The 57,671-nt window shown below is 37.7% G+C and carries 58 protein-coding genes (1 of these 58 running past the window's edge); 35 read left to right on the top strand and 23 right to left on the bottom strand.

The genetic code is table 11. The features are described from left to right. Positions 1 to 193: 193 nt before the first annotated feature. Both GWI68_RS17490 and GWI68_RS17495 read left to right on the top strand, forming a co-directional pair. Positions 194 to 802 (top strand): 2OG-Fe(II) oxygenase, encoded by a 609-nt coding sequence (locus GWI68_RS17490; RefSeq protein WP_166541097.1) that lies wholly within the window; start codon positions 194 to 196, stop codon positions 800 to 802. A gap of 253 nt (positions 803 to 1,055) precedes the next feature. Next, the gene (locus tag GWI68_RS17495; RefSeq protein WP_109407574.1) at positions 1,056 to 1,628 is read left to right on the top strand and encodes a molecular chaperone; all 573 of its coding nucleotides are present in this window, start codon (positions 1,056 to 1,058) and stop codon (positions 1,626 to 1,628) included. A 109-nt stretch (positions 1,629 to 1,737) separates the two neighbouring features. Here GWI68_RS17495 and GWI68_RS17500 read toward each other — a convergent pair whose 3' ends face one another. Both GWI68_RS17500 and mdtH read right to left on the bottom strand, forming a co-directional pair. Continuing rightward, a complete protein-coding gene (locus GWI68_RS17500) occupies positions 1,738 to 2,292 on the bottom strand; it encodes a lipoprotein (protein ID WP_166541098.1) in 555 nt (184 codons plus the stop codon). Between the two features lie 42 nt (positions 2,293 to 2,334). After that, a complete protein-coding gene (gene mdtH, locus GWI68_RS17505) occupies positions 2,335 to 3,537 on the bottom strand; it encodes a multidrug efflux MFS transporter MdtH (protein ID WP_109407572.1) in 1,203 nt (400 codons plus the stop codon). A gap of 197 nt (positions 3,538 to 3,734) precedes the next feature. Between mdtH and rimJ the strand changes: the two genes are divergently transcribed. Beyond that, positions 3,735 to 4,316 (top strand): ribosomal protein S5-alanine N-acetyltransferase, encoded by a 582-nt coding sequence (rimJ, locus tag GWI68_RS17510; protein WP_166541099.1) that lies wholly within the window; start codon positions 3,735 to 3,737, stop codon positions 4,314 to 4,316. Between the two features lie 107 nt (positions 4,317 to 4,423). Here the strand turns inward: rimJ and GWI68_RS17515 are convergent, their stop codons facing one another. Beyond that, complete coding sequence (locus GWI68_RS17515) at positions 4,424 to 5,059, bottom strand: GNAT family N-acetyltransferase (RefSeq protein ID WP_166541100.1); 636 nt, start codon at positions 5,057 to 5,059, stop codon at positions 4,424 to 4,426. A 101-nt stretch (positions 5,060 to 5,160) separates the two neighbouring features. On the opposite strand from GWI68_RS17515, the gene GWI68_RS17520 reads away from it, so the two are divergent. The 3 genes from GWI68_RS17520 to GWI68_RS17530 all read left to right on the top strand — a co-directional run bounded on the left by GWI68_RS17520 (position 5,161) and on the right by GWI68_RS17530 (position 8,740). After that, positions 5,161 to 5,757, top strand: coding sequence for a TetR/AcrR family transcriptional regulator (locus tag GWI68_RS17520; RefSeq protein ID WP_109407569.1), 597 nt, complete (start codon positions 5,161 to 5,163; stop codon positions 5,755 to 5,757). A gap of 147 nt (positions 5,758 to 5,904) precedes the next feature. Beyond that, positions 5,905 to 7,440, top strand: coding sequence for a murein biosynthesis integral membrane protein MurJ (gene murJ / locus GWI68_RS17525; RefSeq protein ID WP_166541101.1), 1,536 nt, complete (start codon positions 5,905 to 5,907; stop codon positions 7,438 to 7,440). Between the two features lie 1,027 nt (positions 7,441 to 8,467). After that, positions 8,468 to 8,740, top strand: coding sequence for a hypothetical protein (locus GWI68_RS17530; RefSeq protein ID WP_109407567.1), 273 nt, complete (start codon positions 8,468 to 8,470; stop codon positions 8,738 to 8,740). Positions 8,741 to 8,881: 141 nt separating this feature from the next. Here the strand turns inward: GWI68_RS17530 and argS are convergent, their stop codons facing one another. Then, a complete protein-coding gene (gene argS / locus GWI68_RS17535) occupies positions 8,882 to 10,612 on the bottom strand; it encodes an arginine--tRNA ligase (protein WP_166541102.1) in 1,731 nt (576 codons plus the stop codon). 172 nt (positions 10,613 to 10,784) lie between these two features. On the opposite strand from argS, the gene GWI68_RS17540 reads away from it, so the two are divergent. Further along, entirely contained in the window at positions 10,785 to 11,339 is a 555-nt protein-coding gene (locus tag GWI68_RS17540) for a VOC family protein (protein WP_166541103.1), read from the top strand. Positions 11,340 to 11,493: 154 nt separating this feature from the next. Next, complete coding sequence (cutC, locus tag GWI68_RS17545; RefSeq protein WP_166541104.1) at positions 11,494 to 12,246, top strand: copper homeostasis protein CutC; 753 nt, start codon at positions 11,494 to 11,496, stop codon at positions 12,244 to 12,246. 49 nt (positions 12,247 to 12,295) lie between these two features. Here the strand turns inward: cutC and GWI68_RS17550 are convergent, their stop codons facing one another. From GWI68_RS17550 to GWI68_RS17570, 5 genes are all read right to left on the bottom strand, one after another. Further along, the gene (locus GWI68_RS17550) at positions 12,296 to 13,870 is read right to left on the bottom strand and encodes an ATP-binding cassette domain-containing protein (protein ID WP_166541105.1); all 1,575 of its coding nucleotides are present in this window, start codon (positions 13,868 to 13,870) and stop codon (positions 12,296 to 12,298) included. A gap of 229 nt (positions 13,871 to 14,099) precedes the next feature. Continuing rightward, positions 14,100 to 14,924 (bottom strand): hypothetical protein, encoded by an 825-nt coding sequence (locus tag GWI68_RS17555; RefSeq protein WP_166541106.1) that lies wholly within the window; start codon positions 14,922 to 14,924, stop codon positions 14,100 to 14,102. Between the two features lie 152 nt (positions 14,925 to 15,076). Then, on the bottom strand, positions 15,077 to 16,051 hold the full coding sequence (cmoB, locus tag GWI68_RS17560) for a tRNA 5-methoxyuridine(34)/uridine 5-oxyacetic acid(34) synthase CmoB (RefSeq protein WP_166541107.1): 975 nt from the start codon (positions 16,049 to 16,051) through the stop codon (positions 15,077 to 15,079). Continuing rightward, positions 16,051 to 16,803, bottom strand: a complete 753-nt coding sequence (gene cmoA, locus GWI68_RS17565; protein WP_166541108.1) for a carboxy-S-adenosyl-L-methionine synthase CmoA — start codon at positions 16,801 to 16,803, stop codon at positions 16,051 to 16,053. The genes cmoB and cmoA overlap by 1 nt, the downstream gene beginning before the upstream one ends. Positions 16,804 to 16,990: 187 nt before the next feature. Then, complete coding sequence (locus tag GWI68_RS17570; RefSeq protein WP_023582071.1) at positions 16,991 to 17,389, bottom strand: MAPEG family protein; 399 nt, start codon at positions 17,387 to 17,389, stop codon at positions 16,991 to 16,993. A gap of 265 nt (positions 17,390 to 17,654) precedes the next feature. On the opposite strand from GWI68_RS17570, the gene aspS reads away from it, so the two are divergent. From aspS to ruvB, 6 genes are all read left to right on the top strand, one after another. Next, a complete protein-coding gene (aspS, locus tag GWI68_RS17575; RefSeq protein ID WP_166541109.1) occupies positions 17,655 to 19,439 on the top strand; it encodes an aspartate--tRNA ligase in 1,785 nt (594 codons plus the stop codon). Positions 19,440 to 19,442: 3 nt separating this feature from the next. After that, positions 19,443 to 19,877 carry a dihydroneopterin triphosphate diphosphatase gene (gene nudB, locus GWI68_RS17580; protein ID WP_166541110.1) on the top strand — a complete coding sequence of 145 codons (435 nt, stop codon included), beginning with the start codon at positions 19,443 to 19,445 and terminating at the stop codon, positions 19,875 to 19,877. Between the two features lie 27 nt (positions 19,878 to 19,904). Continuing rightward, positions 19,905 to 20,660, top strand: a complete 756-nt coding sequence (locus tag GWI68_RS17585; protein ID WP_166541111.1) for a YebC/PmpR family DNA-binding transcriptional regulator — start codon at positions 19,905 to 19,907, stop codon at positions 20,658 to 20,660. Between the two features lie 125 nt (positions 20,661 to 20,785). Further along, the gene (gene ruvC, locus GWI68_RS17590) at positions 20,786 to 21,307 is read left to right on the top strand and encodes a crossover junction endodeoxyribonuclease RuvC (protein WP_006536599.1); all 522 of its coding nucleotides are present in this window, start codon (positions 20,786 to 20,788) and stop codon (positions 21,305 to 21,307) included. A gap of 103 nt (positions 21,308 to 21,410) precedes the next feature. Then, the gene (gene ruvA, locus GWI68_RS17595; protein WP_109407558.1) at positions 21,411 to 22,031 is read left to right on the top strand and encodes a Holliday junction branch migration protein RuvA; all 621 of its coding nucleotides are present in this window, start codon (positions 21,411 to 21,413) and stop codon (positions 22,029 to 22,031) included. A 12-nt stretch (positions 22,032 to 22,043) separates the two neighbouring features. Next, positions 22,044 to 23,051, top strand: coding sequence for a Holliday junction branch migration DNA helicase RuvB (gene ruvB, locus GWI68_RS17600; RefSeq protein WP_072068210.1), 1,008 nt, complete (start codon positions 22,044 to 22,046; stop codon positions 23,049 to 23,051). A gap of 93 nt (positions 23,052 to 23,144) precedes the next feature. On the opposite strand, the gene znuB is transcribed toward ruvB, so the two are convergent. Further along, on the bottom strand, positions 23,145 to 23,930 hold the full coding sequence (gene znuB, locus GWI68_RS17605; RefSeq protein WP_166541112.1) for a zinc ABC transporter permease subunit ZnuB: 786 nt from the start codon (positions 23,928 to 23,930) through the stop codon (positions 23,145 to 23,147). Further along, complete coding sequence (gene znuC / locus GWI68_RS17610; protein ID WP_109408092.1) at positions 23,923 to 24,648, bottom strand: zinc ABC transporter ATP-binding protein ZnuC; 726 nt, start codon at positions 24,646 to 24,648, stop codon at positions 23,923 to 23,925. Before znuC ends, znuB begins: the two co-directional genes overlap by 8 nt. Positions 24,649 to 24,722: 74 nt before the next feature. Between znuC and znuA the strand changes: the two genes are divergently transcribed. The 3 genes from znuA (at position 24,723) to lpxM (ending at position 28,085) form a co-directional block, all read left to right on the top strand. Further along, on the top strand, positions 24,723 to 25,667 hold the full coding sequence (gene znuA, locus GWI68_RS17615; protein WP_166541113.1) for a zinc ABC transporter substrate-binding protein ZnuA: 945 nt from the start codon (positions 24,723 to 24,725) through the stop codon (positions 25,665 to 25,667). A gap of 12 nt (positions 25,668 to 25,679) precedes the next feature. Then, positions 25,680 to 27,005, top strand: a complete 1,326-nt coding sequence (gene mepM / locus GWI68_RS17620; RefSeq protein WP_109408094.1) for a murein DD-endopeptidase MepM — start codon at positions 25,680 to 25,682, stop codon at positions 27,003 to 27,005. Between the two features lie 105 nt (positions 27,006 to 27,110). Then, a complete protein-coding gene (lpxM, locus tag GWI68_RS17625) occupies positions 27,111 to 28,085 on the top strand; it encodes a lauroyl-Kdo(2)-lipid IV(A) myristoyltransferase (RefSeq protein WP_109408095.1) in 975 nt (324 codons plus the stop codon). Between the two features lie 78 nt (positions 28,086 to 28,163). On the opposite strand, the gene pyk is transcribed toward lpxM, so the two are convergent. Both pyk and GWI68_RS17635 read right to left on the bottom strand, forming a co-directional pair. Beyond that, positions 28,164 to 29,606, bottom strand: coding sequence for a pyruvate kinase (gene pyk, locus GWI68_RS17630; RefSeq protein ID WP_109408096.1), 1,443 nt, complete (start codon positions 29,604 to 29,606; stop codon positions 28,164 to 28,166). Positions 29,607 to 29,837: 231 nt separating this feature from the next. After that, complete coding sequence (locus GWI68_RS17635; RefSeq protein WP_109408097.1) at positions 29,838 to 30,680, bottom strand: MurR/RpiR family transcriptional regulator; 843 nt, start codon at positions 30,678 to 30,680, stop codon at positions 29,838 to 29,840. Between the two features lie 351 nt (positions 30,681 to 31,031). Between GWI68_RS17635 and zwf the strand changes: the two genes are divergently transcribed. The 4 genes from zwf to GWI68_RS17655 all read left to right on the top strand — a co-directional run bounded on the left by zwf (position 31,032) and on the right by GWI68_RS17655 (position 35,095). Next, on the top strand, positions 31,032 to 32,507 hold the full coding sequence (zwf, locus tag GWI68_RS17640) for a glucose-6-phosphate dehydrogenase (RefSeq protein ID WP_166541114.1): 1,476 nt from the start codon (positions 31,032 to 31,034) through the stop codon (positions 32,505 to 32,507). A gap of 577 nt (positions 32,508 to 33,084) precedes the next feature. After that, entirely contained in the window at positions 33,085 to 33,525 is a 441-nt protein-coding gene (gene mdtJ / locus GWI68_RS17645) for a multidrug/spermidine efflux SMR transporter subunit MdtJ (RefSeq protein ID WP_072064011.1), read from the top strand. Between the two features lie 2 nt (positions 33,526 to 33,527). Then, on the top strand, positions 33,528 to 33,860 hold the full coding sequence (gene mdtI / locus GWI68_RS17650) for a multidrug/spermidine efflux SMR transporter subunit MdtI (protein ID WP_006536614.1): 333 nt from the start codon (positions 33,528 to 33,530) through the stop codon (positions 33,858 to 33,860). Positions 33,861 to 34,120: 260 nt separating this feature from the next. Then, the gene (locus GWI68_RS17655) at positions 34,121 to 35,095 is read left to right on the top strand and encodes a lysozyme inhibitor LprI family protein (RefSeq protein ID WP_166541115.1); all 975 of its coding nucleotides are present in this window, start codon (positions 34,121 to 34,123) and stop codon (positions 35,093 to 35,095) included. Between the two features lie 68 nt (positions 35,096 to 35,163). Here GWI68_RS17655 and GWI68_RS17660 read toward each other — a convergent pair whose 3' ends face one another. Next, entirely contained in the window at positions 35,164 to 35,508 is a 345-nt protein-coding gene (locus GWI68_RS17660) for a RidA family protein (protein WP_072068200.1), read from the bottom strand. Positions 35,509 to 35,591: 83 nt separating this feature from the next. Between GWI68_RS17660 and GWI68_RS17665 the strand changes: the two genes are divergently transcribed. The 5 genes from GWI68_RS17665 to rnd all read left to right on the top strand — a co-directional run bounded on the left by GWI68_RS17665 (position 35,592) and on the right by rnd (position 42,219). Further along, positions 35,592 to 37,535 carry an ATP-dependent DNA helicase gene (locus GWI68_RS17665; protein ID WP_166541116.1) on the top strand — a complete coding sequence of 648 codons (1,944 nt, stop codon included), beginning with the start codon at positions 35,592 to 35,594 and terminating at the stop codon, positions 37,533 to 37,535. A 92-nt stretch (positions 37,536 to 37,627) separates the two neighbouring features. Continuing rightward, entirely contained in the window at positions 37,628 to 38,329 is a 702-nt protein-coding gene (gene tsaB / locus GWI68_RS17670; RefSeq protein WP_166541117.1) for a tRNA (adenosine(37)-N6)-threonylcarbamoyltransferase complex dimerization subunit type 1 TsaB, read from the top strand. 86 nt (positions 38,330 to 38,415) lie between these two features. Next, positions 38,416 to 39,012 (top strand): Slp family lipoprotein, encoded by a 597-nt coding sequence (locus GWI68_RS17675; RefSeq protein WP_109408102.1) that lies wholly within the window; start codon positions 38,416 to 38,418, stop codon positions 39,010 to 39,012. 301 nt (positions 39,013 to 39,313) lie between these two features. Beyond that, positions 39,314 to 41,002, top strand: coding sequence for a long-chain-fatty-acid--CoA ligase FadD (gene fadD / locus GWI68_RS17680; protein WP_109408103.1), 1,689 nt, complete (start codon positions 39,314 to 39,316; stop codon positions 41,000 to 41,002). A gap of 98 nt (positions 41,003 to 41,100) precedes the next feature. After that, positions 41,101 to 42,219 carry a ribonuclease D gene (gene rnd, locus GWI68_RS17685; RefSeq protein WP_166541118.1) on the top strand — a complete coding sequence of 373 codons (1,119 nt, stop codon included), beginning with the start codon at positions 41,101 to 41,103 and terminating at the stop codon, positions 42,217 to 42,219. Between the two features lie 369 nt (positions 42,220 to 42,588). On the opposite strand, the gene minE is transcribed toward rnd, so the two are convergent. The 3 genes from minE to minC are packed head-to-tail and all read right to left on the bottom strand — an operon-like array spanning position 42,589 to position 44,399. Then, positions 42,589 to 42,858: a cell division topological specificity factor MinE gene (gene minE / locus GWI68_RS17690; RefSeq protein ID WP_023582089.1), complete on the bottom strand. Its 270-nt coding sequence runs from the start codon at positions 42,856 to 42,858 to the stop codon at positions 42,589 to 42,591. After that, entirely contained in the window at positions 42,827 to 43,675 is an 849-nt protein-coding gene (gene minD / locus GWI68_RS17695) for a septum site-determining protein MinD (protein WP_166541119.1), read from the bottom strand. Before minD ends, minE begins: the two co-directional genes overlap by 32 nt. A gap of 22 nt (positions 43,676 to 43,697) precedes the next feature. Then, entirely contained in the window at positions 43,698 to 44,399 is a 702-nt protein-coding gene (gene minC / locus GWI68_RS17700; protein WP_166541120.1) for a septum site-determining protein MinC, read from the bottom strand. 133 nt (positions 44,400 to 44,532) lie between these two features. On the opposite strand from minC, the gene GWI68_RS17705 reads away from it, so the two are divergent. Genes GWI68_RS17705 through GWI68_RS17720 form a run of 4 tightly spaced genes read left to right on the top strand, consistent with a single transcriptional unit; the run spans position 44,533 to position 47,160 of the window. Continuing rightward, on the top strand, positions 44,533 to 44,820 hold the full coding sequence (locus GWI68_RS17705) for a YcgL domain-containing protein (RefSeq protein ID WP_109408311.1): 288 nt from the start codon (positions 44,533 to 44,535) through the stop codon (positions 44,818 to 44,820). Positions 44,821 to 44,844: 24 nt separating this feature from the next. Continuing rightward, entirely contained in the window at positions 44,845 to 45,972 is a 1,128-nt protein-coding gene (locus GWI68_RS17710; protein WP_166541121.1) for a lytic murein transglycosylase, read from the top strand. Positions 45,973 to 46,023: 51 nt separating this feature from the next. Continuing rightward, positions 46,024 to 46,680, top strand: a complete 657-nt coding sequence (locus GWI68_RS17715; protein ID WP_109408108.1) for a fumarylacetoacetate hydrolase family protein — start codon at positions 46,024 to 46,026, stop codon at positions 46,678 to 46,680. Between the two features lie 36 nt (positions 46,681 to 46,716). Then, positions 46,717 to 47,160, top strand: a complete 444-nt coding sequence (locus GWI68_RS17720; protein ID WP_109408109.1) for a YcgN family cysteine cluster protein — start codon at positions 46,717 to 46,719, stop codon at positions 47,158 to 47,160. Positions 47,161 to 47,221: 61 nt separating this feature from the next. Here GWI68_RS17720 and GWI68_RS17725 read toward each other — a convergent pair whose 3' ends face one another. Beyond that, entirely contained in the window at positions 47,222 to 48,109 is an 888-nt protein-coding gene (locus GWI68_RS17725; protein WP_166541122.1) for a PhzF family phenazine biosynthesis protein, read from the bottom strand. A 658-nt stretch (positions 48,110 to 48,767) separates the two neighbouring features. Between GWI68_RS17725 and GWI68_RS17730 the strand changes: the two genes are divergently transcribed. After that, positions 48,768 to 49,628: a DNA/RNA non-specific endonuclease gene (locus tag GWI68_RS17730; protein WP_227335334.1), complete on the top strand. Its 861-nt coding sequence runs from the start codon at positions 48,768 to 48,770 to the stop codon at positions 49,626 to 49,628. Between the two features lie 78 nt (positions 49,629 to 49,706). Here the strand turns inward: GWI68_RS17730 and fetB are convergent, their stop codons facing one another. The 4 genes from fetB to GWI68_RS20595 all read right to left on the bottom strand — a co-directional run bounded on the left by fetB (position 49,707) and on the right by GWI68_RS20595 (position 52,461). Further along, positions 49,707 to 50,480 carry an iron export ABC transporter permease subunit FetB gene (gene fetB, locus GWI68_RS17735; protein WP_109408313.1) on the bottom strand — a complete coding sequence of 258 codons (774 nt, stop codon included), beginning with the start codon at positions 50,478 to 50,480 and terminating at the stop codon, positions 49,707 to 49,709. A 50-nt stretch (positions 50,481 to 50,530) separates the two neighbouring features. Continuing rightward, a complete protein-coding gene (fetA, locus tag GWI68_RS17740; protein ID WP_166541123.1) occupies positions 50,531 to 51,181 on the bottom strand; it encodes an iron ABC transporter ATP-binding protein FetA in 651 nt (216 codons plus the stop codon). Positions 51,182 to 51,265: 84 nt separating this feature from the next. Beyond that, the gene (locus GWI68_RS17745; RefSeq protein ID WP_166541124.1) at positions 51,266 to 51,415 is read right to left on the bottom strand and encodes a hypothetical protein; all 150 of its coding nucleotides are present in this window, start codon (positions 51,413 to 51,415) and stop codon (positions 51,266 to 51,268) included. Positions 51,416 to 51,546: 131 nt separating this feature from the next. Beyond that, a complete protein-coding gene (locus GWI68_RS20595; RefSeq protein ID WP_109408112.1) occupies positions 51,547 to 52,461 on the bottom strand; it encodes a helix-turn-helix domain-containing protein in 915 nt (304 codons plus the stop codon). Positions 52,462 to 52,551: 90 nt separating this feature from the next. On the opposite strand from GWI68_RS20595, the gene GWI68_RS17755 reads away from it, so the two are divergent. From GWI68_RS17755 to GWI68_RS17765, 3 genes are all read left to right on the top strand, one after another. After that, on the top strand, positions 52,552 to 53,172 hold the full coding sequence (locus GWI68_RS17755) for a TetR family transcriptional regulator (protein ID WP_109408113.1): 621 nt from the start codon (positions 52,552 to 52,554) through the stop codon (positions 53,170 to 53,172). 65 nt (positions 53,173 to 53,237) lie between these two features. After that, on the top strand, positions 53,238 to 53,726 hold the full coding sequence (locus GWI68_RS17760; protein ID WP_166541125.1) for an NUDIX domain-containing protein: 489 nt from the start codon (positions 53,238 to 53,240) through the stop codon (positions 53,724 to 53,726). A 518-nt stretch (positions 53,727 to 54,244) separates the two neighbouring features. Beyond that, a complete protein-coding gene (locus tag GWI68_RS17765; RefSeq protein WP_166541126.1) occupies positions 54,245 to 55,843 on the top strand; it encodes a methyl-accepting chemotaxis protein in 1,599 nt (532 codons plus the stop codon). 95 nt (positions 55,844 to 55,938) lie between these two features. Here the strand turns inward: GWI68_RS17765 and GWI68_RS17770 are convergent, their stop codons facing one another. Next, positions 55,939 to 56,937, bottom strand: coding sequence for a 2-hydroxyacid dehydrogenase (locus GWI68_RS17770; protein ID WP_166541127.1), 999 nt, complete (start codon positions 56,935 to 56,937; stop codon positions 55,939 to 55,941). Positions 56,938 to 57,086: 149 nt separating this feature from the next. Here GWI68_RS17770 and GWI68_RS17775 point away from each other — a divergent pair, with 149 nt between their 5' ends. Next, positions 57,087 to 57,671: the beginning of a YdbH family protein gene (locus GWI68_RS17775; protein WP_166541128.1), read on the top strand. It continues 2,052 nt past the right edge of the window; 585 of the gene's 2,637 nt are visible here — the first part of the coding sequence; the start codon lies at positions 57,087 to 57,089; its stop codon lies off the right edge, out of view.

A 57,671-nucleotide genomic window follows, 5' to 3' on the forward strand; every position in this document is an offset into this window, starting at 1 on the left:
ATATAAATTTATTCGTTTAAACAGAAACCGCTTTTACTCTTAATGCTAGAAGAATACACTGTGTGTCTTTGTGGTTTTTTTAGAATTAAACTCTAATTAATTGGTGTTATTGAAAAGATAAGTTTATTAAATTGTCATTTTAGTCAACTTGGTGATATAAAGTAGTTTCCCATGTTTATCAGACAATATACCTATGAATATAGCAGAACTTCTTGAGCAAATAGCAGAGAAAGGATGGTGTGTATGGGATGATTTCCTCACACCAGAAGCTGTTCAACAACTACGCACTTGTTTTGGTGACAATGCACAACAAGCTCGTATTGGTCGTCATGAAAATCGTCAAGCAGAAACAACAATACGTAGCGATAAAATAAGTTGGCTAGAGCCAAAAATGGGTGAACCAGTACAACATTATTTAATGCAAATGGAGTCTATTCAACGTGCTGTTAATCGAGAGTTTTATTTAGGACTATTTGAATACGAAGCACATTTTGCGTGTTATGAGAAAGGAGCATTTTATAAAAAACATCTGGATGCTTTTAAAGAAAATGTAACTCGGCGTTTAACCACAGTGTTATATCTTAATGAGGATTGGACAACCGAAGATGGTGGCGAATTAGTTATCTATGATTTAAAGGATAACGAACTTGCGACAATCACACCAAAAGGAGGGCGTTTAGTTGTTTTCCTTTCAGAACAATTCCCTCATGAAGTGCTCCCTACTAATAAAGAGCGAGTGAGTATTGCTGGGTGGTTTCGAGTCAATGGTGTAAGAGATAATTTTCTTGATATTGCAAGTTAACTAATGCAACAAAAATGCTGTTGTCATAAAAGAGTTTTAAAATCGTTATAATAAAACTGTTTTAAAAGATAAGTAGCATGGGATTAGGCGCGTTTCTTATATTAAGCAAAAGCTTAATTATTAAGAGCGCGCTTTTTCTGTTTTAAAAGCTCCCTTTGGTTAAATTAATACTTATAATCATAAAAAAGAAAAAAGTTGATTTTCTTGTCGTTAAACGCACAATAACGCGAAACCTTTTAGGATAAAAAATACAATGAATGAATTCTCAATAGTTTGCCGACTTTTAGGCACATTATTTCAACGTGACCCAAATGATCCTATTTTAGCGCCAATTATTAAAATGGTTGGTGAAGGAAAATTGAGCCAGTTATGGCCATTGGAGCAAGACGAGTTATTTAATACATTAAAAAATAGTGTCAAAGATTTGGCTATTGTTGAAGCTGATTACCAATCTCTTTTTGGTGGAGAGGCGCCTGCTGTATCTATTTATGCTCATGATTACGAAGAGATCAAAGAAGACGATGTTCGTCAATTCTTAATTGCAAGAGGTATGCCAGTTACTGAGAATGCAACAGACAGTTTTGGCGCTTTATTACTTGCTGCTTCATGGCTGGAAGATAATTCAGCAGAAGATGAAGTATTAGCTCAAATACAGTTATTTGATGAATACTTATTACCTTGGGCTGGGGCATTTCTTGGTAAAGTAGAAGCTCACGCAACAAGTGGTTTTTATCGTACATTAGCTGCAATTGCGCGTGGTGCGTTATCGGCATTACGTGAAGAGCTTTCTGATGATGAAAAGGGTGAAGATACTGAAGCAGAGTAATATCTTATTTTCTTTGCAAAAGTATTTTACTATTCATAAAAAAGGCAAACCATTAGGTTTGCCTTTCTCATTAATGTCGATAAATATTTTTAATCAACTCACGTAACTATTAGAGTTGGATCACGAATTTACCCGGTTTAACTTCAATGCCTTTTGCCAGTTTAAATGCCGCGGCTTCAGCGCTATTTTTCTCAGGATTGAGGATATAAACAGGATGATTATCAAAATACGTTGCAATGGTGGCATCTAAATAAGGTTTTAATGCGACAACGACAGCATCCATTTTTTCTGGCGATACTTTATAGTTATCAATAGTCATGGACTTTATGTATATCGCACCTTGATCGGCTTGATAAGAAGGTTGACCTGATAATGTAAGATCAACTTTGGCACTTGTTTTACCAAAAAATGAATTAATTTTTAGATCGGCAGTACCTGAAAGGTTAATTTTACCCGGCTCTGTACGACCAATTTGGATTGAAAGATTACTTAACTTGATATCAGCGGATACAACTTCATCTTCACCAATATGTTTTTGAAGATTTGTTTTCCGGCTAATATAGTCATTAATCAAATTTTCACTTACATCAAATTGCTTGAGCTGATCACAACCCACCACAAAGCTTGTTAGTAATAATATGGTTGTTAGAAAAATAGCTTTCATAAACACTCCTTGATCATTGATAACTAAAAGTTTACCTGATATCTAAGGAGTAAGCATGGCTGTTTCTATTTTTTTACGATTAAATTGGCGATGTAGTGCGTAAAGCGTTATTAATCCTACCGTACCTAATAAGAACCAAGGTAATTCAGGCATATCAAATTGGTTACCTAAATCGTACATCCATCCACCACCGGTATATCCGATTGCGCCACCAAAGGCCAAGCCTAAGCGACTAAATCCCATATAACTGCCACGAGCGCGAGGATCAGCCAGGGAGGCACTTAATGTTTCGCGCGCAGGCTCTGCAGTGATCGTGCCGAGATAAAATAAACCAATAATTAAGAAGATGCCTTGTAATGAATGGATCATTCCAACAGGAAACATGCTGATGCTCATTAAAAATAAGCCTGCCATTAAACGCTGTTCCAATTTGAAACGTTTTTCACTCCAGCGCGCAATAGGATAGAGCAAGGTTAAAGAGAGTAATGCTTCAATGGCATACATCCATTTTACTGCTGTGGGAGTACCAGCGATATCGTTAACGATAATAGGGAACATCAACATGACTTGAACAGACAATACAAAATAGCCTGTTAACGTTAAGACATAACTGACAAAACGTTTATCCAGTAATACACGATTTAGCCCTTCTTTAATCGGTGTTCTGGTAGTAGATATGCGGTAAGCAGGTAATAACCAAGCATTAAATAAAGCAGCAATAACAAAAACACCAGCACCAACCCAGCATACTAAATGAAAATCATATAATAATAACCAGCTACCAATCAGCGCCCCAATAACTGCTCCTGCACTATCTTGCATTAATAATAGAGAATAAAAACGACCACGTTCATAAGGACGGGTTAATTTAATAACTAGGGCTGTGCGAGGTGGATCAAATAACGTTCCCCCTAATGCAGATAAAATGCAAGATAACCAAAGTATCCACGGTTGGTCTGCCATTGCCATTAAAGCAAAACCTAAAGCACGTAATAACATTCCAGTTATTATCATTGGTTTTGCACCAAAGCGGTCTGCGATGGCGCCACCAAAAATACCTAGGCCTTGCTGGACTAATTGTCTAAGCCCTAATGCAAAACCGACAATAACACCAGCCCAACCCAATTGTTCGACGAAACGAATAGAAATCAGAGGAAAAACGACGAAAAAACCTAAGACAACTAACATATTGTCAATTAGGAGGAAGTATTTACCCAAGGTACGGGCTTGTGTTACCAGTGCCATTACTCACCATCAATAAGCAAATAATTTAAATAAAATAAGGGGGGAATGAAATAATTTATTTCTTCGACTATTCTGTCTCTAAATGTGCATAATTCCTAGTAAATTAAAGATGATATTTTTTTATTAAGGTTAGTGGCAGAATAAGAAGAGTTACTTCAGAATTAGGCTTATTTATATCAAAGGATAATGGGATCGCAATGTTTGGTTATCGTGGTGGAGTTCCTAAAATTCGTTTCGAAACGACAAGAATGATAATTCGTTTAGCTTATGAACGAGATGCGGAAAAATTGGCTGATTATTATACATTAAATCGTCGTTTTTTAATTCCATGGGAACCCTTAAGAGATAAAACACATTATTTGCCTTCCGGTTGGGAACATCGTTTGCAATATATGAACGAATTACATCGACAAGAAAGTGCATTTCATTTTTTGTTGTTAACACCAACTGAAGATGAAATTATTGGTGTGGCTAATTACAGTAATGTGATGCGTGGTGCCTTTAATGCCTGTTTTTTAGGTTATTCCGTAGGTGAGAAATGGCAAGGTAAAGGTTATATGTCTGAGGCATTAACTGAAACGTTGCGTTATATGCAACGCCAGCAAGGTATGCATCGTATTATGGCGAATTATATGCCTCATAATTTACGTAGTGGTAATTTATTGGCGAAGCATGGTTTTGAACGAGAAGGCTATGCAAAAAATTATCTACAAATAAACCAAGAATGGCGTGATCATGTATTAACCGCATTAACAACAAGAACTTACTGCAAAAGATAAATAGCTCATGTTGTTAAGGATAAAGCACTGTTTATAATTATAGTGATATCTTTTTTTCAGTGCTTTTAATCCATATATTGATGCTAATAGTGATATCGAATTTGCCTTTAGTTGATTTTTTTCAACATATAATACCAATGTTGAATATGAAAAATAGATTGTGTTAGGCGCGATGATTCTTTTCTCTCAATATAAAACCCATCTTTTTGATATAAATAAAGAGCACCTTTATGATGAGTATCCACATAAAGTGATAAATATACTTTTTTCAGAATATCTTTACTGTATTGCGATATCCATTGAAGTATTGCATAAGCGATACCATGACCTTGATAAGTGGGTAAAACAGCAATATGAGCTAAATAAACTTCATTTTCTTTTGGCGTATAATCAAATAATGAAAAGAAAATTTTTTGCTTAATATAATGAGTAATGCCATAGCGCCAATAATTAGAGAAAGGTGTTTTAGCAAAAGAATTTGATATAAGTTGAGCTTCTTTTGTGACTAAACAAAATGTTGCAATTATCTTTTCATTCTCGGTGACAACAAATTGTTGGTTATTCTTTTTACACGCTAGTGTATTCCAAATGGCTTCTAATTGCTGACTCTGTTTAGGGTGAGCACTATCAATATTAAAAGCATTCAATTTAAAACGAAAGGCTTGTGCAAACAATTGAATAATTTCAGGAATATCTGAAGGCTCTGCAACACGAAGCTGATAGTGTCCATTAAGTAATTGCATGATATCGTTACTCTGCAATAATAGGGTTAATTTTTAGACTGTTTGGTCTACTTTATTCTAGACTAATCAGTCTGATTTATTTTGTCTAGAGATTTTAGGTTATGAACAAGACAGCGACTGAAAAACAAAAAGCAAAAATGAAGCACATCATTGATGCTGCAATGCGTTGCTTTGCCGTAAAAGGCTTTCATTCCACATCAACAGCAGAAATTTGTCATGAAGCAGGGATGAGTCCCGGAAATGTATTTCATTATTTTCCCAATAAAAATGCGATTATTGAAGCGATTGCATTAGAAGATGCACAGCTTTTTGATGAGATTTTTTGTCGTTATGAAGCGCAAGAAGAGAGTATTCAGGCAGTTATTGGTTTAATGACAGAGATTATAGCGCTTTATAATCATCCAGAGTACGCGCGCATTAGTATTGAAATTTTTGCTGAAGCTTCACGTAATGCGAGTATTCACGAAATTTTCATTGAAAATGAAAGAAACAATAAGCAACGTTTGATTGCCATGTTAGAAAACGGTATTAAAAAAGGGCAAATTGATCCGCTATTAGAGCCAGAAAAAATGGCTACTTGGTTATTTGTGATTGCAGATGGTTCTATGGGGAGAAATATTATCGATCCTGAGTTTAGTGAAAATGATAGCCAAACGATGTTGGAATTAATGTTGAGAAAAATATTAGCTAGACCATAAATTATAGGTGTTTTTCTCTTATTGGAATTAGTTAAAAGTAAGTTGAAACTGCTTATTTTTAGCCAATTGATGATTGATTTTTCGATGTTAGAGACGGAGTATAGTCCCTTTCTTTTTATTCCATTCAACAAAAATTAGAATGACTTTATGAATTTACTTAAATCACTGGCCGCAGTGAGTTCTATGACTATGTTTTCACGGGTTTTAGGATTCATTCGTGATGCAATCATTGCGCGTATTTTTGGCGCCGGTATGGCAACAGATGCTTTTTTTGTTGCATTTAAATTACCGAATTTACTTCGTCGTATTTTTGCAGAAGGGGCATTTTCTCAAGCCTTTGTGCCAATATTAGCTGAATATAAAAGTCAGCAAGGTGATGAAGCAACACGTACTTTTATTGCTTATGTTTCAGGTATGCTAACACTGATCCTTGCCGTTGTTACGGTGATTGGTATTATCGCTGCACCATGGGTTATTTATGTCACAGCGCCAGGTTTTAGTAGCTCGCCAGATAAGTTTCAACTTACGACCGATTTATTACGAATAACCTTTCCTTATATTTTCCTTATTTCTTTGGCTTCATTAACGGGCTCTATTTTAAATACATGGAACCGTTTTTCCGTACCTGCTTTTGCACCGACATTACTCAATGTCAGTATGATATTTTTTGCTTTGGTAGTCGCACCTTATTGTAATCCACCAATTATGGCATTGGCATGGGCGGTTGTTGCTGGCGGAATATTACAACTTGGTTACCAATTACCACATTTGAAAAAAATCGGTATGCTTGTACTACCTAGAGTCTCATTTAAAAACAGTGCTGTTTGGCGTGTTTTAAAATTAATGGGGCCTGCTATTTTAGGTGTTTCGGTTAGCCAAATATCTTTAATTATCAATACAATTTTTGCTTCTTTCTTAGTGTCAGGGTCGGTTTCTTGGATGTATTATGCTGATCGTCTTATGGAGCTACCGACTGGGGTGTTAGGGGTTGCATTAGGCACTATTTTATTACCTTCATTATCGAAGAGTTTTGCTAGTGGTAATACTGAAGAATATAGAAAGCTAATGGATTGGGGATTAAGGCTGTGCTTTTTATTGGCACTACCTTGTACGATTGGTTTAGCTGTATTATCAGGGCCGTTAACAGCATCTTTATTCCAGTATGGTAATTTTAATGCTCATGATGCGTTAATGACACAACAAGCGTTAATCGCTTACTGTGTTGGGCTGATGGGACTTATTATCATAAAAATCTTAGCGCCTGGATTCTATTCTCGTCAGGATATTAAAACACCTGTAAAAATTGCTATCGCAACATTAATACTGACACAATTAATGAATCTCGCATTTGTTGGTAGTTTAAAGCACGTTGGTCTTGCGCTTTCTATTGGTATTGCAGCTTGTTTTAATGCCTCTATGTTATTTTGGCAAATTCGTAAAAAAGATATTTATCAACCTTTGGCGGGTTGGCCAGTCTTTTTGTTAAAACTAACAATTGCGTTGGTGGTAATGGGGGCTGTTTTAGTTGGAATGTTATGGATCATGCCAAGCTGGGATATCGGAAGTATGCTTATGCGTATTTTACGTCTATTACTCGTCGTTGTAGTTGGGGCTGGCAGTTATTTTGTTGCTTTGTATGTATTAGGTTTTAGGCCTCGTCATTTTTCATTACGCGCTTTATAGTTCATAAAATATGCTCCCCGCTTTTTGTATAAAAGCGGGGAGGTTTAAATTAACAATTTTTTTATCATTACTATTCCTCTCATTTAGATCCTTTCTCTATTTCTAGACTATTTATAATGCAACATTGATCACACTTTTGGCATTTAGTTAGATTAGCTCTATGCTGTTCAAAAAGAAAAATAGAATAAAAAAATACAGAAATTTTTTTTCTTCATTATTTTTTTATTAAATTTTTTTTCCAATTTCTGAATGATTTATACAGTTTTTCGGCATTGGAATGTGTTTTTTAAGTGAAATGCATAAATTAATTTAATCATTATTCATACCGAATATCTTTAGACAATTTGTTTACTTGTATAGCTATTCTACATAAAGTAAAAAAATAGACGCTATATTCTAAGCACTTACGGTTTGACGAATTATCTTTTTTTAGATAAACTCTCTGGTGTTGTTTAGGTTTAAAAAATGACACATCTGTTAAATATTTCTTACTTAATGATGAGATATTGCAAATATTTCAAAATATTGCAGTATATTTTAAAATATTTAATTTTTTTGATTTAAGACATATTATTATTTCTTTATTCAGGTAGATTAACCGTGACTGTAAAGTTATTTGCTTGTTATCGTTCAGTACTACTGAAAGTGATCATATCTATTTTGTCTGCGCTTCAAATAGGTAATACGATTGCTAGGGATAAGCAGTAAACAATAAGTCGTGTGAATAATGAAATTAATGCTAAATCTATTATTAATAGATAATTAGATTACTGGTAATTCGGTATGGTACACTAATTGTTGCTTTCATTTGTCCGCCATTGTTTTCTGTTTTTCCCTCTCTTTTCAAAACCTTCGCAATAGTTCTTATTTTTTTCCTTAATAGCTCAATAACTCAAATATTTCTCCATTTGTTCGCTATACTCAAGGCAGTTATAAACGATTAGATATTTCTAGTTTAAAGACTACTAAATAATCAATTAGACGGTTTTTAGTAAAAATAAAAATAAAAGAGTGTCAAGGAGCTACTATGAAAAAAGCAATTATCATTTCTGTATCATTAGCTACGTTATTTCTTGCTGGTTGTACTGCTGATGGAAAAATCAATACCTCAAAATTAACGCCAGTTAACTGTGTGGGTGTATTTGACAAAACAAATGAGCAACTGTCATTTACGGCTAAAGACGTCAACGATCGCCTTTATAGCCCAAGCAAGCCAATAGATAGTGTTGATGGTTGGATTGAGGTAAAAGATATCAGAGGGCTATTGTGTCAGGATGTTATAACTGCTAATGAAGATTAATGATTAAGTAGCATTGGAAGTGAGATTGAGTAATCGTTTGAAGTGTTTTTTAGCTATATCGAATTAAGAATTAATGTATAAAAAAACCGATGGTCAAATGCCATCGGTTTTTTGTTTCTGTAATTTGTGCGCTTAAGCTAATTACATTCTATCAACCGTTTCGATCCCTAAAGTATCTAAACCTTGTTTTAAGGTTCTTGCGGTCAAGCGCGCCAGTTTTAGACGGCTTTGGCGAGTGTTTTCATCTTCAGCAGATAAGATAGGGCAGTTTTCATAAAAACCAGAGAAGGTTTGTGCCAAATCGTAGAGATAAGCACACATCACATGAGGTGTTCCTTCACGAGCAACTTGCATGATGGTCTCATCAAATTGCACTAAACGTAATGCAAGTTGTTTTTCATGAGACTGTGCTAATGTGATCGGCTGAGTTAATGTGTTTTCATCAATTTCAGCACGTTTAAAAATTGAAGCAACACGAGTATAAGCATATTGCATATAAGGTGCGGTATTACCTTCAAAGCTTAACATCAGATCCCAATCAAAGATGTAATCCGTTGTACGGTTTTTAGATAAGTCAGCGTATTTCACAGCACCAATACCAACAACGCGAGCAACATTATTTAATTCATCTTTATCCATATCTGGATTTTTTTCAGCAATTAATGTGCGCGCTCTTTCTTGTGCTTCATCGAGTAAATCCGTTAAACGGATAGTACCACCAGAACGTGTTTTAAATGGACGACCGTCTTTACCTAACATCATGCCGAACATATGGTGTTCAAGTAACATTGAATCAGGGATATAACCTGCTTTACGGACAATTGTCCATGCTTGCATTAAATGCTGATGTTGGCGAGAGTCGATATAATAGAGAACACGATCAGCATGTAGATTATCGTGACGATATTTAGCACAAGCAATATCGGTTGTTGTATAAAGGTAGCCACCGTCTTTTTTCTGAACGATAACACCCATAGGTTCGCCTTCCTTGTTTTTATATTCATCAAGGAAAACAACGGTTGCACCTTCACTTTCTACAGCAAGGCCTTTTGCTTTTAAGTCAGCAACAATACCAGGTAACATTGGGTTATAGAGACTTTCACCCATAATGTCATCTTCAGTTAATGTGACGTTAAGGCGCTGATAAGTCACTTGGTTTTGTTGCATCGTGATATCAACAAGTTTGCGCCACATTGTACGGCAATACTCATCACCGCCTTGTAATTTTACAACGTAATTACGCGCACGCTCTGCAAAGACTTCATCTTCGTCATAGCATTTTTTTGCTTCACGATAGAACTCTTCGAGATCAGATAACGCCATATCTGCGGCATTTTCGTTTTGTTTTTTTTCTAAATACGCAATTAACATACCAAATTGCGTACCCCAATCACCAAGGTGATTAGCACGAATAACGTTATGACCTAAGAAAGATAATGTACGCGCACTTGCATCGCCAATAATCGTAGAGCGTAAGTGGCCGACATGCATTTGTTTTGCAACGTTGGGAGAAGAATAATCAATAACAATAGTTTGAGGTGTAACAGATGTTACATTCAGATGTTCATCGACTAATGCGTCTTCTGCTTGCTTTGCAACCCATTGTGGCGATAAGAAGATATTGATAAAACCAGGGCCCGCGATTTCAACTTTATCTGCAATACCTGTAATATCAAGCTGTTCCAGAATTTTCTCTGCGAGTTGTCGGGGTGGGATCCCCATTTTTTTTGCTGCTCCCATGACACCATTTGCCTGATAGTCACCAAATTGCACTTTGGCTGACTGACGGACAAGTGGTTCGCTATCAGCGGGTGCGCCAGCAGCACACATTGCCACACTGATTTTTTCTGAAAGAAAAGCCTGAATATTCACCGGGTTACCTTAAATTATTGAGAAAATAAAACCTGACGACAAAAGCCTGACAGGTTTATTATAAAGAATTAGGATTAACCTTGAATTTATAACATATTCCGGCTAGAACATGCTACCATCTGCGCCTTATCTTTAAGGTTTTTTCTCTGTTTTTTCATTAAGGTTACTCAAAATGGCGTTATTTTCTTCAATCACTCAATTAAATGATTTAACTCACGAGCTTCCACAGTTTGAAGAAAAAATGATACAGCTTGCCAATCAGTTAGGTTTGAATTTTTCACTTTATCTTATTGATCATATTTCGTTACGTTGTCACGACTTAATATTGGCTGAACAATGGAGAAAAGGTCTTAGTCAATGTGGAAAGTGTATTTCTGATAATATTATTAACGGACGTCCAATTTATCTTTTTCAATTAGACACACCATTAACGGTTTTAAATCAAGCGGTTTCCATTGTTGAATTACCATTTCCCACCCATAAAAAATATGAGTACCAAGGTTGGGAACATATTGAGCAAGTGATCTCTGTTGAACCTTCTGATTTAGTCAATAATGTTATGGCATTTTTACCATCTCCTTTACCAGAGAGTATTAGCTTAAAAATCAGTGAACCTAAAGGTGAAAAAGAACGCTTGCCCAATCCCACAGTGGCTATTTCTAATGGTAAAGTGACTGTGAAGTATCATCCTTATTCGTTACTTGAAATCGTAGAAAGTGAGTGTTGAACGACACTTTCAGAAAATAGTTTGCTTGTGTCAGCACAAAATTCTGATAGTGGAATTGAATGAATAACGATATTCGACAACTATTGTTAGTAATCGCTGAGAAATGATATTTATTTTCTGATTACTTTCTGTATTAAGGATAAAGAGGGATGATATGGCTACGTTGGAGATTTGTTGTTTTGGCGCAGAATGCGCGCTGGTGGCAGAACGAGCAGGTGCGGATAGAATTGAACTATGCACCAGTCCATCAGAAGGTGGCATTACGCCAAGCTTTGGAATGCTAAGACAAGTCAGAGATCTGGTTCGTATTCCCGTTCATCCTATTATTCGCCCTCGAGGGGGGGATTTTTGTTACACACAAGCCGATTTTTCAGCAATGAAAAATGATATTAGCCTTATTCGTGATATGGGCTTCCCTGGTGCAGTTGTTGGTTTATTAAATGAAGAAGGACATATTGATTTGCCTAAAATGGAAATTCTAATGGAACTTGCGGGTCCTTTAGCTATTACTTTCCATCGTGCTTTTGATATGTGTATTAATCCATTATTAGGGTTAGAACAACTGACTCAATTAGGTATTTCTCGTATTTTAACATCAGGCCAGCAAGCGAATGCAGAATTAGGTTTACCTTTATTACGAACATTAAATGAAAAAACACAAGGTCCCGTTATTATGGCGGGAGCTGGTGTAAGACTAAGTAATATCCAAAAATTCTTAGATGCAGGTTTAAAAGAAATACATAGCTCTGCAGGTAAAGTTGCACCCTCAACCATGATTTATCGTAAAGCCGGTGTCACAATGAGCTCAGACAGTGAAGTTGATGAGTTTACCCATTATTGTGTGGATGAAGACACGGTTGAAGCAATGAAAGATATTATGAGTATTCATGCACCATTAGCATCTTAATTAGCACAAATTAACGATTTTAGAACTGCGCCTTTATGGCGCAGTTTTTTTATATAACCTCGCCTAATAATAATGTATGTGTAATACCACAGCGTTCCACAAAAGCTTCATCATGCGAAACCAGTAATAATGTACCTTGATATTCAACGAGTAAATTTTCCAATAATTGTTTAGATCCAATATCAAGGTGATTATCTGGTTCATCAAGCAATAATACCGCAGGGGGAATTGGACTCTGGGTTAAAGCCAATAACGTTGCTTTTAATTGTTCGCCACCACTTAGTTTTTCTAGAGGGAGTAATGAGTTATCGCCTCTGATCCTTAACATACCCAGCCGTGTTCGCCATTGCTCGATAGAAATAGCGGGTTGATATTGGTGTAGTGCTTGTGCAACAGGTAATGTTTTATCAAGTAGTGCAAGATGTTGATCAAGATAACAAAAGTTTTTATTAAGACGAAACTCACCAGAGCGTGGGCTAAATTGTTGGATCAGACATTTCAATAATGTCGATTTTCCACACCCATTTTTACCTTTAATATGCCAATGCTCATTACCGTAGGCTGAGAATGAAATAGGGCGCTGATAACCATACGGAAGCTGAAGATTATCTACAAATACATTTAAACGATGCCCATCGCTTTGATAATTCAAGATCATTTTCTGCTGATGAATATGCACTTTTTCTTCATCGACACCTTGTTTTTGAGATTGCATATCTTCTATTACACGCTGATGCCGTTTTGCTACGGCTGATTGGCGTTGTTCTGCTCTATTTTTTTGCATATCCAATAAAAGTAAGCACTGGGAGCCACTTTGCCTAATTGATTCGCCTTGTCGTTTTCGTTGTGCGGCTTTTTGTAATGTCGCTTGTTGCTGGCGTTTCTCATTTTTAATTTGGCTGTTTAGTCGATCACTTGCGGCTTCCAACGAGGCTATTTCTGCACTTTTTTGTGTTTCATATAAAGCATAATTTCCACCATATTCAGATAAACCTTTCTCACTTAATTCAAGAATAGTGTCCGCATATGAGAGCAAGTTTCGATTATGACTAACAATAAGAGAGCCTGCTTTGTGCTGAGCTAACTGTTTTATTAGCCATTGTTGTCCTTGATAATCAAGATGGTTATCTGGCTCATCTAAGAGTAGAAAACTCTGCTCGCATAAAAAAGCGCGGCAAAGTGCTAAACGTGTTTGTTCTCCACCACTTAAATGCGTAATAGGAGTCTCTAATGCGACAGGGAGTTGTGCTGAATCTAATAAATTCTGCCACGTAACAGGAAGTTGCCATTTGCCATCAAGCAACTCAATATCTTCTAATGTAGCAATACCGGCATCAACACGTTGGAATGCTTGATAAATTTCATGAATATCTAACGCTTGGGCAAGTGTATTACCTTGTAATCGTGTTAATTGATCAACGTGAACAAAAGGCATATTCCAATTAACTTGCCCAGATGAAGGTGTTATTTTTTGTGCTAATAATCTTAGTAGTATAGATTTCCCTTTACCGTTATTGCCGATTAATGCATTGTGCTGACAAGCCAATGAGCGAGTTAATGGTGGAAAAAGACGTTTTTGATTAAACTCGATTGTAAGTTGTGAGAAGTGACAGGCTATTGTCATAGTAATACCTCCTAAGCGAAATAGGTGGCAGACAGCCGAGATCTTTTTCTAGATGCGACGAAATAAATTATTGTCTGCCAGTAACAGAAAATGAATACCCCAAAAGGTATTTGAATAATTTTCTGGCAGAATTTAATTCATCGTAGGGGAGTGCCTTCTTAAAAATAAAATAAAATAGGATAGGTAACCAGCTCATTATAGCGATAAACATCCCCTGATCAATAGGCAATTAACGTTGTGACCTTCGAGTTACTTTTTCTCTGTTATAAATAAATTTAATTTTTTTATAAAGAGGTGAAAACATTGTAATTGTCAAAAAAATAAAAGGAATGGTATATAGAAGTGTACCTAATGCCATACCAACATGAGGCGCATTAAAATATTCACTATGCGAGGTAATTAAATTTAGATAATTTATTTTATCTAGATATTCGGGTGTTAAACCACCGTAAGGAATAATAAATCGAATTATTGCAATTAAGAAAATACAAAATAGAAAATTTAGCGTCATATATGCAGAATTAAGAATGTTTTTATTCCAAGCTTCTCTACTTTTTGCTTGATAGCTACCAATAAGGCGATTAGCGACGATAACGGCGTAGAGCCAAAGCACAATATTTTCATCGCCCATGACAAAACTATTAATCATAAAGGCAAATACGCTATAAACGGGGATAAGAACAAAGATAAGCTTAGTGCGTGCTAATACAGCCATAAATAGGCCTGAATGGACCAGAATAAATTCAAAGATAAAAATAACGGTTAAATTATAAATGGTCTGAACACTAAATAATGCGGGATAGCACCAAACGGTAATAATAAAAGCGATATAGAAAAATTGGGTAAAATAATCAAACCAAGAGAATAACTCACTGATTTTACGCTGTAATGGTGTAAGTGTAACGGGTGATTCTTCTGCTAAAAAATTTTGCTTAGCAAAAAACAGCTCTCGCTTTTCACTCTCTTTTCGTTGCTTATTAAGAACCAGAGATTGCTGCTTTTGTTGTGCGATCCTTTTTTGTTTAGCTTGCTTATTTTCTTTATATTTTGCCATAGTGAGCTTTTATAGAGCCAATTTTATAGTTATAAATAGATCCAAGTTTGATGAAGTCATTTTTAAATACAATTTAATATAGAAAAAAGGATATCTCTATAAGATACCCTTTTTATAATGATTATTTGTAGCACACTTAAAATAAATCAAATTTAAGGCTTAGTTGCAATTAATATTGCACGCTTAGGTGCTGGATAACCTTCAACTGTTTTTGTTTTATCGTCAGCATCTAAGAATGCATCTAATGAATCCGTTATCATCCAATCTGTTTTACGTTGTTCATCCAGAGAGGTTGTGTTTTCATCGACAATGTGTACATCTTTAAAACCACATTTCTCTAACCAAACTTTTAGCATTTTTGCCGATGGAATAAAATACACGTTACGCATTTGTGCATAACGTTCACCAGGGATCAGACATTGAAATTCATCACCATCAACAACGAGGCTTTCTAATACTAATTCACCGCCTGAAACCAATTGATTTTTTAATTGCCATAAATGATCAAGCGGTGAACGACGATGATAAAGTACACCCATTGAGAATACGGTATCAAAGGCTTTTAATTCTGGCATTTGTTCAATACCAACAGGAATTAAATGTGCACGTTGATCATTCCCTAATAATTTTCTGACGGCTTCAAATTGGCACAAGAAAAGTTGAGTAGGGTCGATCCCGACAACAAACTCAGCACCTTCACCTAACATTCGCCACATGTGATAGCCACTGCCACAACCTACATCCAACACTAAACGGCCTTCAAGAGGGGAAAGGTGAGGTAAAACACGATCCCATTTCCAATCTGAACGCCACTCTGTATCAATATCGACCCCATAAAGAGAGAAAGGGCCTTTTCGCCATGGCATTAAGGATTTCAGAATATTATTTAAACCTAGTTGTTCGCCGGCACTTAATGTAGGTGTTTTATTGGCAATCACTCCATTTTTTAAGTCAAGCTCAGTAGGGGTTATTTCAGGCAAACCATCGAGCATTCTTTCCCATGAGGAAAAGTGACCGTGTAACGCGTTTGAGCGCCATTCTGATAATTGAGCAGGTAATGTATCTAACCAATGAAATAAGCGCTCATCTTGCGCAATAAGTTGATAGAACGAACCAAAATTAATCATTAGTTATTGCCTTTAATCGCTAAAAGAGAGCCAAAATTAAAACATTGGAACCAAACTTCTGCATGAGGGAAACCCGCATTATGTAAGCGAGTTTTATGGGTTTCAACAGAGTCTGTCAGCATGACATTTTCTAACATGCTACGTTTTTGGCTAATTTCTAATTCGCTGTAACCATTAGCGCGTTTGAAATCATGGTGCATATTAAACAATAATTCACCAATTTCTTTATCTTCAAAACTGAATTTTTCAGAAAGAACTAACACACCCCCAGGATTAAGGCCTTGGTAAATGCGGTTTAATAATATTTGGCGATCGTTTGGTGCTAAGAATTGTAAGGTGAAGTTAAGCACGACCATTGAGGCATTATTGATCTCAATATCGAGTATATCCCCCTCAATAATATCGACGGGAGTATCTGCTTTATAGGCATCAATATGGCGTTGACAACGCTCTACCATAGCCGATGAATTATCAACACCAATAATTTTGCAGCCTGTCACATCAATATTACGACGCATCGAAAGGGTTGCTGCACCTAAAGAACAGCCTAAATCATAGACTTGGCTATTGGGTGTAACAAAGCGGCCTGCAAGCATACCAATCATAGAGATGATATTTGAATAACCGGGTACTGAGCGTTTTATCATATCAGGAAACACTTCAGCGACTTTTTCATCAAAGCGCCAGTCACCAAGGTTTGCAATAGGTGTCGCAAATAAGCTGTCTTGTTGTGATGATTTTGAATTCGACATAACTAAAATAGGTTTAAGGAATAAAAGAAGCAAGCATTCTACCAGAAGCGACGGTGCTCACAAAGTTGCATTATTTAGAAAGAAATTGGAAAAAATAAATAAACCTTTTTGATACCTTGCCGTTATTAGACACAACAGCAAGGATGTCGGTTTTGATCATGGATGATCATGTTATTCCCACGAGGACTTAGTAATAAAAGGAAAAGATTTGAATCCAAGGAAGGAAATAAATATTAGCAATGATCATCAATACCATTGATAAGTAAGTGGCGGCCATGCCTGAACGACGCCAGCGAAGTTCACGGTGTTTTAATCCATAAGAGTGTAAGAAGCGACCTGCGATTAAAATTGAGCCACAGATGTGTACCATCCAAACAAAAGCACCATTCATTTCCATGACCAGCAATAAGATCATAGAAATAGGAATATATTCTACCGCATTGCCGTGAACACGGATGGCGGTTTGTAATTCATAAAAGCCACCATCACCATAAGCAACCCGATATTGTGTTCTGAGTTTTACGACATTGAGGGACAATTTAATCAATAATAGTGCGCCCAGTACGATATAAAGCGAGCTAACCATCTTTTCTCCATTGCCAAAGCCAAAAAACGGCGAATTTAATGATAAACCTCAAAGCGACTTCTGTCGCTATAAATAATTATTATTAATTAATTGTTTGGGGATTAGCAAATCCTTGAAAAGATGTATCATATAAACTAGGTCTATACTCTTATCTCCAGGAAGAATTTTCGTTATAATGTCTGCCTTTTTTTGACACTACTCGAAAAAGACTATTGCCAAAATTTCCGCAGCAGAAAGCACAACAAGCTGAGTAAAAGGATATTGTATGCGTACTAATTATTGTGGGCAGTTGAATAGTGCCCATGTGGGCCAAAAAGTGACTCTTTGTGGTTGGGTTAACCGTCGCCGTGACTTAGGTGGACTTATCTTTATTGATATGCGAGATCGCGAAGGTATTGTTCAAGTTTTCTTTGACCCAGAGCAGAAAGAGGCATTTTCTCAGGCATCAGAACTGCGTAATGAATTTTGTATTCAAGTCACAGGAACAGTACGCGCTCGTCCTGATAGCCAAATTAACAAAAATATGGCAACAGGTGAAATTGAGTTAGCGGCAGAATCTCTGTCTATTTTTAACCGTTCAGAGCCATTACCGTTAGATAGTAATCAAACAAATACTGAAGAGCGTCGTTTAACTTATCGTTATTTAGACCTGCGTCGCCCTGAAATGTCTGATCGCTTAAAAACCCGAGCTAAAATCACAAGCTTTGTTCGCCGTTTTATGGATGGTGAAGGTTTCCTTGATGTTGAAACTCCAATGCTGACAAAAGCGACACCAGAAGGGGCGCGTGACTATTTAGTACCAAGTCGTGTACACAAAGGTAAATTCTACGCATTACCACAATCACCACAGCTTTTTAAACAGCTGTTAATGATGTCTGGCTTTGACCGTTATTATCAAATCGTAAAATGCTTCCGTGATGAAGACTTACGTGCCGACCGTCAGCCTGAATTTACACAAATCGATGTTGAAACCTCTTTCATGAGTGCAGATCAAGTGCGCGAAGTGATGGAGCGTATGATCCACGCATTATGGTTGGATATTCTTAATGTTGATTTAGGTGCGTTCCCTGTCATGACCTTTGCTGAAGCAATGCGTCGTTATGGTTCAGACAAACCTGATTTACGTAACCCAATGGAACTCAAAGACATTGCTGATTTAGTCAAAGATGTTGAGTTCAGTGTATTTGCTCAAGCCGCTAATGATGAGAAATGCCGTGTTATCGCACTGCGTGTGCCAGGTGGCGCATCATTAACCCGTAAAAATATCGATGAGTATACACAATTTGTTGGTATTTACGGCGCTAAAGGCCTTGCGTGGATGAAAGTCAACGAAAGTGCTAAAGGCATTGAAGGTGTACAAAGCCCAATTGCTAAATTCCTGACTAATGATGTTGTTAACGCTATTTTAGAAACAACAGGTGCAACTGATGGTGATTTAATCTTCTTTGGTGCAGGCCGTAAAGGCACTATGAGTGATGCAATGGGTGCTCTGCGTTTGAAAGTGGGTCGTGATCTTGAACTGACAGACTTAAATGCATGGAAACCATTATGGGTTATTGACTTCCCAATGTTTGAAGAAGATGAAGAAACGGGGAGTTTAAGTGCAATGCACCATCCATTTACTTCACCAAAAGACTTATCACCTGTTGAGCTGACAGCACATCCAGTGGGTGCGGTAGCAAATGCGTATGATATGGTTATCAACGGTTATGAAGTAGGTGGTGGCTCTGTACGTATTCACCGTAATGAAATGCAACAAGCGGTATTTAGCATTTTAGGTATTTCGCCAGATGAGCAACAAGAGAAATTCGGTTTCTTATTAGATGCACTTAAATTTGGTACACCACCACATGCAGGTTTAGCTTTTGGTTTAGACCGTTTAGTGATGTTGTTAACAGGGACTGATAATATCCGTGATGTTATTGCATTCCCTAAAACAACAGCTGCAGCGTGTTTAATGACTAACGCACCGAGTTTTGCTAATGCTGATTCTTTAAAAGAACTAGCAATTGCAGTAACTCAAAAAGAAGTTAGCGAAGATAAAGAGTAAATAATGAAATATAAGCGCCCGATATCCGTTTTAGTTGTTATTTATGCAAAAGAGACCAAACGGGCGCTTATGCTAAAGCGTCGAGATGATCCTGATTTCTGGCAATCTGTGACTGGTAGTTTAGAAGCGGAAGAAATGCCTTTTCAAACGGCGTTGCGCGAAGTGCAAGAAGAAGTTGGAATTGATATCATAAAAGAAAATCTTGAGTTGGTGGATTGCCATCGCTCAATTCTTTTTGAGATTTTTGCACATTTTCGGCATCGTTATGCACCCGATGTGACACATTGTCAGGAACATTGGTTTACATTAGCACTGCCCGCAGAGCGAGAGCTTGTGCTAACTGAGCATTCGCAATACCAATGGCTAGACGCGCCACTGGCGGCAAAATTAACAAAATCCGCCAGTAATCAGCAAGCGATTGAAGAATTTGTTATTTAATGATTAGACCACGTTTGGAGATATTTCATGGCAGGTCATAGTAAATGGGCCAATACAAAACACCGTAAAGCAGCGCAAGATGCGAAACGCGGTAAAATTTTCACTAAAATCATCCGTGAATTGGTTACAGCAGCACGTTTAGGTGGTGGTGATCCTGCAACTAACCCGCGTTTACGTGCGGCAGTTGATAAAGCATTATCGAACAACATGACTCGTGACACCTTGAACCGTGCAATTGCACGCGGTGTGGGTAATGATGATAACGATAATATGGAAACTATCATTTATGAAGGCTATGGCCCAGCAGGTACTGCTGTGATGGTTGAATGCTTAAGTGATAATCGTAACCGTACTGTTTCCGATGTTCGCCATGCATTTACCAAAACAGGTGGTAACTTAGGAACAGATGGTTCAGTTTCTTATCTTTTCACCAAAAAAGGCGTCATTTCTTACGCACCAGGTGTTGATGAAGATGCGGTTATGGAAGCTGCGTTAGAAGCGGGTGCGGATGACGTTGAAACTTATGATGATGGCGCTATTGATGTTTACACCACACCAGAGTCGTTTGGTGAAGTGAAAGATGCGATGGATGCGGCAGGTTTTGTTGCGGAATCAGCAGAAGTTTCCATGATCCCATCAACAAAAGCAGAATTGGATATTGAAACAGCACCAAAATTAATGCGTCTTATTGATATGTTAGAAGACAGTGATGATGTGCAAGAAGTGTATCACAACGGTGATATCTCTGATGAAGTTGCAAAACAACTGGAAGATATCCTGTAATCGTTCTAACGTTTATCGAAAATAACAGTGTTGATTGCTGTTATTAAAAAGTGCGAAGAGAAGAGCAGAGCAGATTTTTTTGCTCTTTTCTCTCGCCATCGACCATATCGGCAACAGGAATTGATATGGCTATCATTCTAGGTATAGACCCCGGTTCGCGCGTTACAGGCTACGGTGTAATTCGACAACAAGGGCGACAACTTATCTATTTGGGAAGCGGTTGCATTCGCACACAAGTTCCCGACCTTCCTAATCGACTTAAACGTATTTATGCAGGTGTTAGCGAAATAATTACGCAATTTTCGCCAGATGTGTTTGCGGTTGAACAAGTGTTTATGGCTAAAAATGCGGATTCTGCATTAAAACTAGGGCAAGCACGAGGTGTGGCGATATTGGCTGCGGTAAATAACGATTTACCTGTTTTTGAATATGCGGCTCGCCAGGTTAAACAAACGGTTGTGGGTACGGGTGCTGCCGAAAAAAGCCAAGTGCAACATATGGTGCGTTCAATATTAAAGCTATCTGCCGCACCACAATCAGATGCCGCCGATGCCTTAGCAATTGCTATCACACATTGCCACTTTAACCAAAATTTATTACGTGTGGGTGATCCTCGATTAGTTTTAACGCGAGGTAGATTAAGATAAGTTGTTATCTTGGTAAATGTCTTTGGTTTTTCACAGGCTGGATATACGTCCAGCTTTTTTTATGTTATAAACTTGGCGTAAATATATTTGCGGAGGCGTTAGGGTGATAGGTCGTATCAGAGGAATTATTCTTGAAAAACAGCCGCCAGTGGTGCTGATCGAGGCAGGTAATGGTGTAGGTTATGAAATTAATATGCCAATGACCTGTTTTTATGAACTGCCCGATATTGGCCAAGAAGCCATTATCTATACGCAATTTATCGTACGTGAAGATGCTCAATTACTTTATGGTTTTAACCAAAAACAAGAACGCGCACTCTTTCGTGAATTAATTAAAGTCAATGGCGTCGGCCCGAAACTGGCACTCGCTATTTTATCGGGTATGTCGGCTCGCCAATTTGTGACAGCGATTGAAAATGAATCTATCTCTTCATTAGTAAAATTACCCGGCGTGGGTAAGAAAACAGCAGAACGTTTAGTGGTTGAAATGAAAGACCGCTTCAAGGGTCTTAATGGTGATTTATTCGAAAATAGCGATATTGAATTACCAGAAAGTGCTTCACCTAAAGCGCCAAAAGCGGCTGATATTGAAGCTGAAGCTTCTGCTGCATTAATCGCATTGGGCTATAAACCACAAGAAGCAGCAAAAATGATCAGTAAAGTAGCAAAACTGGGCTCAGATAGTGAAACGCTTATCAAAGAAGCATTGCGCGCGGCTATTTAGGAGTAACACATTGTGATTGAAGCAGATCGCCTGATTTCAGCAGAAATTCAACAACCTGAAGAAGAAATAATAGATAGGGCTATTCGCCCTAAATCTCTTGCCGAATATGTTGGGCAACCACAAGTTCGTGAACAGATGGAGATTTTTATTCAGGCGGCTAAATTACGTCATGATGCACTCGACCATTTGCTTATTTTTGGCCCTCCTGGATTAGGCAAAACTACATTGGCAAATATCATTGCTAATGAAATGGGGGTTAACTTGCGTACGACATCAGGCCCTGTACTTGAAAAAGCAGGAGATTTAGCCGCGATGCTAACTAACCTTGAGCCTCATGACGTACTGTTTATTGATGAAATTCATCGACTTTCCCCGGTTGTTGAAGAAATCCTTTATCCTGCGATGGAAGATTACCAGCTTGATATTATGATTGGTGAAGGGCCTGCCGCACGTTCAATTAAAATTGATCTACCGCCATTTACTTTAGTGGGAGCAACCACAAGAGCTGGCTCTTTAACATCACCTTTGCGTGACCGTTTTGGTATTGTTCAACGCCTTGAGTTTTATAATGTTGACGATCTCCAACACATTGTCTCTCGCAGCGCCAGCTTTATGGGATTAGAGATGACAGATGAAGGTGCGCGTCAAATAGCAATGCGCTCACGAGGTACACCACGTATTACTAACCGATTATTACGCCGAGTACGAGACTTTGCACAGGTTAAAGGTAATGGAGCCATCGATGAGGATACTGCCTCTAAAGCGCTTGATATGTTAAATGTGGATGCTGCGGGTTTTGACTATTTAGATCGCAAACTTCTTTTTGCCATTATTGATAAATTTATGGGTGGCCCAGTAGGATTAGATAACCTTGCGGCAGCTATTGGTGAAGAGCGTGAAACTATAGAAGATGTGTTAGAGCCTTATTTAATTCAACAAGGGTTTATTCAGCGCACACCAAGAGGCCGGGTTGCCACTAACCATGCCTATCGCCATTTTAATCGTATCGTAGAAGACTAAATTTACGTTCTGCCATTTATCATAAATAAAAAATAACCCTTGATGGAGTCATTTCATCAAGGGTTATTTTTGTATTAAATTTGGATTATTTGATTACTGTTTAGTGGGTGCAAATAAACTCAAGATAAATAGGCAACTCGCCGCTAAAACAACAGAAGGGCCTGCAGGAGTGTCATAGAAAGCAGAGAAGGTTAAACCGCCAGTAATTGCCAGCATACCAACAGCGATTGCGATCACAGCCATTTGTTCTGGTGAACGAGCAAAACGACGCGCCGTTGCGGCAGGGATAATGAGCAGTGAGGTGATAATTAATGCTCCAACAAACTTCATGGCTAAACCAATGGTTAGTGCGGTGATCATCATTAGCTTTAAGCGTTCTCTCTGAATATTTACGCCATCAACAAAGGCCATATCTTGATTAATAGTCATAGAAAGCAATGGACGCCATGAACGGATAATCACAAATAAAACAATCACAACGCCAATAAAGATACTGATAACGTCTTGATAGTTTACAGACAGTAAATCACCAAATAGGTATGCCATTAAATCAACGCGCACATTCGACATTAAACTGACGACCACAAGCCCTAAAGAAAGCGCACTGTGTGCCATGATCCCTAAAAGGGTATCAACAGAAAGTTGTGGTTTTAATTCTAACCATACTAATAAAATAGCTAAAAGAAGTGTGACGGCAATAACGGCATAAAAAGGCTCAATATTAAATAGCAAACCAAAAGCAACACCAAGTAGTGAGGCATGAGCTAAGGTATCACCAAAATAAGACATACGACGCCAAACGACAAAAGAGCCCAGAGGGCCTGCCGCCATTGCTAAGAGCATACCGGCAATCCAACCCGGTAACAGCAACTCAATCATGACGACACTCCTTACTATGCTGGTGATGATGACGATAAATACCTAGTTGTTCAGCACCACGACTACCAAACATAGCAATAAATTCTGGGTGAGATGAAACAACATCTGGTGTGCCTGAACAGCAAATATGACCATTTAAACAGAGCACTTCATCTGTTTTTGCCATGACTAAATGAAGATCATGAGAAACCATCAAAATGGCGCAACCTAATTCATTACGAAGTTGATTAATTAAATCATAAAGGGCCAGTTGCCCATTAACATCAACACCTTGAGTCGGTTCATCTAAGACTAAAAGTTGAGGTTGATTAAGCAAGGCTCTTGCTAATAACACGCGCTGAGATTCACCACCAGACAGTTTTTGCATGGGTTGATTGATTAATTTAGCTGCATTAACACGCTCAAGGGCAGGGAGAATATCTTTATCTTGTACACCGGGTTTTAGCGTCATAAAGCGCTTAACTGTCAATGGCATTGTAGGGTCAAGATAAAGCTTTTGAGGAACATAACCAATACGTAACGTATTATGGCGTTCTACTTTTCCTGAGGTTGGATTTAATAATCCAAGAACTAAACGGATAACCGTGGATTTACCCGCACCATTAGGGCCAAGTAAAGTAAGAATACGGCCTGCTTTTAAATCAAAAGAGATATCTTTTAAAATTTCTCTTTCACCAAAAGAAACAGAAACCGATTTTAAACAAATCAAGTCAGACATAAAATTAGCACTTGCAGAATCATTGAAACGTTATAATATAACATTTCCAATGATGATTCACGAGAATTCTTCCTATGTTACATAAAAACAACAAATTTGCGCATCGTTTTTTATTGAAATCATTTTTAGCGACAGCGATGATAAGTTCATTCAGCGCTTCTGTTCAGGCTGATGTGGTGACTTCTATACGACCTATCGGGTTTATTGCCGCCGCTATCGCTGACGGGGTGACCCCAACGGAAGTTTTATTACCGGATGGTGCATCTCCACATGATTACGCATTAAAACCCTCTGATTTGAAAAAAATTACTTCTGCAGACCTAATGGTATGGGTTGGGCCTGATATGGAAGTGTTTTTAGATAGGCCATTAAACAGACTTACAGACAATCATAAGTTGGCTTTAGCGGAAACTGACGAAATAAAGTCGCTTTTATTGAAAGATGATGATGACAATGTGCATAAACATGAGGAAAATCACGAACATCATTCTCATGGTGATTATAATATGCACATCTGGTTATCACCAGAGATTGCGTTGTCGTCTGCAAAACAGATCCATGAAAGGTTAATTGCACTTTATCCAGATAAAAAAGAACTTCTGGACGTAAACCTAGGTAAATTCAGCGAACAACTCAAGCAAACTGATAAGAATCTTGTTAATATTCTGTCGCCTGTTAGAAATAAGGGTTATTTTGTCTTTCATGATGCTTATGGCTACTTCGAAAAACATTATAATTTAAAGCCATTAGGTCATTTTACTATCAACCCTGAAATACAGCCAGGTGCGCAGAAATTACATCAAATACGAACACAGTTGGTTGAGCAAAAAGCAACCTGCATTTTTGCTGAGCCACAATTTAGGCCGACAGTAATAGAAACAGTGGCGAAAGGCACTGGGGTTAAAATGGGTGTATTAGACCCCCTAGGAAGTGGGATTGCTCTAACTCAAGAGAGCTATGTGAAATTCCTTACCCAACTAGCTAACCAATATGCGAGCTGCCTGAATGAAACACAATAAGGAATTAAGAGCGTGCAGCAGAAGAAATCCATTGCACAGGTATATTTAAGTTTACCACTCCCACATAAAATCATGCTTGGTTCGTTAACTGCAGCAACATTGGCCGTCGCGATTTGGCGGCCAGTGGTTCTTCAAAATGAACAAAGCCGAGAAGTCCCTGTCAGTATTCAAATGCCTCTCGCTAATCAAGGCGAAAATACCGATGACATCATCACTGATAGTAGCGATCAACTTACAGACGAAGGCTTAGTTGGTGCAGATGACGGCACAGATACAAGTACAACCGTCGCACAAGTTCCTCATACTTATATTGTGTCTAGTGGGGATTCATTGAGTTCAATACTGACTCAGTTTGGTATTGATTCTGCTGATATCGCAACTATCTCTAATCAAAATAAAGATCTCAGAAATCTTAAAATTGGGCAACCAATTAGCTGGGAACTTGATGATAATGGGTTACTGCAAGAATTAAGCTGGGGTGTTTCTCGTCGTGAAACTCGCGTTTATACCCGTACAGAAACGGGTTTTAAAGAAACAAAAGAGTTTCAAAAAGGGGAATGGAAAAATAGCGTAACGACAGGTGTTATTCGAGGCAGTTTTTCTGTTAGTGCAACAAATGCAGGTTTAACTAACGCTGAAGCTCGTGCTGTTACTAAAGCACTACAGTGGCAAGTAGACTTTAAAAAATTACAAAGTGGTGACCAATTTGCGGCACTGTTTTCTCGTGAAGTGCTCGATGGACGCACTGAGCAAAGTGAGCTAATTGGTGTTCGTTTACGTAGTGCAGGTAAAGATTATTATGCGTTCCTTGCTGAAGATGGCCGTTTTTACGATAGCCAAGCGGGTGGATTAGAACGTGGTTTTATGCGTTTCCCAACGGTCAAGCAATTTAGAGTGTCTTCTCAATTTAATCCTCGTCGTATTAACCCTGTTACAGGACGTTTAGCTGCTCATAAAGGTGTCGATTTTGCTATGCCAGTAGGTACACCAGTATTAGCAACAGGAGATGGCGAAGTGATTGTGGCAAAATATAGCGGTGCTGCAGGTAACTTTATCGCTATTCGCCATGGTAGCCAATACACCACGCGTTATATGCATTTACGTCAATTATTAGTAAAACCTGGCCAACGTGTTAAACGTGGCGATAGAATTGCGTTATCAGGTAATACAGGGCGTTCTACAGGGCCTCATTTACACTATGAACTGTGGATCAACCAACAAGCAGTTAATCCATTAACAGCAACATTACCTCGTGCTGATGGTTTAACAGGCAAAGACAAGCAAGAATACCTAGCGAAGGTCAAAGAGATTAAGCCTCAATTAGTGCTAGCCGATTGACAATAAACACGATCTTAAAGACATAAAAGCGGATGATTGATATCATCCGTTTTTGTTTTAACGTTTTTTACGCCTATTAGGGGTGTCAGTTCAGAGAGTTATCTGATGAATAAAGAAAAAGATACAGATAGCAAAGCGGGTTATGTGCCTACTTTTCACCGTGCATATTTACATCCTCGTCACTGGGGGACTTGGATAGGTGCTGGTGTTTTAAGTGCATTGGCTTATATGCCAGTAAAATGGCGTGATCCATTTCTTGCTTCTATTGGTCGTTTTGTTGGGCGTAAAGCGAAAAGCGCAAGACGTCGTGCAGATATCAACTTGAGATACTGTTTTCCAAAATGGGATAAAACACAACGTGAAACAGTTCTTGATAGTATGTTTGAAACGGCTCCCCAATCCTTTGTGATGCTAGCCGAGCTTTGTTTAAGAGGGCCTGAGCACATATTAAAACGAACAAGCTGGCAAGGCTTAGAGATCATCGAACGTTTTAAAGAGCAAGGCCGTAATGTCATTTTTATGGTGCCACATGGTTGGGCGGTTGATATCCCTGCCATGTTATTAGCCGCCAAAGGTCAGCAAATGGCGGCGATGTTTCACCACCAAAAAGATCCCGTGGCTGATTATTTATGGAATAAAGCACGCCACCATTTTGATGGGCGATTACATTCCCGCGAAGCAGGTATTAAGCCTTTTATTTCTTCTGTGCGGCAAGGTTACTGGGGCTATTATCTACCAGATCAAGATCATGGTGCAGAGCATAGCCAATTTGTGGATTTTTTCGGTACCTATAAGGCGACATTGCCTGCGATTGGGCGATTAATGAAAGTATGCCGAGCAGCTATTGTGCCGTTGTTCCCAGTGTATTGTCATAAAACACATCAGCTTCACATTATTATTCGTGAACCAATGGATGATATTGAAGATAAAGATGATGCGTACATTGCACGCAGAATGAATGAAGAGTTAGAAGCACTAGTGACACCGACACCCGAGCAATATACGTGGATATTAAAATTACTGAAGACACGTAAAGAGGGCGAAATAGAGCCTTACGCTCGTGAGAATATTTTGGACTAGTTCTTGAACGAAAAAGAAGTAAATAAAGCGGGCACTTAATTAAGTGCCCGTTTTACTGTTAAGCTTTATAGCTCGGTATTATTCAACCGTCAAAATACGGCATGTATTAGTGCTACCGATTGTACCCATAAGGTCACCTTGAGTGACTAACACTAAATCACCAGAAACTAAGAAACCTTTATCACGTAAACGAGCAATTGCTTCGTTAGCTGCAGCAATACCATCAGTATGCGTACTACAATAAACAGGTGTCACGCCACGATAAAGTGCCGTTTGGTTTAGTGTTTTCTCATGGCGAGACATTGAGAAAATAGGTAAACCAGTACTGATACGAGACATCATGCGCGCGGTACGACCTGATTCTGTCATCGCAATAATCGCATTAACGCCTTTCATATGGTTAGCAGCATACATGGTGGACATCGCAATGGCTTCTTCCACAGTATCAAACACCATATCTAATCGATGCTTAGAAACATTAGCCGCAGGCATTTTTTCAGCCCCTAAACAGACTTGTGCCATTGAAGCGACGGTTTCTGCTGGGTATTGTCCTGCTGCAGTTTCTGCAGAAAGCATAACAGCATCAGTACCATCTAACACGGCATTAGCAACGTCCATAACTTCTGCTCGTGTTGGCATTGGATTTGTTATCATTGACTCCATCATTTGAGTAGCAGTGATAACAACACGATTAAGCTGACGAGCACGACGAATTAATTTTTTCTGTACACCAACAAGTTCAGGATCGCCAATTTCAACGCCTAAATCACCACGAGCTACCATCACAACATCTGATGCCATAATGATTTCATCGATAATTTCATCATTAGCTACTGCTTCAGCGCGCTCTACTTTAGATACAATTTGGCATTCACAACCTGCATCACGAGCTAAACGCCGAGCGAGGTGAAGATCTTCACCTGTTCTTGGAAATGAAACAGCAAGGTAATCGACACCAATTTTAGCTGCCGTAATAATATCTTGTTTATCTTTTTCTGTTAATGCATCTGCGGAAAGACCGCCACCGAGCTTGTTAATTCCTTTATTATTAGATAAAGGACCACCCACAGTGACTTCAGTAAAGACTTTTAGTCCATCAACTTTGAGAACTTTTAACTGAACGCGACCATCATCGAGCAGTAGAATATCACCAGGAACTACATCGGCAGGTAGGCCTTTATAGTCAATGCCGACTTGATTTTGATTGCCTTCGCCTTTTTCAAGGGCGGCATCAAGCAAGAATTTATCACCGACATTCAGGAAAACTTTTCCGTCTTTAAATGTAGAAACACGGATTTTGGGGCCTTGTAAATCCCCAAGAATAGCAACATGGCGACCAAGTCTTGCTGCAATTTCACGCGTACGATTAGCACGAGCAAGATGATCTTCCGCAGAACCATGAGAGAAATTTAATCGAACAACATTTGCACCAGCAATAATAATTTTTTCTAAGTTATTATCACGATCTGTTGCTGGGCCTAAGGTGGTAACAATTTTTGTTCTTCTGAGCCGTCTGGACATGTATTACTCCGTTGACCTTGAACGAAAGGTGTTGGCTATTGGATAAAACAGAAATTAGACAATATTTTATCCAATATGTTAAGTGAAACGCATCAAGCTAATTGCAACATACACTACTGTTTTCATTATATGCGAGAGTTAGCTCGCAGATATGCTACCAGTTTTCAAAAAGTTATCTAGTCAGGGGCACAATAGGAAGTGTGACAATACTAACAGAATAATTAAAAACGGTTACTTATCAAACCGTGAATCACGTAAAGCTTCTTTGACGCGCTTCAAGTTATCTCTGAATTTTGGTCCTCGACGTAAAATAAATCCTGTCGCGAGAACATCAATAATAGTGAGTTGTGCAAGGCGGGAGATCATTGGCATGTAGATATCAGTATCTTCAGGTACATCAAGTAAAATAGGGAGGGTGGCTTCAGAGGCTAAAAGTGAGCCGGGTGTTGTAATAGCAATCACTGCGGCATCATTTTCACGCGCAATTTTAGCTATTTCCACGAGATTTTTAGTCCGCCCCGTATGAGAGATAACCACGACAACATCACCATCAGTGCTATTGATACAACTCATACGTTGCATAACAACGTCATCAAAGTAAGTGACAGGAATATTAAAACGAGAAAACTTATTCATGGCATCGTGAGCCACAGCGGCTGATGCGCCTAAGCCAAAAAAAGAGATTTTCTTAGCTTGCGTCAAAATATCAACAGCACGATTGATTGCGGCGATATCAATATTATTTTTAACGTTCTCAAGTCCCGCCATGGCGGATTCAAAAATTTTATTGGTATAAGAAGATACTGTATCAGAATCATCAATATTACGATTTACATAAGGTGTGCCATTGGCAATGCTTTGTGCTAATTGTAATTTAAAATCAGGAAATCCCTTGGTTGCCATGCGACGGCAAAAACGATTAACCGTGGGTTCACTGACATCAGCCGTTTTAGCCATTAAGGCAATACTAGAATGGATAACAGTTTGTGGCGCAGTTAAAACAGCTTCTGCAACTTTTTTTTCTGATTTGCTCAAGATGTCCAGATTAGACTGAACCCTTTCCAATATATTCATTAAATATACAGATCCTTGGCTTTGCCAATTTCAATAAAAGGAGAAATCTATAACGGTTTTATGAAAATATACTACGCAAAGAACAAGGCTTGCAGTGTAAACCATCGGTAAACAGGGCTTTTTTCGTTAAAGTATGACGTGTGTCTAACTTTCAAAGCTGAAAACCAGAAACAAAACTGTTGTAAAGTTACAAGAAAGGATAAAACACTAGACATAAAATGAAGCGTTACAATATGTATGGTAAGTTAGAGACTAAAATGTGCGAGCGTATTTACTGAATACATCCAAAAGAGTACATTAATACAAAATTCTGTAACAAAATTACAAAATCTCATCATGAGGAGACGTACTATGGCAGCGATATCGACTGCTCAGGCCTGTGATCTGGTTATCTTCGGTACGAAAGGGGATCTAGCACGCCGTAAGCTTATTCCATCATTATATCAATTGGAAAAAGCAGGATATATTCACCCTGACTCTCGCATTATTGGTGTAGGTCGTGCTGATTGGGATGCTGAGGCATATAAAAATGTTGCCCATGAAGCATTAAAAACCTTTTTAAAAGAAGAAATTAATCCTGAAATTTGGCAGCGTTTAAGTGATCGCTTAGATTTTTGTAATCTTGATGTCAATGAAACAGACCATTTCATTGAGCTATCAAAGCACCTCAAACAAGACAAATTACCGGCTATTTATTACTTTGCAATGCCACCAAGTACCTTTAGTGCGATGTGTAAAGGTTTAGGCCATGCAAAACTTAATAAAGAGCCAAACCGTGTTGTGATGGAAAAACCATTGGGCACAGACTTAGCATCTTCGGTTTCTATTAATGATAGTGTGGCTAAATACTTTAAAGAGAGCCAAATTTATCGTATCGACCACTATTTAGGTAAAGAAACAGTTTTAAATCTATTAGCACTGCGCTTTGCAAACTCACTGTTTGTTAATAATTGGGACAATAAAACGATTGATCATGTCCAAATTACGGTTGCAGAAGAAGTGGGTATTGAAGGGCGTTGGGGATATTTCGATCAAGCGGGTCAAATGCGTGATATGGTGCAAAACCACTTGTTGCAGATCTTAACGATGATTGCAATGTCACCACCCGCTGATTTAACCGCTGACAGTATTCGTCAAGAAAAAGTGAAAGTCTTACGTTCATTACGCCGTATTGATAACACTAATATTCGCGAAAAAACGGTTCGTGGGCAATATACAGGTGGTTTTGTACAAGGTAAAAAAGTACCAGGTTATCTTGATGAAGAGGGTGCAAATAAAGCTAGTCATACAGAAACGTTTGTTGCTATCCGTGCGGATATTGATAACTGGCGTTGGGCAGGGGTTCCCTTCTATTTAAGAACGGGTAAGCGCCTACCAAGTAAATGTTCAGAAGTTGTGGTTTATTTTAAAAAGCCTGCGCTGAATATTTTCAGTGAAACTTACCAAGAGTTACCTCAAAATAAGCTAACTATTCGTTTACAGCCAGATGAAGGTATCGATATCGAAGTGCTAAATAAAGCTCCGGGACTCGATCATAAACACCGTTTACAAACAACCAAACTGGACTTGAGCTTCTCTGAAACATTCAATCAAACACATTTAGCGGATGCTTACGAGCGCTTATTGTTAGAAGCCATGCGTGGGATCCAAGCGCTATTCGTGCGTCGTGATGAAGTGGAAGAAGCCTGGAAATGGGTAGATTCAATCATTAACGCATGGGAGTGTGATAATGAACTGCCTAAGCCATATCAAGCAGGTACTTGGGGACCAGTGGCATCTGTTGCAATGATCACCCGTGATGGTCGCTCTTGGAATGAAATTGAATAACTGATTTTGATTATCCATTCTAAAGAAAAAAACACCCAGCATAGTTGGGTGTTTTTGTATCAGACAAATATCTTTAAGCATAATTACAGCAATTGAGATGAATAAAACTACTGAAGGATCGTAAAAACACTGATTAACTATGCAATCTGATTTTGGTTAGAAACTAAAACTTAAATAAAACCAATCAATTAACAAAAATATTTTGCAAAAAGGCATTGCTTTAAATAATTCGGCATGATAGAAATATCATGTAACATTTAACCATCTTATATGAGGGTTCGGAGTATATCGTGCGGATGGTCTGTGCGATGAAAGAATAAATAATCATGACTAGCGCCAAAAGCGTCAAAGTTAAACGTTCTACCTATAAGTTATTCCTTTCTGCTATTTTATCCAGCGAACACTACTGGTGTGGCGCATTATAGAAATCTCTCATCTTAATTCCTGACGCAATCAGGAAATGACGTTGCCTTAACGTTCGGCTTTTATTGCCGCCAGAAAGACTATCTACATATTCTCTATCTTCCTGCGCAAGAAACGTTTCGGCGTATTTCAAATGTGTATGAGAGATGAAAAAATGATTTATTGGATATTTTTAGCATTAGCTATCGTTTGTGAAGTTATTGGTACTTTATCAATGAAGTACGCCAGTGTAAGTGGTGGTTATACTGGCATGATAGTGATGTGGTTAATGATTGCCACTTCCTATATCTTTTTAGCCATAGCCGTTAAGAAAGTGGCATTAGGTGTAGCGTATGCACTATGGGAAGGTATTGGAATTGTCATTATTACGACATTCAGCGTTCTGTGGTTTGGTGAATCGCTGTCACCATTAAAGTTAGGTGGTCTAGCGATGTTAATTGCAGGGATCACGCTTATCAAATCAGGTACTAAAAAATCGACTGTTGCTAAGAAAACAACTGACTCGGTAAAAAGTATCGCGGGTAAAGCCAAGCACGTTGCAAGTGCCGTAAAAGGAGCGAATAAGCCAATTCCTGCCAATATCAAGGAGGCTTAATTATGTTAGCTCAATTTGAATGGTGGCATGGTGCATTCCTAATACTTGCCGTAGTGCTTGAGATTGTTGCGAATATATTCTTAAAAATGTCTAACGGCTTTAGCCGAATGGGATTAGGAATATTATCACTGGTTTGTGTGTTAGGGGCCTTTAGTGCGCTGGCAATGGCAGTGAAAGGGATAGAACTTTCAGTTGCTTATGCACTTTGGGGAGCATTCGGCATTATTGCTACTATCGCTGCCGGTTGGATTTTATTTAATCAGAGACTCAATTATAAAGGATGGGGTGGAATTATATTATTACTGGTTGGTATGGTAATGATTAAATTTGCCTAAATCTACTTAATGCAATGAGTAATGAATAGGTAAGAGCAATAAAATTAATATCACAGTAAAATTAGAAAACAACCAAGGGCTGAGTTTTTCTGAACTCAGCCCTTTATTTTTATACCTAAAATATTATTGTTCTATTTTTTGAGTCAAAATTGTGTTTCTGATATCAGTTAAATAAAGTGAAATTAAATATATTTAATATAAAATATATTTAACTATTTTTACTTTAAAATGTGATTGCTTGAGATTATCGGAAAATGACAATGAAAATGAAATATATCGCTCTATGCTTTCCTTTATTATTAACAGCTTGTGGTGAAAAAACAGAACCTATTGGTTGTTCTTCAGAATTAACACAATCTGCTTTTAAAGATGCTTTAAAAAAAACAACACTAGAAGAAATTTCTCGACAAACAAGTAATTATTCTGATGTCACAAATCAATTAAAACGAGCAACATTAGAAGAGATTAGTTTTAATGTGTCTGAAATAATGACTAAAGCGAACGATCCTAATAGTACGATGAAGTCATGTTCTGCAATGGTGTCAATGACTATACCTGCAAATAATTATGAAATATTACATGATTATTATCGTACTGAATTCAATAGTAATCTTGATAAAACTCTTGAAACTTTATCATTAGAGCAAAACGCGAATACTTTCTCTGCGAGAATAGATTATAGTGCTCAGCCAACTGATGATAATAAAACAGTATTCGTAAATATTGCGCCAAGAAATAGTATTTCGAATGGTGCTGCTTTTGTTTCTACTCTATCTATAATAAAACCGATTAAAGAACAGCAAAGAATATTGCAACAACAGCAACAGCAAGAATTACAAAAGAAACAAGAAGAACTTCGCCAACAGCAAGAATTGAATCGTCAACAACAATTATTAGACCAACAAGCAGAGCAAGAATCACTACGCCAACAGGCGTTAGAGCAACAAGAAGTTCGTCGTCAAAGACAAGCTTTGCAAGAAGCGCAAGAAACACCAGAACTTTCACTTTCTCAAGCAAAACAAGATTTTCTTACAGCAGATGCTGAATTAAATAATAGATGGCAAAGTTTAAGTAGTGAACAAAGAAAAGCTTTATTATTAGGTCAGCGTCAGTGGATAAAAAATAAAGATCTTATTTGTGGAAAAGTTACATCTGAAGGTGGTGATGAAAAATTAGCCAAAATATACCGCTGTCATGCCGAGACAATAAAAAATAGGATACCTGAGTTAAAATAACATTATAAAAATAGGTTAAATCAAAGAAAATAAGCACCTATAAAAGTAGGTGCTTATTATAAATATATTTACATTGCCGCAATAATTTTAATTTCGACTTTATACTCAGGATGCATTAATTGTGCTTGCACTGTACAACGTACAGGTGCACTACCTTTAGCAACCCAAGCATCCCATGCTTTATTCATCCCTTCAAAATCGGCTTTATCAGCTAAAAAGATTGTCGCATCAAGAATTTGGGTTTTATCAGAACCTACTCGTTGTAATAAGACATCGATTGCCGCTAATGTATCTGCTGTCTGTTCAATAATATCGCCCGATAAATTTTCTGGTACAGCGGTGTAATAAATAGTGTCATTATGAATAACCGCTTCAGACCAGCGATCTTCAGGGTCGATACGTTTAATTGTCATTGAGTTCTCCTTTGTATTAACGGCATAGGTGGTACTTTTGATTATCCACTGGCATAATTTACGTCTTATTTTATAAAAAGAGTATGCCTGTGTCAGACGATTTTGCAGAAAACGGGATTTTAACCCGAACTATTCCTGGATTTCATCCCCGTGAAGCTCAACGACAAATGGCGAAATCAATAACAGATATTATTGATAAGCAGGGTGTACTTATTGCGGAAGCTGGTACGGGAACAGGGAAAACCTATGCATACCTTGTACCTGCTTTGCGTTCAGGTAAAAAAACCATTATTTCAACAGGCTCTAAAGCCTTACAAGATCAACTCTATAGTCGGGATTTACCGACAATCATTGAAGCAATTAATTATGATGGCAACACCGCCTTATTAAAAGGACGTTCAAATTATTTGTGTTTAGAGCGACTCGATCAACAAATGCTCAGTGGTGGTGATCTGGAAGCAGAAGTATTATCTGATGTGATGTATGTACGCCAATGGTCAACACAGACAGAAGATGGTGATGTTAGCCGTTGTCATAGTGTTGCAGAAGATAGCCGAGTTTGGCCTTTAGTTACGAGCACCAACGATAACTGTTTAGGGAGTGATTGTCCTCGCTACAAAGAGTGCTATGTTTTAAGCGCGCGTAAAAAAGCAATGGATGCGGATGTCGTGGTAGTTAATCACCATTTATTTATGGCGGATACTGTCGTTAAAGATACGGGTTTTGGTGAGCTAATTCCGGAGGCTGAAATTATGATCTTTGATGAAGCTCATCAAATACCAGATATTGCCAGCCACTATTTTGGTCAACAACTTACCAGTAGACAGCTTTTTGATCTCGCCAGAGATATGACTGTTGCTTATCGCACAGAAGTTCGTGATCAAATTCAGTTGCAAAAAAGTGCTGATAGATTAACGCAAATGGTGATGGATTTTCGCTTAGCGTTAGGTGAGACGGGTTATCGTGGAAATTTACGCGAGTTATTGCAAGGTGGCGAAACAAAACGTTTTCTAACGTTACTGGATGATGCCTTAGAACTGAGTTATGACGTAATGAAACTCTCGTTAGGGCGCAGCCAATTACTTGATAGTGCTTTTGAACGTGCCACCGTTTACCGCAATCGCTTAAAACGGCTGATTGATACCACAATCCCGGGCTATAGTTACTGGTTTGAAAGTTACGGTCGCCATTTCTTACTCGCTATTACGCCACTTTCTGTTGCAGATAAATTTCGTGAATTAATTAAATCACATAAAAGTAGTTGGGTATTTACCTCGGCAACACTCTCTGTAAATGAACAAATGTCCTATTACACAGATAGGCTAGGTTTAGAAAACGCAACAACATTGATTTTAAACAGCCCGTTTGATTATCAACATCAAACATTATTGTGTGTCCCACGTTATTTGCCTCCCTTAAATCAGCCTTATACGGCGAAACGTTTAGCCGCTATGCTAACGCCTGTCATTTTAAAGAATCAAGGCCGCTGTTTTTTCCTCTGTACTTCACATGCCATGATGCGAGGGCTTGCCGAAGAGTTTAAAGCCAGTTTGCCATTACCTGTATTGATGCAAGGTGAAATGAGTAAAACGCAATTGCTGCAAAAATTTGTTTCATCAGGAAATGCGCTTTTAGTGGCGACTCAAAGTTTTTGGGAAGGTGTGGATGTGCGTGGCGATACGCTGTCTTGCGTGATTATTGATAAATTACCATTTACAGCACCTGATGATCCTTTATTAAGAGCACGTATTGAAGATTGTGAATTACGAGGTGGTGATGCATTCCGAGATGTGCAAATTCCTGATGCTGTAATTAGTTTAAAACAAGGTGTTGGACGATTAATTCGTGATGTACACGATTATGGCGCAATTATAGTGTGTGATGATAGATTAGTTTCTCGTGCATATGGCGAGGTTTTTTTAAGCAGTTTGCCTCCATCGCCACGCACACGCTCGCTTGAGAAAACGATGGAATTTTTGAGCCAACGCGCACAGCATGATGAAATACAAGAAATATCGGGTTCATAATAGCGATCGCACAGAATGTGTGTTTATTCTGCTGAACACTATTATGATATTATTCTTTCTCTTTTAATTATCGAATTTGCCGGAGTTATGGCGTGTCACTGCGAATTTTAGCAATTGATACTGCAACAGAATCCTGTTCAGTTGCAGTTTGGAATGAAGGCGTTGTTGCTTCACGTTTTGAAATCTCACCTCGTGAACATACACAAAAGATTTTACCTATGGTCAAAAGCGCCTTAGAAGAAGCGAACTTAACATTGCAATCATTAGATGTCCTTGCCTTTGGGCGTGGTCCAGGTAGTTTTACTGGGGTTCGTATTGGCGTCGGTGTTGCACAAGGTATCGCATTGGGTGCTGAATTACCTATGATTGGCATATCATCACTTGCCACCATGGCAGAAGGTGTATTTAGAACAACAGGGATCAAGCAGGTTTTGGTTGCAATAGATGCACGTATGGGTGAAATTTATTGTGCTCAATATCAACGTAATGACGAAGGGATTTGGTTAGGCGAAGAAACAGAAGCAGTGATGAAACCTGAACACTTTGTTGAAGCCTTACAATCAACCACGGGTACTTGGGCAATGGCGGGTACGGGTTGGCAAGCCTATCCTGAATTAAAAAATGGATTACTTTTTACCGTTGTTGAAACTGATATTACATTGCCGGCAGCACAAGATATGCTACCGCTTGCCGTTGCTGCTTGGCATGAAGGAAAAGCTACAAGAGTGGAAGAGGCTGAACCTGTTTATTTACGTAACGAAGTTACGTGGAAAAAACTACCTGGTCGTGAATAGATTATGAGTATCTATTAGAAATTACAGAGTAAAGCTATAATAGTATTATAGAGTGACGTCAATAATGACTTGCAATGAGGTGGTTTATGAAAAGACAATTAAACTACCGTTTGGTAAGCAAAGCGCTATTTTTATCTGGTGCTTTGTTTCTAGCGGGATGTGTCTCAATACCTGAATCAATAAAAGGAACATCAGCAACGCCTGTCACTGATTTAAATGGTATTTTTGTAGCGCCTGAACTTTATGTAGGTCAAGAAGGTCGTTTTGGCGGACGTGTGATTGATGTTAAAAACCTTCAATCATCCACACAGCTAGAAATTGCCGTTATGCCCCTTTCTCAATATGATGCGGCACCTGAATTACAACAACCGTCTATTGGACGTCTCTATGCAAATGTCATGCATTTCTTAGATCCCACAGATTATAAAAACCAATATGTAACGGTAGTTGGAACGATTAAAGGTGTTGAAACAGGGAAAGTCGGAGAAGCAAGCTATCCATTTTTACGTATGGATGTAACAGGAATGAAACGTTGGACTTTGACACAGCAAGTGATTATGCCAGCGCCTGTTATGACATGGGGATATTATGGTGATGGCCCATATTGGGGTTATCATCATGGATATGGTGGTTATGGTGGATATCCATATGGAACTGGTCAGGTCGTGCCCATTTTAGAATAAAAACTGGGTTTGTGATCGCATGACGATATAATATTTCATCTCCATTTGGGTGAAACGGTGTATAATTGATATCTATAATATATTGGGTAACTATCTAATAGCGTTATTAAAGTTGAATAAAAATAAAAGAGAGGGCGGTTTTGACCGCCTTCTTTTTTGTTAATCTAAAAATAAAATATTTAGTGACACACTTCGCATCTTCACAACAGAAAATTGTTTGTGCTGGTAGGATGAGTTAATACTTTGTTAAAAATGAAACATAATATTAACCCAGGAAGTGCGATTAATCAGGAGTACTACTTTGGAAAAAGTCTGGCTTAAACGTTATCCGGCAGATGTCCCGGCTGAAATTGACCCGGACCGTTTCGCATCCCTTGCTGAGATGCTTGAAAACGCTGTCGCAAATTACGCAGATCAACCCGCCTTTATCAATATGGGCGAGGTCATGACTTATCGCAAACTTGAAGAGCGTAGCCGTGCTTTTGCAGCATACCTGCAAAATGGCTTAGGATTGAAAAAAGGTGATCGTGTTGCCTTAATGATGCCTAATTTATTGCAGTATCCTATCGCGCTTTTCGGTATTCTTCGTGCAGGTATGGTTGTCGTAAACGTAAATCCACTTTACACACCAAGAGAACTTGAACATCAATTAAATGATAGTGGTGCAAGTGCCATTGTCATAGTCTCTAACTTTGCACATACACTCGAAAAAATCGTATTTAATACCAGTATTAAACACGTTATTTTAACCCGAATGGGTGATCAGCTATCTCGACCTAAAGCAACATTAGTCGATTTTGTTGTTAAATATATCAAACGATTAGTGCCTAAATATAATTTGCCTGATGCCATTTCATTTCGTAGAGCAATGCATTTTGGCTATCGTATGCAATATATTAAACCTGAAATTACAGGAGGAGATTTAGCCTTCTTGCAATATACAGGGGGAACAACAGGTATTGCTAAAGGAGCCATGCTAACGCATCGCAATATGTTGGCAAATCTTGAACAAGCAAAAGCGGCTTATGTACCTGCATTACATATAGGTAAAGAGCTGGTGGTAACGGCATTACCGCTGTATCACGTCTTTGCTTTAACGGTTAACTGTCTGCTATTTATTGAGGTTGGTGGCAAAAACTTATTGATCACTAATCCACGTGACGTGAAAGGTACTATTAAAGAGTTAGGGCGTTACCCTGTCACGGCTATTACAGGTGTAAACACGTTATTTAACGCTTGGTTGCAAAATCCTGAATTTCGTCAACTTGATTTCTCCAAACTAAATCTTTCTGTTGGTGGTGGCATGCCAGTACAAAGCAGTGTCGCCAAAGAGTGGGAAGAGTTAACAGGCAAACATTTATTAGAAGGTTATGGCCTGACAGAATGTTCTCCTCTGGTCACTGGTAATCCTTATAATCTGAAAAAATACAGTGGTAGTATTGGATTACCTGTACCTTCAACTGACGTTAAGTTTATCGATGATGAAGGTAACGAAGTTGACCGCACTGTAGGCGGTGAAATGTGGGTTCGTGGACCTCAGGTCATGAAAGGATATTGGAACCGCCCTGATGCCACTGACGAGGTTTTACACGATGGTTGGGTTGCAACGGGTGATATCGCAACAATGGATGACGAAGGTTTTATTCGCATTATTGACCGCAAAAAAGATATGATCTTAGTCTCAGGATTCAACGTTTATCCCAATGAAGTTGAAGAAGTGGTTACGGCTCACCCTAAAGTATTAGAATCAGCGGCAATTGGTGTACCGAGTAAAAGTTCAGGTGAGACAGTTAAGATTTTTATTGTGAAAAAAGACCCTACATTGACGGAAGATGAGGTAAAAACACACTGTCGTCGCTATTTAACTGGTTATAAAGTACCTAAAATTATTGAGTTTCGTGATGAATTACCAAAATCTAATGTCGGTAAAATTTTACGCAGAGAGTTAAGAAATGAAGAAAAACAGTTGAAAACCTCAACTGAATCTTGATACAACACTCAATAACCTTTTTCAATTTCGCCGGTTTATACCGGCGTTTTTGTCATTACATAAAAAGTCATTAGACATAAAAACAAGAGAAACCTGTTTTGAATTATCAATTGATTACGACAGACACTGCATTAGAAACCGCTTGTAAAGCTGCATCACAAGCTTCACAAATCGCATTAGATACAGAGTTTGTCCGCATACGTACCTACTACCCACATCTTGGTTTGATCCAGATGTATGATGGTAAACAGATCTCTCTTATTGATCCCCTAGCAATAACAAATTGGGCTCCCTTTGTTGAATTATTAACTGATCCAAACATCATGAAATATCTCCATGCAGGGAGCGAAGATCTCGAAGTATTTTCCCACCAATTTGGTTGTGTTCCCACACCAATGATTGATACTCAAGTAGTTGCTGCCTTTTTGGGCTATCCGATTTCTTGTGGATTTGCAACGTTAGTTGAGAAATATGAAGATATCGCGTTAGATAAAAGTGAATCGCGCACTGACTGGTTAGCTCGCCCTTTAACGGAAAAACAGTGCCAATATGCCAGTGGTGATGTTTTCTATTTACTCCCTCTCGCTAAAAAGCTTATTGCAGAAGCACAAGACGCTGGTTATATGGACGCGATAACTGATGAATGTGAAATGATAGCAGAACGCCGTCAAGAAACTGTAGTGCCTGAGCTTGCTTACCGTGAGATTAGCAATGCATGGCAATTAAAAGGCCAACAGTTAGCCTGTTTACAAATGCTTGCTCAATGGCGCTTAAATCAAGCTAAAGCTCGTGATATGGCATTAAACTTCGTTGTGAGAGAAGAGCATTTATGGTCTGTTGCTCGTTATCTTCCTTCTTCTTTAGCAGAATTAGATGCATTGTCACTCTCTGGACAAGAGATCCGTTGCCATGGTCGTCGCTTATTAGATTTTGTTGCGAAGGCGAAAGAAATTAAAGATGAAGATTGCCCTGAATCTATTAGCAATATTATTGAACAGCCAAACTATAAAAAAGCATTTAAAGCTATCAAGGCGGTTATTCAAGAAATTAGTGAAGGGGAACGATATAACCCCGAGCTATTGGCATCAAGAAGACAGATTAACCAATTATTGAGTATTCATTGGAAAATAAAAGAAGGGAAACCGGAACTTATTTCACGCTGGCGTAAAGCATTACTAGAAGAGAAAGTATCTGAAATTCTGGCGCAATATCCTTAATTTTATTGAGCATTTATTTTCTATCTAATATGAAACAGATATGTGTAGCACCGTAAATAGATGCAATAGTCAAAGTAAACAGCAAAGAATAATGGGAGTCTCTTTAGAGACTCTTATTTTTTATGCACAAAAAAACGCCTATAAGAATAGGTGAGAGTAACAAATGCATTAAATAGAGAAACATGTTATTGCGGAATAAAATGGCTCCTGTGACTTATCACCAATGATTAAAATAGCAACGAGATATAGCGCTATTTGCGCATTCAGGTGAATTCAATTTGTATATAATTAAACACAGAGCCAATCAAATTAATTATAGTTCATGGTTGGCTCTGTGAATAATGGCTTATGTAAAGCGTAAAATATGATTTACTTTGTTGGTTCTTCGCTTTCAGGTAAGGTCACATTTAGCTCTAATACAGAGATATCATCACCTTTTTGTTCAAATTGAACAGAAAGCATCTCTGGATCTATCTGCACATACTTACAGATAACACCTAATAAATCTCTTTTCATATCAGGTAAATAAGCTGGCTCGCTATCACCACGGCGGCGTTCAGCGACGATAATTTGCAAACGCTCCTTGGCAATATTAGCTGTCGACTTTTTACGCGACAGGAAAAAATCTAGTAAAGCCATCTTTTACCCCCCCAAAAAGGCGTTTCAGAAAGCCTTTTTTCTCTTCTTCAATAAAACGGAATGGATGTTCTTCACCTAACAAACGATTTACTGTATCTGAATAAGCTTTACCTGCATCAGACTCGCTATCTAAAATAACTGGTTCACCTTGGTTAGATGAACGTAAAACAGATTGATCTTCGGGAATAACACCCAAAAGTGGAATGCATAGAATTTCAAGAACATCTTCCATGCTTAACATATCACCACGGCTCACTCGGCCTGGATTATAACGTGTTAATAACAGATGTTCTTTAATTGGATCTTCACCGCGCTCAGCACGACGTGATTTAGAGGCAAGAATGCCTAAAATACGGTCGGAGTCACGTACAGATGAAACTTCTGGGTTTGTTGTGATGACTGCTTCATCTGCAAAATAAAGGGCCATTAATGCACCACTTTCAATACCTGCAGGAGAATCACAAATAATAAAATCAAAACCCATTTCATCGAGTTCATCTAATACTTGTTCTACACCATCACGAGTGAGCGCGTCTTTATCTCTTGTTTGTGAAGCAGGGAGTATAAATAGGTTTTCTGTACGCTTATCTTTAATCAATGCTTGATTCAAAGAGGCATCACCCTGAATAACGTTAACAAAATCATAAACAACTCTACGTTCACAACCCATGATAAGGTCTAAATTACGTAACCCAATATCAAAGTCGATAACAACCGTCTTATGACCTTTTTGAGCGAGGCCGGTAGAAATGGCCGCGCTGGAAGTTGTTTTACCAACCCCACCTTTACCTGACGTAACAACAATAATGCGTGCCATGGAGTGATTCCTTGTCGATGCTCTAAATTAAGTTCTCGATTGTTAATTCATTCTCTTGCAAACTCAGTTGTACTGATTTACCAACAAAGTCTGTAGGAATTTGATCGCTTAGCCAATATTGGCCAGCAATGGAAACAAGTTCAGCAGACAGATGTGTACAAAAAATATGACTCTCTTGATCACCCGATGCTCCGGCCAGTACACGTCCACGCAATATGCCGTAAACATGAACATTACCATCAGCAATTAATTCAGCGCCTGCACTCACATTACTAATAACCACTAAATCGCTATTTTGAGCATAAATGCGCTGTCCTGAACGTACAGGAGTATGGATGATTTTTGTTTTTTGACGCACAGCTGAAGGTGCTTCATTCGTTTTATCGTTATTTGCCTGAGTTGTTGGCTTAGCTATTTTACCCTCATTTAAGATAGGTAACTGTGCGGCAATTATCGCTTCTTTCTGTTGAGCGTCTGAACTACCACTAATTCCCACGACACGTAAGCCAGCATCTTCTACAATTCGCCTCAGTTTTTTAAAATCAATATTGTCACCTGCTAATGCAGAGACATTGATAACCACAGGCGCGTTTTTCAGAAATTGAGGCGCTTGTGCAATTTTTTCTGAAATTGCCTGACGAATAACTTTCGGTGTTCCATCATTTAAATGAAGTACCGAAAGGGTAAAATTACTGCCTTTTAACTCAATGGGCGTGTTTGACATCTATCTGACTCAGTAAATTTTTTATAATCTGGCACAAAAAACCAGAGACGATATTACGAAAGTATATAAGCATGTTATATTTACTAAAATATTCAGGCAAGTCGCTTATTTTAATAATTAGAGTTTAATGAAAATGATTTGTGCAATTTATCGTAGTACCAAACGTGATCAAACTTATTTATACATCGAAAAAAAGGATGATTTTTCTCGAATTCCGGACGAATTATTACAAAGTTTTGGTGAACCTCAATTTGCAATGTTGCTCAATCTCGCGGATAGACAGCGTTTAGCGCATGCCGACATTGAAAAAGTTAAAAAAGCATTAGTTGAGCAGGGTTTTTACTTACAAGTTCCACCACCTGTCGAAAGTATGTTAAATGCTTATTTAGATGAATTAAAAAAATCAGAAAAAACTGAATAAATCATCGAGATAAAAGGAGCATAAATGTTCAAATATTCGTTCATCGCTGTGATTGTTTCTGGTTTAATGCTATCAGCGTGTACTAATAGCCAACAAAAATTGGCGGAAAGACAAATTATTGCGCCAGAGGCAACGGCAGTTGAAACACAAAAAACACCTCGATGGAAACAAGTGGATATTGCATCATTAGAACAGGCTTTTCCTAAAGATGCTCGAACAGCTGCACAATTTCCTGCTTATGTTGAAGCACTGAAATTGAAAGCGGTTCAATTGGGATATAAACAAGAAACAATAGATTTTGCTTTTTCAGAAGCACATTTTATTGAACGAGTAATTAAATCGGATCGAAATCAACCAGAAAAGAAAATTACACTCGATGTTTATTTACCTCGCATTGTTACCAATGGTCGTTTAACCCAAGGGGCTAAACTTTACCAAGAAAATCAAGATACCTTAGAACAAATCAGCAAAAAATATGGTGTACCTGCAAACTATATTGTTGCGTTATGGGGACTTGAGAGTGGGTTTGGTAAGGTACAAGGCAAAGAAGATGTCGTTTCTGCACTGGCTACACTAGCGTTTGAAGGTCGTCGAGAAGAGCTATTTGCACGCCAACTTATGGCAGCACTTGAAATTATTGAGGAAGGGCACTTACCTCAAGGACAGCGCCTCAAAGGTTCCTGGGCGGGAGCTATGGGACAAACTCAGTTTATGCCATCTTCTTTCCTTACTTATGCTGCAGATGGCAATGGTGACGGAAAAATCGATATCTGGAATACGCGTGAAGATGCATTTGCTTCGGCTGCTAATTATTTAGCGACTGAAGGCTGGAAAAGTGGACTTCCTTGGGGGGAACAGGTTACTTTATCAGTAGATTTTAACCAGCAACTTGAAGGCATTAAGGCCGAGCAACAAAAAACAGTCGCTCAATGGAAAGCATTAGGCGTTCAATTGCCTGCTAATAGCCAATTAAGTGACAATATGCAGGTATGGTTAATAATTCCAGATGATGATTTACACAGAAGTTATTTAGTGACACAAAACTTCCGCACAATTATGCATTGGAATAGTTCTTACTTCTTTGCCCTCAGTATTGTCACAATGGCTGATGGCGTTGCTAATAAAATAAACTCACTGCCTAACGCGGGTTAGCCATATTTGCAGTGAAATAAAACACAGCAATTTACCTAAAAGGAACACATTATGTATCAACATCGCGATTGGGAAGGTGCGTTACTTGATTTCCCTGTCAATAAAGTCATTTGTGTTGGTAGTAACTATGCAAATCACATTAAAGAGATGGGTTCAGTTCGTTCAGAAGAACCAGTGATTTTTATCAAGCCAGAAACTGCTATGTGCGATCTTCGACAACCTATTGCAATTCCAAAAGATATGGGTGCCGTCCATCACGAAATTGAATTAGCTGTGCTTATTGGTCAACCACTCAAACAAGCTAATGAAGATCGTGTTGATCGCGCAATTGCGGGTTTCGGTATTGGTCTTGATCTTACGTTACGTGATTTACAAGGTAAATTGAAAAAAGCAGGACAACCATGGGAAAAAAGTAAAGCGTTTGACGGCTCTGCACCGCTGTCAGGTTTTATTCCCGTCAATTCTTTTGGTGATCCACAAAATGCCGATTTAATGTTACGTGTTAATGACGAGATTCGTCAGCAGGGTAACAGTCGTGATATGCTTACTCCTGTTTTACCCCTTATCAGCTATATGTCTCGCTTTTTTACCCTACGTCCTGGAGATGTGATTTTAACGGGAACACCTGAAGGTGTTGGCCCTCTAGAATCGGGTGATATGTTGGTATTAAGTGTTAACGAGCATCAGCTGACAACGCGGGTTATTTAATTCGTATCAGATGAGCAATAAGGTAATAACGTAGAGATGACAAAGGCTTTTTGGCAGACTAAAACATTAGATGAAATGAGTGATGATGAGTGGGAATCACTTTGTGACGGATGTGGACAATGTTGTTTACACAAGTTAATGGATGATGATACCGACGAAATATATTTTACCAATGTCGCTTGTAATCAACTTAATATTAAGACCTGCCAATGCAGTAATTACGAAGATCGTTTCCGTTATGAGCCAGATTGTATCAAGCTTACACGGTATAATTTACCGACATTTGAGTGGTTACCACTGACATGTGCGTATCGTCTTCTTGCTGAAGGCAAAACATTACAAAGTTGGCATCCACTTATTGCGGGAAATAAAGCAAAAATGCACCAAGGTAATATATCTGTAAGGTATATTGCAGTGCCAGAAACGGAAGTTGAAGATTGGGAAGATCATATTCTTAATCGTCCGAAAGGGCGTGGTTAATTAAAACCCAAAAACTTTGCGTATTATAAATTAGAAAAAGCCCTTTTAGGGCTTTTTCTATTTAAATATGAATTGTCTTTTCTCCGAATATAGCGGCTTGCCCGCCAACACTAACACGAAGAATTTCCTGAGCGTGTGAATTAATCGTCACTTCAAGCAATGATGAGCATCCCATCGCCCGACCTTGTTCTAAAAGAAAATAAGTTTCATTAGGAAAAACGTAATTGACCAAATAGCAGCCTAATGCTCCGCTAGAACTGCCCGTTGCAGATTCTTCATTAATACCATACAAAGGCGCAAAATTTCGGCAATGAGCTGTAATGGCGGTATCTTGGCTTAATTCAAATACGTGAAAACCAATGGTGTTAAATTCACGACTTAGGTTTGCAATCGCATCAAAGTTGGGTTGTAAAGTATCTAGTGAACCAGGTTGCACAGGCACAATGATATCGTGTAAACCTGTCGAAATGATCGTAATAGGTAAGCCCGTTTTTTCAATAACATCATGGTCTACACCCAATGCTGTGGCGACAACATCAATATTAGGACCTTGACGCATAACAGGACGTGTTTGCTCCATAACAATACTTTGTGAGTTTACTGCGACACTTAGAATACCCGCTTTTGTTTTTTGCGTGTAACTACCCGACTCAATGAGATTAAGTGAGGCCAGAGTATAGAAGGTGGCTAATGTTGCGTGCCCACAAAAATCAACTTCTCCTTCTGGAGTGAAAAAATCAACCTTAAAATCTGTCTCTTTGGCTGTATAGACAAATGCTGTTTCAGAAAAACCAACTAAACGCGCGATCTCTATTTTTTGTGTATCACTTAGATTAGGGGGATTAAGTACGACACCTGCAGGGTTACCTCCAGAATTATTTCGAGTAAATGCGTTTACAAGGTATACCTTTATTTCGTGCTCAATGGGGAGGATGGTGCTGTTTTGCATCTGGATTTCTCGTGTTATAACCCAACTCAATGTAAATCTTTTATATAAAGTTTAATATGGTTAATTATTGGTAAGTTATAGTTTTATATAGTAAAAAATGATGATATTTCTTTTCTATTAGATTTTGAATAATAATACATACGAAAAAATAAAGCTCTAGGATCTACTCACTGATTAGAAGTATTAATAATTCAAGAGCAACAAGAAAATTGTGATGTAAATAATTATCTCCGTATTAATGAAAATAAAGATAAATTTTTCTATATATAAAAATATATTTAGAAAACATATTGACTAAATAAGAATTATATCCCATGATTATTCTCATGGTGAAAGTTTAGTCTTTACCAAACCTAATAATTTTCAAACCTCGCTTAATGCGGGGTTTTTTGCTTTTGGGGACAGTGAAAATAAATATCCACCATGAACGGTGTTCGTAATATTTGATGTTTAGATTTTTTACTCACCGTTTTTTATTTCTTAGCAAAATTCTGAGCTGTAAATTGTGATTAAAAATAGCCTCATTAATACGATGGGGCTTTTGTATTGCAGTTTATAGTTGGAATACATCATTGAGAGAAAATAGGATTTTTCTCTTTTAACAAAAAGCTCGCTTCGGCGAGTTTTTTTGTTTCTTCATTTTAAAAAGGAATTTTATATGAAACGTATTACACCTATTATTTTATCATTTCTTATGATCTCCACCAGTTATGCGAATACCGATATAACTGTTGAATCTAATGCTAATGTTGGATCTTCATTGTTAACTTCAGATCGTGATATTTCCAAGCGTTCAATGAATGATGAAAATTGTGGCATTGGTTGTCCATTAGGAGGAAGTGAAACCACTATCCAAAGAGATGTTTATACATTAAATAATAATAGCGAAACCAAGTTTGCAGACTGGGTTGCTTATTTAGTAACCAAAGACAGCATCGGTAGTGGTAAAGCGCGTAACTGGAAAAAAGATCCGGCTTTAGGCAATGATGAAACCTTATCGCCAGCGGATTACAAAAATGCCAATGCCACATTAAAAGTTGACCGTGGTCATCAGGCGCCTTTAGCTTCATTGGCTGCATTACCAGGTTGGAGTGCACTTAACTATCTTTCTAATATCACACCACAGAAAGCAGATCTAAACCAAGGTGCATGGGTGCGATTAGAAGATCAAGAGCGTAATTTGGCAAAAGCAGGCCACAAAGTCTTTACAGTGACAGGCCCTATCTATGAAAGAGATATGGGTAAATTGCCAAGTACAGATAAAGACCACACAATTCCAAGTGCTTATTTTAAAGTGGTTTTTCTAAATGATTCACCAGAAAATTCTTCTTATGCGGCGTTTATTATGGATCAACAAATACCGAAAAAAGCAGATTTTTGTGAATTCCAAGTAACTGCGGAAGAAGTGGAAGCACGAACAGGTTTAACACTTTGGAGCCAGTTACCTGAAAGCGCTCAAGATGTAAAATCTCAAGCTGGTGAGTTAGTTAAAAAAATGGGGTGTACGGTATTAAAGTAATTATTTAAACCTGCATACTAATAATAAAAGGTCACTTTATTTAGTGACCTTTTTCAATAAAATTAACTATTTTCTAAATTAACTATTTTCTAAATTAATTAGCTGATGGCGTTGATTAAAGAATTTTTTATAGGTTAAGTAACATGCAATTATAGTCGAAATACTGGCTGTTGCCATCAACATAAACGTCACCATAATTTGATATTTCACAGCTTGTAATGGATCAACACCTGCAAAAATGAGCCCTGACATCATACCTGGTAAACTTACAATACCGACGGTTTTTGCCGCATCAACCGTTGGGATTAATGAAGATTTAATACTGTCTCTGATAATACTCATTGAGGCTAGTTTAGGGGTAGCTCCAAGACTTAACATCTCTTGTAATTGCTGTTGCTGATTTTGAAAACGTTGCCCTAAATTATTATAACAAAGGCCAGTAGCTATCATTGCGTTACCTGCAATCATTCCGGTAATAGGGATGATTTGTATAGGAGTAAAAGCAATCGAACTAGTGAGTAATAAAATAGTTAGGGTTAATAGTGCCCCGGTGGTAATAGCCGTAAAAGAGATAAGAAAAATATCTTTAATATATTTACTGCGTTTTTTGGCGTTATGTGCTGCGTTATAACAGATAAATAGCACCATTAAAAAGGTGAGAATAAAATGGTCTACATGGAATATATAGGTCAATACATAGCCAACAATTAAGAGTTGGATAATAGCTCTAGCGGTACTCCAAATAATATCTTTTTCTAATGATAATTTTTCTTTACGGCTAATTAGAATAGCCACAAGAACGAGTAAAAGTGAGAAAATAAGAGATTCATTGCTAATCGTATGTTCGTTCATAATATTATGTTCGCTCATAACAAAAAGGTGACTGATAAAGAAATAAAGAATCAGGCATCATTGTGAGAAGGTAATAAAATCACATCATCAGCGTGTTTTATTTCATTTTGATCGTGAGTGACCCATAACACGGCGAGATTTTGATCTTTAACATAGTGGTGAATAATGTCATTTACTTTTGTTTTATTATCTTCATCTAATGCACTTGTTATTTCATCAAGCAATAAGATTTTAGGCATAAATTGCAGATTTCTTATTAATGAAATACGTTGTTTTTCACCACCAGAAAGCTCGTTGATCCCTTTTTTCATAATAGATACGGGCAAGCAAAAATAATCTAAATCGTGTGCCAGTTTTTTGTCATCCACAGAAAGTTTTCGTAATAAATAAGGAAACTTAAGGTTATCGTAAACAGTTTCACCAAATAACATCGGAGTTTGTGTACAGTAAGAAACTTGCTGACGATACGCTTCTGGTGAGAGAGTTAAATAATTTTTCTTTTCGAAGAAAATGCTACCGCTGGTGGGGGATAGCAGAGAGGAAATAAGCTTAAGTAAGGTACTCTTACCACACCCTGAAGGGCCTGTAATAAGTTTAAATTCAGAAGGCTGAAGTTCAAAATTTATGTTGTCGAGGATAGTTTTGTTGTCAATTCGATAGCCTATTTTATCAAGCCGTAAAAGTGCAGTTGTGCTTTCCATTCTTATCCTAATTATAGAAGAGAGAATAGTTATCATTATACAGAAATAGTGATATAAAAATCCTGTTTTAAGTCAGTTATTAAGCTATTTCACAAATAGCGTATACCATTGCTGTATATCTCTGATTATTTCACTTGTTAAACGTTCGCCTTGTTCATTATAAAATCCATGATCTAATCCTGCAAAAGAAGGAAGCAAAAAAGTAGAGAGAAAAAATAGAAGTGAAGTACGCATGATGACCTTATTAATTTTTATAGAGATACAGAACAGGTGATTTAAATTAAGTATAACTTTTAAATGAGTAAAGTTTCTTATAAAAATAAAGGGTAAAAAGCCTGAAATATTCAGGCTTTTTAGTACAGCTATCAGTGAATTGGAACGAAATAATCTATTTCTAAGGTTTTTGGTAATTCCATTAAATCGATATCTGTTTCTATACTGATATACTTTTCGATATCAGCTCCTAAACGACGGCATAGACCTAAAGCAGGAAGTGTATAAAAGTAAATTTTCATCGCAAATTGCTTATATTCTTCCAGTGTCCCTTTAAATTGAAATCTTACATAACGACCCGATCCTATAAGTTTTTTTCTAAAGCCACTCGTTTTTGTAAAATGATCTAAGCTATTTAAGCCAATCTCATAGTCAATTTGGATTTTATTTTTACGCAACGTATTAGGTTGATATGAAATCAGTACTGTACTTTCTGTAAAGTTCTTATCGGTATACAGTAAAAAATCATTCCAAAATTGATGGCGAATATCTTCATGTAATTTTCCAATATCTTCGATAGAACAAAAATATTGGTATTGCATGCCATAAACATAACTTTCTGGCAGATCCATAATCTTAGGAATGGGCAAATCAGTGACATCAAAATTAATTGGTGGTTGAAAATTATCACCACAAAGATTATCAAGTTTGCGGTATTCGGTGGGGGTGACACCAAACGTGGCTTTAAAACGACGCGTGAATGATTGCTGAGAATCAAATTGATAACGCAGTGCCACTGTCAGAATAGGCAATTTTGTTAAACGTAATTCGGTTGCTGCTTTTGTTAAGCGTCGCCCACGGATATATGAAGCCAGTGTTAAACCTGTAGCCTGCTTAAATACTCGTTGTAAATGCCATTTTGTATAGCCAGATTTAATCGCAACATCATCAAGTAGCAACGGTTTCTCCAGATTTACCTCAATCCAGAGAAGAAGTTCTTTGATAATTTCTATATTAAATGTGGATAAGGTATTTAAGGGAGCAAACCCATTGTACGGAGATGACATGATAATTTCCTGAAAATATTTTGTTCAGTTTACACGAAACTGATACCCATATATTATTACATACTTATGGTATGTTTTAAGGGTTTTATCATGAAAATAAAATCACGGCAACAAGAGAATTCAGAGCAAACACGCACAGCATTACGTGAAGCAGCGCAAGAACTATTTATAAATCAAAACTATTGTGATGTTTCCATAGATGAAATATCACGTCACGCAAGAGTGACGAAAGGGGCGTTTTATCATCATTTTAGTAATAAGAAAGCGCTGTTAAAAGAGTGCTATCTTTTTCAAGTTGATAACGTTATGAAGCAACTAGTTAAAATTCCTATTTATGATGATAAATGGCAAGAGCTTGAGGCTATTTTTAGTTTTTGTGTTGATCATATCTACCAAAATAAAGACAAGCTTATTCCGCTACAAGAGATTATTTCAGTTTTAGGTTGGAAAGAGTGGGATGAAATAGATGCACAAATTCTTATTCCTCGAATCAAATTCTGCGTAGAAACACTCTATTCTAAGCAAGAAATTTGCACTTACTCTCCTGATGTTGTCGTTAATTTAATCTATGGTTTTCTCACACATATTGCGATTAACTTAAAAAATGAAGCCACATTACCAGAAAATGCCTGCAAGGATTTCAAGAAGATCTTTTTTGATTTTTTGATGGGAATAAAACAAGCTTCAACAAATGCGAAAAATAATCAATAGCACAAAAAGTAGAGTGACTTGATGTACATTGGAACAAGATTATAAAACTTAAGGATACGCATGTTATGTCAATAGAAGTACCTAAAAGCCATTTCACTGCAACAGGTATTGTATTTAATCAACAGGGGCAATTTCTTTTCCATTTACATCCTAAGATAGGATATTGGCTACCACCAGGAGGCCATATCGAAGAAAACGAAGAACCACAAAATGCCGTATTAAGAGAAATAGAAGAAGAAACGGGATTATTGTGTGAGTGCTTGTGCTATCAGCCAGAATTTAACCTTGGTTTAAATCTTGATTTAAATAATGGTGATGTTATTGAGCTTGTTAAACCCCTCGCTATTTTAAAAGAACCTATTCACGATAAAAAACAAGGATTTCATTATCACATTGATATGATTTACCTTTGTAAACCGCTAAAAAATAGTCAATTGGCAAATAAATCTTTCCAATGGCTTTCTTTGGATGAACTAAAAAAAAGAAAAGCACCGTTGAATGTGATAAGACTTATTGAACTAACTGAAAAGTTATTAATAAAAAAAATTATTTAAGTTTCTCAATAAAACTAAATTAATCCTAATAAATAAGCAGTAAAGGCAGTTTTTAGAAACTGTCTTTTTTTATTTGGAAATAAATCATCTTTAATATTTGATATAAATTTACACTGTAATTAAATAAATTAATGATAATAAGTAAATGCACTTATTTTTTAATAAGATAAAAACAAATAAATAAAGTATAAAAACTAAAAAATATTTAATAAATTATCTTTTTCTGAGTAAAATCAGCATCATTGCGGGATATTATAGAGTTAATTTATCTCTTGCTGGATAAAACAATCGTTTATTTGGTAAATGAAAAATGCTTTTCACTGCACTCTAAAGTTTTCTCTCATTATTACCGACATTATAAGCAAAGGCAGATCTTACGTGCCTTTATATTCTAATGAGTAAATTTTAGCCTTATTTTATTACACCAGGGAATACACTCTTTGTCAGAGAAAGAGTGCATTCTGATATCTTACAAATGTACAGATAAAAAACTCTGTATATTTTGATGGAATATGACCATGTTTAAAAATATCAGTATAGAAAAGACCGTTAAGGTCATGCTGGCCATTTTATTTGCGTTGATTATGAGCATTATTTATTTTAGTTATGATGCTTCCACTCGATCTTATAATAATTTCGTTTCATCAAATAGCCTAAGCCAGCAAATGTTACTAATGGGCAAAGCTCGATATCAAATGGCTGTGATAAGGGCAAATATTAATGGCTTAGATGGGCAATTAAGAGTTAATGAAAAACCATCTGCAAAATATTTTCATCAAACAGCTGAGTATATTGAAATTACCCGTGAAGAGATCCACCGTTGGGCAGATGCTGAAAAGTTAACGATGGAAGGGCGTGAAATAGCAGATGATATGACAAAACGCTTTGATGAACTGCTTGATATTTTTACGGGAGCGTTAGAACGATTGCGTCGAGGTGAGCTGACAACACATTCTGCTAGCGTAAAAATGGACGAGCTAAACGATATCACCATGCAATATTATGCTGTGGCTAATGGTATTGAAAATAGTTATATCGATATTGCAAAAGTATCACAAGAACGCTTGATGATAGTGTCGATTACAACTGGCATTATCGTTATTCTATTATTTATCTTTATATTACGTTGGTTCTCTCATACTTTTATCGGCAATATCAAAATACTTATCGATATTTTTAGTAAGATGAGCCAAGGTGATTTAAGTATGCGAGTGGATAATCATGGGACTAATGAATTTGGTCAATTATTCAATGAAATGAATAAGATGAAAAATTCACTCAGCCACATGATCTCTTCTGTCAAAAATGCTGTTAATACCATTAGTGTGAGTGCAAGCGAAATTGCGACAGGAAACACTGATTTATCTTCTCGTACCGAAGAGCAAGCAAGTGCATTACAAGAAACGGTTGCAAGTATGGAGCAAATTAAAACAACGGTTGAAAAAAATGCGGATAATTCACGAGAAGCCAGTAAATTAGCTTTAACAGCGACAAGCTCTGCTCAAAATGGGGAGAGTGTTATGGATAGCGTGGTAGAAACCATGTCTTCAATCTCTGAAAGTGCGAAGAAAATCGCAGATATCAATGACATCATTAATAGCATTGCAAACCAAACCAATATTTTATCATTAAATGCTGCCGTTGAAGCTGCTAGAGCTGGTGAGCAAGGTCGTGGATTTACCGTTGTTGCATCGGAAGTGCGTAATTTGGCAAGTCGCAGTGCAGAAGCCGCCAAAGAGATTAATGAACTGATCACCCATTCTGTTAATAAAGTACATGTAGGCTCTCAGCAAGTGGCTCAAGCGGGGCGTTCGATGTCAGAGATCGTTACGACAATTAATCAAGTAAATGATTTTATGCAACAGATTGCCCTTGCTTCTAATGAGCAGAGTATGGGGATCAATCAAATTGCGTTAGCTGTCAGTGAGATGGATACTGTGACGCAGCAAAATGCGGCATTAGTTGAAGAATCAGCAGCAATTACAGCCAATATGGATGATGAAGCCCATCAGTTAGCTAAATTGGTTTCACAATTTAAAGTTGATGAAGATAACGGAAAATTATCTCGTTTTGGTGTTACAAAATCGGCTGAGGTTCTCGATACCCAAGAGAAATAAATACGACATTGCTCGCTGATAAAAAAGCCCCCTTGGCTAAATTATGCCGAAGGGGGCTTTTGCTTTTTTATTACTTTTAATCTGAATGCTGAGTATTACGCTTTAATCTGGTTTATACAGGTATTGCCTGAAGCAACTTCTTTAATATTATGTAATGTAGTTTCACTAATACTGATCAAGGCTTCTTCTGTTAAGAATGCTTGATGCCCTGTAAATAACACATTATGACAAGATGAAAGGCGACGGAAAATATCGTCTTGAATAACGTCATTGGATTTATCTTCAAAGAAAAGATCACGTTCATTCTCATAAACATCCATACCCAATGCACCAATTTTGCCTTGTTTTAAAGCATTAATCGCTGCAGCAGAGTCAATTAATGCACCACGGCTGGTGTTAATAATCATCACGCCGTCTTTCATTTGTGCAAAAGCAGATTCATTTAATAAATGGTGGTTATCTGCGGTTAACGGACAATGTAATGAAATTACATGAGAGTTTTCGTAAATTGTAGCTAAATCGACATATTCAGCACCTAAATCAAGTACAGCTTGATTTGGGTAAGGATCATAGGCTAGTAATTTCATACCAAAACCTTTTAATATGCGTAATGTTGCTAGCCCAATTTTGCCGGTGCCAATAATACCCGCAGTGCGATTATGCATATTAAAACCGGTTAGACCTTCTAGTGAGAAGTTTGCATCACGAGTACGCTGATAAGCTCTGTGTATACGACGATTTAAGGAGAGCATCATACCAATAGCATGTTCTGCAATAGCCTCTGGTGAATAGGCTGGCACACGGACAACAGTGATACCCAATTCAGCGGCTGCATCTAAGTCAACATTATTAAAGCCCGCACAGCGTAAAGCAAGTATGCGAATATTAAGGCTAGCAAGTTCTTGCAAAACCGCGCGATTGGCATCGTCATTGACGAAGATACAAACTGCATCTGCGCCAACGGCATTTTTTGCGGTTTGTTCTGTCAAATTAAAATCGAAATATTCAATATCATAATGATATCCATTATGCTGATTGACCCATTCCATGTGTTTACGATCATAATGTTTAGTACTATAGGAAACGATTTTCATCCAGTTTTCTCTACTCTCGATTAAAATTTTGTTCAGAGACTGGAAAAACAAGAATTATCCAGCCCCAATATGAAAGAAATTAATACTATCATTATAAACAATTTAACGAGGTAAGTGGATGATTCAGGTTTGTTTAAAAGGAATATGATGTGTTGTTAAGAAAAACAATCAAATGGACAGGGACGATACTGGTAGGTGTAGGCCTAATCAGTACGGCGTTGTGGGTGTCTATCCCTCGTTGGTTGCCTGTTATTGCTAAATCTTACCTACCTGAAGGAGTCTCTCTTTTATTATCTCAGCCTCAATTACAGCGAACAGGCATTTCTATTGAGAATATTGCATTAACGACAGCCCGTTGTACTTTAGCAAATATTGACAACTTTGCTTTTTCTTATCGAAAAGAACAGATTGATAAACTGCAATTTAATAGCCAGCAACTCACTATTGATGAACATTGTTTTTCAACGATGCCACCTAATAAACAGGAAGAAACAGCAACAGTGCCTGTTGAGATAAATTCATTATTAACATCGATACCTTACTTAGCTGTCAATGTGGAAAATGTATTTTTAAAAGAAAATACTCGCTATCAAGGTGCGCTACAGTTAAAGACACAACAAGGTGGCCGATTAGTGACGTATCAAGGAGAAAATGTTCAACTTGGTATTTTTATTAGAGACAATAAATGGCTGGATATAAAGCAGTTTAAAATAAATTTACCTGATGATAATAAT

The sequence above is a fragment of the Proteus sp. G2669 genome, assembly GCF_009915245.1.
In the GTDB taxonomy this organism is placed as follows: Bacteria; Pseudomonadota; Gammaproteobacteria; order Enterobacterales; family Enterobacteriaceae; genus Proteus.

Excerpts from the sequence above, each read along its gene's own strand:
- lpxM (WP_109408095.1), top strand. The coding sequence starts at position 27,111 with ATGAATAAAGAAAAAGATACAGATAGCAAAGCGGGTTATGTGCCTACT.
- nudB (WP_166541110.1), top strand. The coding sequence starts at position 19,443 with ATGAAATATAAGCGCCCGATATCCGTTTTAGTTGTTATTTATGCAAAA.
- GWI68_RS17745 (WP_166541124.1), bottom strand. The coding sequence starts at position 51,415 with ATGCGTACTTCACTTCTATTTTTTCTCTCTACTTTTTTGCTTCCTTCT.
- rimJ (WP_166541099.1), top strand. The coding sequence starts at position 3,735 with ATGTTTGGTTATCGTGGTGGAGTTCCTAAAATTCGTTTCGAAACGACA.
- GWI68_RS17760 (WP_166541125.1), top strand. The coding sequence starts at position 53,238 with ATGTCAATAGAAGTACCTAAAAGCCATTTCACTGCAACAGGTATTGTA.
- pyk (WP_109408096.1), bottom strand. The coding sequence starts at position 29,606 with ATGTCCAGACGGCTCAGAAGAACAAAAATTGTTACCACCTTAGGCCCA.
- GWI68_RS17490 (WP_166541097.1), top strand. The coding sequence starts at position 194 with ATGAATATAGCAGAACTTCTTGAGCAAATAGCAGAGAAAGGATGGTGT.
- cmoB (WP_166541107.1), bottom strand. The coding sequence starts at position 16,051 with ATGATTAATTTTGGTTCGTTCTATCAACTTATTGCGCAAGATGAGCGC.
- GWI68_RS17720 (WP_109408109.1), top strand. The coding sequence starts at position 46,717 with ATGACAAAGGCTTTTTGGCAGACTAAAACATTAGATGAAATGAGTGAT.
- GWI68_RS17555 (WP_166541106.1), bottom strand. The coding sequence starts at position 14,924 with ATGGCAAAATATAAAGAAAATAAGCAAGCTAAACAAAAAAGGATCGCA.
- mdtJ (WP_072064011.1), top strand. The coding sequence starts at position 33,085 with ATGATTTATTGGATATTTTTAGCATTAGCTATCGTTTGTGAAGTTATT.
- minC (WP_166541120.1), bottom strand. The coding sequence starts at position 44,399 with ATGTCAAACACGCCCATTGAGTTAAAAGGCAGTAATTTTACCCTTTCG.
- GWI68_RS17765 (WP_166541126.1), top strand. The coding sequence starts at position 54,245 with ATGTTTAAAAATATCAGTATAGAAAAGACCGTTAAGGTCATGCTGGCC.
- mdtH (WP_109407572.1), bottom strand. The coding sequence starts at position 3,537 with ATGGCACTGGTAACACAAGCCCGTACCTTGGGTAAATACTTCCTCCTA.
- GWI68_RS17675 (WP_109408102.1), top strand. The coding sequence starts at position 38,416 with ATGAAAAGACAATTAAACTACCGTTTGGTAAGCAAAGCGCTATTTTTA.
- GWI68_RS17710 (WP_166541121.1), top strand. The coding sequence starts at position 44,845 with ATGTTCAAATATTCGTTCATCGCTGTGATTGTTTCTGGTTTAATGCTA.
- ruvC (WP_006536599.1), top strand. The coding sequence starts at position 20,786 with ATGGCTATCATTCTAGGTATAGACCCCGGTTCGCGCGTTACAGGCTAC.
- GWI68_RS17755 (WP_109408113.1), top strand. The coding sequence starts at position 52,552 with ATGAAAATAAAATCACGGCAACAAGAGAATTCAGAGCAAACACGCACA.
- GWI68_RS17635 (WP_109408097.1), bottom strand. The coding sequence starts at position 30,680 with ATGAATATATTGGAAAGGGTTCAGTCTAATCTGGACATCTTGAGCAAA.
- GWI68_RS17705 (WP_109408311.1), top strand. The coding sequence starts at position 44,533 with ATGATTTGTGCAATTTATCGTAGTACCAAACGTGATCAAACTTATTTA.
- GWI68_RS17715 (WP_109408108.1), top strand. The coding sequence starts at position 46,024 with ATGTATCAACATCGCGATTGGGAAGGTGCGTTACTTGATTTCCCTGTC.
- aspS (WP_166541109.1), top strand. The coding sequence starts at position 17,655 with ATGCGTACTAATTATTGTGGGCAGTTGAATAGTGCCCATGTGGGCCAA.
- GWI68_RS17540 (WP_166541103.1), top strand. The coding sequence starts at position 10,785 with ATGGCGTTATTTTCTTCAATCACTCAATTAAATGATTTAACTCACGAG.
- GWI68_RS20595 (WP_109408112.1), bottom strand. The coding sequence starts at position 52,461 with ATGTCATCTCCGTACAATGGGTTTGCTCCCTTAAATACCTTATCCACA.
- zwf (WP_166541114.1), top strand. The coding sequence starts at position 31,032 with ATGGCAGCGATATCGACTGCTCAGGCCTGTGATCTGGTTATCTTCGGT.
- minE (WP_023582089.1), bottom strand. The coding sequence starts at position 42,858 with ATGGCTTTACTAGATTTTTTCCTGTCGCGTAAAAAGTCGACAGCTAAT.
- GWI68_RS17770 (WP_166541127.1), bottom strand. The coding sequence starts at position 56,937 with ATGAAAATCGTTTCCTATAGTACTAAACATTATGATCGTAAACACATG.
- znuA (WP_166541113.1), top strand. The coding sequence starts at position 24,723 with ATGTTACATAAAAACAACAAATTTGCGCATCGTTTTTTATTGAAATCA.
- minD (WP_166541119.1), bottom strand. The coding sequence starts at position 43,675 with ATGGCACGCATTATTGTTGTTACGTCAGGTAAAGGTGGGGTTGGTAAA.
- cmoA (WP_166541108.1), bottom strand. The coding sequence starts at position 16,803 with ATGTCGAATTCAAAATCATCACAACAAGACAGCTTATTTGCGACACCT.
- GWI68_RS17655 (WP_166541115.1), top strand. The coding sequence starts at position 34,121 with ATGAAAATGAAATATATCGCTCTATGCTTTCCTTTATTATTAACAGCT.
- GWI68_RS17585 (WP_166541111.1), top strand. The coding sequence starts at position 19,905 with ATGGCAGGTCATAGTAAATGGGCCAATACAAAACACCGTAAAGCAGCG.
- GWI68_RS17725 (WP_166541122.1), bottom strand. The coding sequence starts at position 48,109 with ATGCAAAACAGCACCATCCTCCCCATTGAGCACGAAATAAAGGTATAC.
- cutC (WP_166541104.1), top strand. The coding sequence starts at position 11,494 with ATGGCTACGTTGGAGATTTGTTGTTTTGGCGCAGAATGCGCGCTGGTG.
- GWI68_RS17515 (WP_166541100.1), bottom strand. The coding sequence starts at position 5,059 with ATGCAATTACTTAATGGACACTATCAGCTTCGTGTTGCAGAGCCTTCA.
- GWI68_RS17520 (WP_109407569.1), top strand. The coding sequence starts at position 5,161 with ATGAACAAGACAGCGACTGAAAAACAAAAAGCAAAAATGAAGCACATC.
- znuB (WP_166541112.1), bottom strand. The coding sequence starts at position 23,930 with ATGATTGAGTTGCTGTTACCGGGTTGGATTGCCGGTATGCTCTTAGCA.
- mdtI (WP_006536614.1), top strand. The coding sequence starts at position 33,528 with ATGTTAGCTCAATTTGAATGGTGGCATGGTGCATTCCTAATACTTGCC.
- GWI68_RS17530 (WP_109407567.1), top strand. The coding sequence starts at position 8,468 with ATGAAAAAAGCAATTATCATTTCTGTATCATTAGCTACGTTATTTCTT.
- GWI68_RS17660 (WP_072068200.1), bottom strand. The coding sequence starts at position 35,508 with ATGACAATTAAACGTATCGACCCTGAAGATCGCTGGTCTGAAGCGGTT.
- GWI68_RS17665 (WP_166541116.1), top strand. The coding sequence starts at position 35,592 with ATGCCTGTGTCAGACGATTTTGCAGAAAACGGGATTTTAACCCGAACT.
- GWI68_RS17495 (WP_109407574.1), top strand. The coding sequence starts at position 1,056 with ATGAATGAATTCTCAATAGTTTGCCGACTTTTAGGCACATTATTTCAA.
- znuC (WP_109408092.1), bottom strand. The coding sequence starts at position 24,648 with ATGTCTGACTTGATTTGTTTAAAATCGGTTTCTGTTTCTTTTGGTGAA.
- GWI68_RS17550 (WP_166541105.1), bottom strand. The coding sequence starts at position 13,870 with ATGACAATAGCCTGTCACTTCTCACAACTTACAATCGAGTTTAATCAA.
- fetB (WP_109408313.1), bottom strand. The coding sequence starts at position 50,480 with ATGAACGAACATACGATTAGCAATGAATCTCTTATTTTCTCACTTTTA.
- murJ (WP_166541101.1), top strand. The coding sequence starts at position 5,905 with ATGAATTTACTTAAATCACTGGCCGCAGTGAGTTCTATGACTATGTTT.
- fetA (WP_166541123.1), bottom strand. The coding sequence starts at position 51,181 with ATGGAAAGCACAACTGCACTTTTACGGCTTGATAAAATAGGCTATCGA.
- GWI68_RS17500 (WP_166541098.1), bottom strand. The coding sequence starts at position 2,292 with ATGAAAGCTATTTTTCTAACAACCATATTATTACTAACAAGCTTTGTG.
- GWI68_RS17570 (WP_023582071.1), bottom strand. The coding sequence starts at position 17,389 with ATGGTTAGCTCGCTTTATATCGTACTGGGCGCACTATTATTGATTAAA.
- GWI68_RS17730 (WP_227335334.1), top strand. The coding sequence starts at position 48,768 with ATGAAACGTATTACACCTATTATTTTATCATTTCTTATGATCTCCACC.